Here is a 57,671-nt window from a genome sequence, read left to right on the forward strand (position 1 = left end):
CACCTAATTACGTGCACCAAAATGCCGCTTAAATTTAATATTAATCTGTAGCCGTATTTTAGGACGTGACATAAAAACCGTGAATTTCATTGAGAACATTTTTAAACAGAAGAAAAACGGAGCATTTTTTAATTCAACAGATTGCGAAATGAATAACTTATTGTGCGGAATTGGAAAATCAGAAATTCGAGAAAATGAAATTTATATTTCGGAATATCCATTTGAACCTTCAGTTGCTTATCCTAACAAACTAATAAAAGCTAATCAAATTGATTTTATCTGTGCGGATTTTGGACTTTGCAAAATATATGTTGAAAATGACATTGTTTTCGTTACAGCAGAACAAAAAGAAGAAATTCTAAAGTTTGCGGAAAACAATAGAATAAAACTCAAAAAACATAGCTGGAATTGGGATTGGATTTTAGAACCATATCTCGATACTGAATTTACGGCTGACAATGAAAAAAGAATTGAGAAATGTCTAACCGATGTCGGAATTGACAAAACCGAAACTGACAAAATTCGTAAAGAAGTTGGAAAACAGATGTATAAATATAACTTCGATACAATGCTTTGGGATTGGTGCAGTTTGGGATTAAGTGATGTTTTATCAGCAATGCGAGTGAAATATGATAAATCTGAATTTGAAAACTTTTACAAAAAAGCGATTGAAATTGACAAACGTGAATAAAATACATTACACAACAAAGAACTAAGATAAAAACAACCCCTTCTTCAAAAATATTAGACACTATTATATTAGGCTTACAAATTCAATTAATTGATTTTGTAAGCTTTTTTATTGTAACTATTAAAACAATACAGAAACGTACATTTCATTATAGAGTCTGCTTGATTTCGCAATAGCAAAGCATTGTTAAAGTAGCTTATTGCCTTTTTAAGGTTTTCCATAAAATATATCTCTAAGGAATCTATATATTTGAAAGAGATATAACCGTGAGTGCGTTTATCAGATAGTTATGTGCAATTTGAAAAAAACGAACAGAAATAAATGCCATTTACCTTTTCACATCCAGCAATAGTTTTACCGCTGAATTATCTACCAAAAAAATGGATTTCTTTAACTGGATTAATAATTGGGAGTTTAACACCAGATTTTGAATATTTTTTGAGAATGAGAATTAAAAGCAATTATAGCCACACATTTGATGGACTTTTTTGGTTTGACTTACCATTAGGAATTTTACTTGCTTTTATTTTTCACAATATTATTCGGAACAGTTTATTTGACAATTTACCTATTTTTCTAAAGTCAAGATTTTTGCACTTGAAACAATTTAACTGGAATAAGAACTTTAAAAAAAAATGGCTGATAATCATAATTTCAGTTTTAATTGGAGCAATTTCTCATATTTTATGGGACAGTTTTACTCACGATAATGGATATTTCGTTCAAAAAATTCCAGGATTATCAAACACAATTGACATTTTAGGAAAGCAAATACCGATTTTAAAAATTCTACAACATTCAAGTACATTAATTGGTGGATTAATAATTGCTTTTGCTATTTATCAATTACCGAAAGAAAAAAATATAACAAAAAAAATCAATTTAAAATATTGGCTCATTTTTGTAGAATTAACTTTTGTAATTATCCTGATTAGACTTTTAAGCGGACTTGAAATCATAGAATATGGAAATGTAATTGTTTCCTCTATTTCGGCAGGAATTTTAAGTTTGATTTTAACATCAATAATACTGAATAAAAAAACTGTTTACAACAATGTATCCTAAACTAATAACCCCTTCTATATTTTCTACTGAAAAATAGAGCATAGAAAGTTAGTTATAGCTAAATATAATATTTATCACACTGCATATAGCCTAAAGCTTATTGCCTTTTTAAGGTTTTCCGTAAAATATATCTCTAAGGAATCTATATATTTGAAAGAGAAATAAACGTGAATACGTTTATCTGATGGTTGTAAACAATACCCAAAAACTCACGAAATTGATTAAGCTTTTTGATAAAACAACAAAAATTATAGTTGGTCCTTCTAGTAATAATGAAAACTCATTTAATTACTATCATAAAAGCAATCGCAAGGATATTCAAATTATTAGAGAAACTTTAGAAAAATGGTTTTCAGAATATCCTGAATTAGAGAAGTTAGAACTGAAAAATCGTTTTAAAAAGGATTTAGATTCAGCCTTCTACGAACTTTTTCTGTTTGAACTATTTAATAAATTAGGCTTCAACATTGAAATTCACCCTAAACTTAAAGACACTAACAAAAGACCAGACTTTTTAATCTCTAAAGATGATTTTCAAGCGTATGTAGAAGCCAAAATTTGTTTTGATAAAACAGAAACAGAAATGGCTTTTGAAAAACGTCAAAATGAATTCTATGACAAATTAAGTAAAGTAAGAATAAAAGGATTTCTATTGAGAATTGAAGAGTTAAATTTTAAAACTCAAAAGCAACCTAGAGTAAAAGAATTAATTTCCAAAATTGAATTAGAAGTTAGTAAACTTGAGCCAAAGGAAATTACTGAAAGAATGGAAAAACTTGGTTTTGATGGATGTCCTAATATTGACTTTGAAAATAAGGATTTAAAAATTCGAGTTCAACCAATGCCTTTAATTGAATCTCAAAAAGATAAAATCAGTAAAAATCCTATTGGTATGTTTCCTATCGAAACTTTTTGGGGAGGTGGAGAAAATTCTATTCGACAATCTATTCTCAAAAAAGCTAAACGTTATGGAAAATTTGAAATTCCATATTTAATTTGTATAAATGCTTTAGGAAAAAAAACATCAGGAAAAATAGACATTGAAAATGTAATTTGGGGTTCTTTAAAATACACTTTCTCTACAAATCCTGAAAATAGAGACGAAAAAATGACTAGAGAAAGAGATGGAGTATTTTATAATTCTGGAAAAGCAAAATTAACTAATGTTAGCGGAATTATGGTCACGAAAGTATTTCCATCAAATATTCCAAATGCTAATTACTGGCTTTTTGAAAATCCACTTGCAGAAAACAAATTTGATTTTGAAAAACTTAATCTAATTCATAATTATATTAATGGAAATCAAATCATTAGTAAAGATGGAAATGATTTTGATAAAATTTTCGGAATATCAAAAGAATGGTTGAATTAAAAGTACTATTTACAACACCATATATAATTTATTGCTGGTTAATTGCCTACTTACGAAAATCCTCTCGGATTTTCTTGGTCTGTAATTATTTGCTAAATTAAGTGCTTAAAACACGTTAGCCACAATTTCAAAAATCACGAAATTCAAGAGAATTATGCTTAAGTATTTAACATTCGGAATGTCAATATCATTTATATCGTGGATAGTCGGAATGATAATTAATAGTTTTCTTGTCAAAACTGAATACTACAAAAAAATATCAAATCTGAATTTTATTGAAAGCAAATCTTTAAATAAAACTATTGGAATTGACTATTTTAAATGGATTGTGAAAAATTCATTTTTCAAGTTTTTTAATCAGAAAATAAAATTGAAAAATAAAAAAACGGAATTGACTGAAATACGAATGGAAATGACAATTGCGGAAATAAGTCATTTAATTGGATTTATATTCGTTACTTTTTTTGCTCTTTATAAAAGTATTACTCACGACTTTTTATTCGGTCTGACCATAATGATTGTGAATATATTTATGAATTTATATCCTACTTTATTACAACAGGAAAACAAAAGACGAATTGACACAATAATAAAACGACAGAAAAAAACTACCGCCAACACCGCATAAAATTAATTACTGGTTATAGCCTACTTACGAAAATCCTTGTGCTTGCCTGTTGGCTGACAGGGGTTCTCTATTCGGTTTTTATTTGTTAAATTAGAAGCTGAAAACCCCCAGTAAACTCCATAGATTAGTAAATAATAAATACAAAAATTATAAAATGAAAAAATCAATATTAGTCCTGTTTATAGTAGCTTCATTGTCGGCATTTTCTCAAGATGCTACATACAAAGTTTCCTCATATCATACGGAAGGTACAAAAGCACCAAATACTCATTATATAGGGGAAGCCTGGCTAAATGGTATTATACATGACGATGCTGAATTGGGTTATAATATTACAAAAGCAACCTTCAAAGCCAACTCTACTTTAGATTGGCATAAGCATAGTTCTGCTCAAGTTTTAATCATTGTAGATGGGGAAGCTTATTATCAGGAGAAAGGAAATGATCCTGTTATTCTAAAGGAAGGGGATATTATTAAATGTGAGAAAGATATCGAACATTGGCATTCTTCCACCAAATATAGTGATGTAACATATCTGGCTTTATATGGTGGCGGGCAACCAACTACTTGGACGGAAGTAGTTACGCAAAAGTATTACGATGAAGTTGCCAAAAAGCTAAAAAAGTAATTTTTTCTTCAAAAACACAGTATCCAAAATTTTGTGTAAACAAAAAATAAACGGGTTTAGGTTTATTAAAGTTGGACCCATTTTTTAAATAAAGTTAAGAACTGATTAAGAATAAGCCCCCTATTCTGGTAGTGTCCAAAAAACTGTGTAAACAAAAATTCACTCCTAAGCTGTTTCAAATTATCAGCTATGTAACACATTACTGCTATTCCTTATTAATTTACTTATCAAGCTACGTTGTACAACCATCCGCTGGGGTTCTGTTGTCTTCCTGTGGCGTGTTTTAACTATCTCGCTACGTTATCACCCCATATAGAGACGTCTTCCAGTGCTTCGATGACGTAATATATACATCCAGATACGTTACCTAACGTATAATTTGGCGTTAAAGACGTATCCAGATACGTTACCCAACGTATAATTTGACGTAAAAGACATATCCAGATACGTTACCTAACGTATAATTTGGCGTCAAAGACGTGTCTAGATACGTTACCTAACGTATAATTTGACGTTAAAGACGTATCCAGATATGTTGTCTAACGTATAATTATGATTAAAACACGTATAAATACACATTGATCGCTCAATTTCACCTATTTACGTCTTTTATAATTGGTTATTTTAGACTATAAATCTTAAACTTACAATAAAGCTGTTGTAGTATATATTCTAAAAAATATGCCTTTGCATGTAAAATAAGTACCATTTCAGCTATTTTATAAGTGAGTGAGTTAGCTGTAAACAGCGAACTCACTATAGAGAAAGCTCTTACAATTAGTATTGGAGATCGTTGTTAAAATAGAAATCTTGGTTACAAACTAACAATTATAAAAAATAAAACATGAAAAAGAATATCGACTTAGGATTACTAATATCAAGGGTTACAATTGCTGGTTTAATGTTATTCCATGGGGTAGCAAAATTAAGCGGTTTAGGAGGTATTAAAGGTATGTTAGCAGCAGCTGGTTTGCCAGAAGTTATGGCATACGGAGTGTACTTTACAGAATTAATTGCACCCGCTTTGATCTTAATAGGCTTTAGAACTAGATTAGCTTCCTTAGCATTTTTCTTCGGAATGATGGCTGCAATGCTGCTTGCACATGCTGATAATCTCTTTGCTATTTCAAAAACTGGAGGTCTAGAAATTGAACTTATTTTACTATTCGCCTTTGGGGCATTGGCATTCTTCTTTACTGGTGCTGGTAAATATGCGGTTTCTACATCTAATAAATGGGATTAACATAATAGCGTTACTTCCAAAAATAATTCAGAAATAAAAAAACCGATACTCCTTACAATAACAGCTATAACTACTCTTGTAGGGAGTATTTACTTAAATATTTAGAAGCTTAAAAACAAGCTTATTAAATCTTCTATTGGCTTTTATATGTAAAAAGTAAAGGCTTCAGTTCAATCAAATTATCTATGATTACCAAAAAAAGAGTTCCAATAAAATACATTTTCAAAGAAATTAGATTTCCGCTATTAATTGTTGTTTTCATCGCAATGCTATCGGAAGTTCCTCCTTTAATTATAGAGCCGGGCAGTTTACCAAAAATCCCAATTTCAATTGCTACAACCTTGGGTATCGCAATATCTGTATTACTTTCATTTAAAATAAGTCAGTCATACGGTAGATGGTGGGAAGCAAGGCAAGTTTGGGGTGCCATTGTAAATGATTCTCGTACGCTCGTTTTACAATTACAGGTGTATGTAGACCATAGAAATCCTTTAATAAAAAAGATGGCGCATACCCAAATAGCTTGGTGCTATGCATTAACTGCGGCTTTACGAAAGCAAGATGCATCAGAAGATATTAAGAGTTTACTATCTTCAAAAGAGATTAAAACATTGGAAACTCAGCAAAATATACCTCTTAAAATTCTAGGTTTTCAGATTAGTACAGTCAAAGAATTATTTTCAAATGGTGATATTAATGATTTTTCGAGAACACAATTAGAAGAAACAATAACTAGACTGACCTCATCGATGGGGAAATGCGAACGGATAAAAAATACTGTTTTTCCTACTAACTATTCATTTGCGCTATACATCGCTATCTATTTATTTGTAATCTTTTTAGCAACCTCAGAACCCTTTAGGCTAGACTTTATATTGGAACTTATAATTCTTGTTTTAATCTCTGGATTATTTTTCTCTCTTGAAAAAGCAGCCTACCGGTTACAAGATCCCTTTGAAAATAAAGCAACAGATACTCCTATGAGTACGATCTCTAGAACTATCGATATAAATATTAGACAATTGCTAGATGAAAAGGAATTACCGGAGCCTATTGCAGACAAGGAGTTTTATAAATTATAGTTGAATAATAAATAAACTTATACATCGAACTCACTCCACACTCCTATTTACTGAATTCCTTACTTTTATGAATGATAAAGATTAGGTAAGATTCACTAAATTAGTTGTTAATAAACGATGTACCACAAAAAAAAACATCAATATAAATAGTTTAAAATGAAAAATACTTTACTCTTAATAGCAGTTTTTACATTCTTAGTTTCGTGTAAATCAAACGAGAAAAAAAACGAAGAACAACAACCTAAAGGAGAAAGACCTTCTTTGGAGCAGATAATTTCTGAAATGGACACCAATAAAGACGGAAAATTATCCGAAGGTGAGGTCAAAGGTCCGTTATCAAACGATTTTAATGCTATTGATACTGATAAAGATGGTTTCTTAACTGAAGAGGAACTCAAAAAAATGGATCGAAATCAAGGAAATCGACCTCCACGTCCAGATGATACTGAAAAAGATTTATCAGCAGAAATAAATACCACTGTTAAAGTAATTCCTATAAATACAGATTACTTTATTGCTGAAAATATTATAGGAGGAATCAATAAGAAAACGGTAGAATTAAATGGAATTGAAACGCTTTGTTACGTTATTAAGACCAACTCTCAAGCTACAGAGCATCAAATGGGACCTTGGTGTCCTAGGCATATTGAAGATGGAATGGAAAAAGCAGGAATATGGTTTCAAGATGATAAAGTGTATGATGTTTCTGGGCATTTTATCGCTAACCTAGATGAGTTTTATAGTGATGAGCAGTGGAAATTATATAGAGAAGATGGGACGGTAAAAGTAACAGATACGGAAGAAGGATGCTTATCTGCTGCAAAACCTAATGTAGATGAAGAATACCATAACTATTGCGTAGAGTGCTTGCCAGAATATTTTAAAGATCAGGTAACAACGTTTGTTATTCCTGTTACTCCAAAATATCTTAATTCTACTCAAGATTTTGGACAAGGGGGAATAGGAATTGCATTTAACGGTGTTAATTACGACCCGCCTGCGCCTACGCATGCCATATTAGCGGCACATACAATTGCTCCTTTGGATGACCACGGCGGACATGTTAACCCGCACGGAGGTTACCACTACCATGCGGCAACAGGTTCTACAAAAGAGATTTCTCAAACAGATGTACATGCTCCAATGATAGGATATGCCATCGACGGATTTGGAATTTATGCGTTAGCAAATGAGCACGGACATAAACCAGATGATTTGGATGAATGTGGCGGACATACAGATGAGACTAGAGGATATCATTACCACGCTGGAGAACCTGGTGGAAATCAGATTATAAAATGTCTGCACGGATTGCCTGGATATACAGAGGTTAACGAGTAGAGAAGTAACATAATATTGCTATTTAATTAGCTTTCTATTTATAAAAAAAATCAATCCATTCTGGCGGAAATGGATTGATTTTACACACGGAGTTAACACTCCTAACTAACCAAACAACACAGTACTAATGGAACGCTGCTATTGTTAATTTTTAATCTGCTATTTTATATTTTGCTGAAATAGGTTGCTTACGTCTACGCCTAATAAGCTTGTTTATTTTTAATTTATAATACTCATAACCAATGATGATAAAAATGGCAAAACAAGCAACATAAAATACCATAAACTGAATTTTAAGATAAATAACTCCTGCAAAGATTCCCCCCGTTATATATGCCAGCGCTATAGAAAGCAGTACTTTTCCTTTTTCTTTGAGCTGTTTATTATTTCGATACTTCTTTTTTGTGTACATGGAAGCAAGGATACCAACATCGGTGGTAAGCCCCGTCATATGTGTGGTTTTTACTGAAAAGTTGGAAATACTAGCTGTTAGTCCATTTTGGAGTCCCATAGCAAATAACATGAGTCCAACCATAATTTCTGTTTCCAATAAAGTCTCTTGATAATAAAACTCCCCGTAAGTTCCCACAGCAAAAAGACATATAATTTCAAGAAATAATGGTAATGAATGAGCTAGATAGGAGTTTTTATGATTGAAGTTTATAATAACTTGATTGGAGCAAAAGTTCCCAATAAAGAATAAAAAGATCCAAGCGAAAACAATAACAGCGCCATTCCAATTTCCTTTGGCTACTTCTTCAGCAAAAATTGCATAATGACCCGTTACATTCGATGTAAATGCGAAGAATATAATTACAGAAGTAACATTAACCATTCCTGCCGAAAAAGCTGATAACGACCCTAACTGAATATTATCTTTAACGGTTCTACTATTACTAAATTTTCTCAACATAATCTATCGCTTCTTTTTTCTTAAAAGTTAACTTCACTATTCCCCTTGCCTGAATATCAGACTGGAAATGGAGCTCCATTTCTTTATCATTTATTTTATAGAGGTTGTAATGTTCATTCTTAAAATCTGGATATTTTAATTTTAAGATGTGCCCTCTCCCCTTTAACCTCCACTCTAATTTTTTCTTTATATCATCACTAGAAAGTAACACTTCTCCGTTTGGTAAAAACTCCCATGTCTCTGCCTCATGAATAATTAAACCCGCTGTTATATCCTTTTTTATGGCTTCATCTATATACTTATTATTCTTTACAGGAAGTTTCTCATAACGCCAAGAAGTTTCTTCCCAAACCCCTACTATTTCCTTATTTGGTGAAGTACTTGACTTTAACACAAGCGCTATCGTTACTATAATAAGTGTAAATGAAAGCAGATAGATAACAGCGATTTTATTTTTCATATCTTTTAATTTTGTGTTCTATGAAGTCAGTAATTTTGCAAAAGATCCTTGAGCTTGATATATTACTTCTAAAGGAGTTTCTACTTCTGTAATAGTTAAATTAGACCTTCTTATAGTATTGATTAAAAGGAAGTTCTTCTCCTTTTCTTTTTTTACTGCCATAGGAATATAGGCTTCATCTATTCGCTTTGCTTTTATATAACTATCAAAAGCATTTTTTGTGAATCCTTGATATAAATCCATAGAAATAGAATTTATAACACTCGCATTCTTATTAGATAAGATCTCTAAAGCCTCATTAAATTTTTCCTCTTGAAGTTTCTCTATTTGCTGTTTCTTTGAAAAGAATAATAGTTCGGTTATAGAACCAGAAACAGGCGCATTATATATTAAAAGTATGTTTACTTTTTCTGTTTGACTATTAATTACTTTTTTTAAAAGGGATAAAGACTGAATTGTGAAATCTGTAGGGACTAATATTCTTTTCATAGTTTGTTATTTTATAAAAACAAAACTATATCTACAGTCTAAGAAAGGAATTAAGACGACATTAGAATCTCATTAGAATTTTCTCTTTTCTAATGTTTTATATCGTTTTTATAAAGCTCTTATGAAGGAAATCACTGTTTATAGGAATCGATATTTCTACTGTTGTCCCTTCATTCTCTTTAGAGCTAACAACTAGATTTCCTCTGTGAAGCTTAATAACATTTCTACTTAATGGCAGGCCAATTCCGTAGCCAGAAAATTCTTCGGTATTAGAAGCCCTAAAAAATGGATCGTAAATATAACCCAATTCATTCTCTGGGATTCCTACTCCTAAATCTTTTATAATCAATATTACATTAACATCGGAGGCTGCCAAAATAATATCTACCTGAGCGTTATCAGAATATTTACAGGCATTCATTACGATATTAGAAATGGCTAAGTGTAGCAACTGTTCATTCCCTTTTACCTTTAAATGATAAGGGTTTTCGGGCAACATATTAAAGTCCAAATGAATATTGGCTTCCGGATATATCTTCTCAACCGTGGTCTTTACATCTATAACAAGCTCGTCCATACGGATCACACTATCCTGTTGTATTTTCCCTTTATTATATCCCGTTTGCGCTAAAAATAATAGGGCTTTGGTCTTTTTATTCAGCTTCTCTGCTTCTTCTAAAATTGTTATAAGCGATTGCTTATACTCTTCGGAAGATCTATCTTTTGACAAAGTAACTTCTGCTTCTCCAATAATAGAAGTTAAAGGCGTATTAAGCTCATGAGAGGCGTTGCTAATAAAGTTCTTTTGCGTTTCAAAAGAAGTTTCCAATCGGTTAAGCATATCGTTAAAAGTAGTCGCCAAACTTTTCATCTCTTCATTGCTTTGCGACTCATCTAAACGGTAATTAAGACTTTCTGTACCTATTTTTTTAACTTCTTTAATGATTTTACTTATCGGTTGCATTACAGTCCTAGAAAAGAAATATGCTATAAATATTATTATCAATACCGAAATAAGTAAAGAAAAGAATAGTAGATTTCTTAAATGAACCATGTGGTGTTCAGAATAATAATTCTGCGCCGAAACAACCACAATATAATTCTCGTATTTTATCCCTGAATAAAAGGTATTATTCTGCTTATAAAAAGCTCTCTCCTCCTCTTCTATCTGTCGGATAAAGGATTCTGGAATTTTAGCTTTCTTAAGTAATATTTCAGAATCGTGAATTTTATCAAGGTCAATAAGGGTTATCTTTTCATCTGGAAGCTTTTCCAAAAAATCCTGGCGAATCTCTTTAACAACATCTATATCCTGAGTATTCTCTAATTGGATTTTTGCCATTGTAATAGCTCTAATCTCCAATCTTTTATAGAAATCGGTATATGCGTAACTACTTATAGAATAATAAATTACTGCGCTAAAAATTAAGATATAAGCGAAGAAAACAGAAGTTAGAAATATTATTATCCTATTTTGTGTCTTCATCGTTAGTTCTTAAAATATATCCCATTCCAATAACTGTATGAATGAGACGTGTTTGATTTTCTTTTTCTAGCTTCTTTCTAAGGTAATTTACATAAACATCTACCACATTTGTGCCTATATCAAAATTCACGCCCCATACATTATCCAAAAGTTCATTTCTAGAAAGTAAAATTCCTGGCGATTTTATAAAGGCTAATAAAAGCTTATACTCTGTGGAAGTAAGATTTATTTTAATATCGTCTCTATGAACCGTTTTAGCAGCGTCATTTACAACAATAGTTTCAAATGTATATATATTAGATGCTTGATTGGCAAGAGTTTTATTATTGGTATATCTCCTTAACAAACTATTTATTCTCGCTGTTAATTCAATGAATTTGAATGGCTTAACCAAATAATCATCAGCTCCAGTATTTAAACCTAAGGCTATATTTTCTGGACTTCCAAGTGCAGTTAAAAATATAATAGGAATATTAGCATTATTTTTTCTGATTTCTTTACAGATATCCATTCCATTCATTTCTGGAAGCATGATATCGAGTATCAGTAAATCAAACTCAGAAGAAGTAGCTAAACGAAACCCTTCACTCCCATTTAAAGCGATAGAAACCTCAAAGCCTTTCTCGGTAAGCCCCTTATTTATAAAGGAACATACCTTAGGATCGTCTTCTACTAATAAAATTTTCTTCTTTTCTTTTCCCATAATGCGATCGTAAAAATACACAAAATAAAACTACATTTTACATCACATTGAGACACAAATTTTCATTATTCAATCAATAGTTTCTGCTTTTTTAAACACTTTATATGTTTCAGAAAGAATAAAACTTTCACACTTTATAAGGAACTCCTATCTTCGTAATTATGAATCCGAGTATCTTACAAACACCTATAGATTATTTAAAGGGAGTTGGTCCAAACCGTGCTGATTTACTGCGTACGGAACTCGGCATTCACACATACCAAGACTTGGTAAACCTTTTCCCGAATCGGTATATTGATAAAACTCGCTATTATAAGATTAATGAATTACAGCGTAACAATGCCGATGTGCAGGTAATTGGAAAAATAACAAGCTTAAAAACAGTTGAACAAAAGCGAGGAAAACGACTTGTAGCTACTTTTGTAGATGAAACTGGACAAATGGAATTGGTTTGGTTTCGTGGGCATAAATGGATTCGTGAGAGTATAAAAATAAACCAACCGTATGTTATCTTCGGAAAAACAAACTGGTACAATGGTTTTACAATGCCTCACCCAGAAATGGAACTACTTTCGGAGCATGAAAATAACCTCCGTACCGCCATGCAACCTGTTTATCCATCTACGGAAAAGCTTTCCAACAAAGGGATTAGCAATCGTGTGATCAATAAAATAATGCAACAGCTTTTTATTGAAACTAAAGCACGTTTTTTTGATACTCTTTCTGAAGAATTGTTAACAGAACTTAAACTTATTTCTAAAAGTAAAGCGCTCTTTAATATCCATTTTCCACAGAGTCAGGAGCTCCTTGCTAAAGCTCAATACCGACTTAAATTCGAAGAGCTTTTTTACATTCAACTGCAACTTATTTCAAAAAATCTAACCCATAAAAACAAGATTAAAGGTTTTAATTTTGATCAAGTGGGTACACTTTTTAATACTTTTTATGCAGACCATCTTCCTTTTGAGCTTACAAACGCACAAAAGCGAGTAGTTAGAGAGATAAGAAACGATTTAGGAAGTAATGCACAGATGAATAGATTGCTTCAAGGAGATGTGGGGTCTGGAAAAACTATTGTTGCATTAATGACAATGTTATTGGCCATAGATAATGGTTTCCAAGCTTGTTTGGTTGCGCCAACAGAGATTTTAGCACAACAACATTATAACGGAATCTTAGAGCTTGTAGCGCCATTAAATATTGAAGTAAAATTACTTACAGGTTCTTCAAAAACAGCACAAAGGAGAGAAATCCACGAGCAATTAGAAGATGGGTCCCTAAATATATTAATAGGTACGCATGCCATATTAGAAGATAAAGTAAAGTTTAAAAATCTAGGCTTAGCAATTATCGATGAGCAACACCGATTTGGAGTTGCACAACGTGCTAAATTATGGCGTAAAAACAGTATTCCACCGCATGTATTGGTAATGACTGCAACCCCTATTCCGCGCACATTGGCAATGAGTTTGTATGGAGATTTAGATATTTCTGTAATCGATGAACTTCCTCCAGGAAGGAAAGCTATAAAAACTGTGCACCGTTATGATAGCAATCGTTTAAAGGTATTCCGATTCATAAAAGATGAAATTGAAAAAGGAAGACAGATTTATGTGGTATATCCACTGATTCAGGAGTCCGAAAAACTCGATTATAAGGACTTAATGGATGGTTACGAAAGCATTGCTAGAGAGTTTCCGCAGCCAAAATATCAGGTTTCTATTGTTCATGGGCAAATGAAAACTGCCGATAAAGATTATGAAATGGAACGTTTTGTAAATGGCGATACGCAAATTATGGTTGCTACAACGGTAATTGAAGTTGGAGTGAATGTCCCGAATGCTTCCGTAATGATTATTGAAAGTGCTGAGCGTTTCGGGTTATCACAATTACACCAATTAAGAGGTCGTGTTGGGCGTGGTGCAGAACAGAGTTTTTGTATTTTAATGACAGGTCATAAATTATCTAGCGATTCTAAAACTAGACTAGAAACCATGGTAAGTACAAATGATGGTTTTGAAATCGCAGAAGTAGATTTAAAATTAAGAGGTCCCGGTGATATTATGGGAACACAACAAAGTGGTGTTTTAAATTTAAAAATTGCTGATATTATTAAAGATAATGAGATTTTAAAATCTGCTCGTTATTATGCTCTTCGTGTGCTTAAAGAAGATCCTAGTTTGGCATTAGAAAAAAATAAAATACTAAGATATACGTATCAGCAGCTCGTAAAATATAAGAATATTTGGAATTATATAAGCTGATGCTTTCTAGACACTTCAGATAAAAGAGGGATTTTATTACAAATAGCCTTCATTAAAACACTTCATATTTAGCTGAAAATAAAAAACTTAGAATAAAACAAAGGTTTGCAGAATTATATTCTAAGTCTGTCTTATATTCATAATAACTTACTTTTCTTATTCAGAAATAGAAAAATATAACAAGACGTATAAGCCATATTTCTATCAAAAGAAAAATTGCTGATGGGTTCTTATTATGAAGTGGATTATTATCTTTGCAACATATATAAATAAAAGTAGCAAGTGAAAATTTCATACAACTGGTTAAAGCAATTTATTCATCTTGATTGGGAAGCAGATAAAACAGCAGAACTTTTAACCGATTTAGGATTAGAGGTAGAAAGCGTTGAAACTTTTGAATCAGTAAAAGGAGGATTAAAGGGGATTGTAGTTGGGCATGTATTAGAATGTGAACAACATCCAAATGCAGACCGTCTTAAGTTAACAAAGGTTGATATTGGAGCCGCAGAACCTTTACAAATTGTATGTGGTGCTCCTAATGTTGCAGCAGGACAAAAAGTACCTGTAGCAACTATTGGCACTACTCTATACGATGATAAAGGAGAAGCATGGCAGATAAAGAAAGGTAAAATCCGTGGAGAAGAATCTTTCGGGATGATTTGTGCTGAAGATGAACTCGGATTAGGAAAAAGTCATGATGGAATTATGGTTCTTGATGAGAGTTTGGAGCCAGGAACATTATGTGCCGAATTATTTAAAGTAGAAAACGATGTTGTTTTTGAAATTGGTCTTACTCCAAACCGTGCAGATGCAATGAGTCATCATGGTGTTGCTAGAGATCTTAAAGCTGGATTGCTACAAAAGGAAATTTCTCAAGAACTTATTACTCCTTCTGTAAGTAGTTTCCACGTCGATAACCGTACTTTAAGAATGGAAGTCGATGTAAAAGACAAAGAGCTTTGTCCGCGTTACTGTGGGATTTCTATCTCTGGAGTTAAGGTTCAAGAATCTCCAGATTGGATTAAAAATAGATTAAAAGCTATCGGAATTACTCCTAAAAACAATATTGTAGATATTACAAATTATGTTATACATGAGTTAGGACAGCCATTACACGCCTTCGATGCTAATAAAATTAGTGGAAATAAAGTAGTTGTTAAAACACTAGAAAAAGGAACTAAATTTACTACGCTAGATGAAGTAGAAAGAGAGCTTCATGAAGACGATCTTATGATCTGTGATGCAGATAAGCCTCTTTGTATTGCTGGAGTTTTAGGAGGTGAAAATTCTGGAGTGACAGAAAATACAACAAATATATTTTTAGAAAGTGCTTACTTTAATCCTGTTTCCGTAAGAAAAACAGCAAAAAGACATAATTTAAATACCGATGCTTCTTTTAGATTTGAAAGAGGAATTGATATTAACAATACAAGATACGCTTTATTAAGAGCCGCATTATTAATTAAAGAGGTTGCTGGAGGTACAATTTCTAGTGATGCTGAAGATTTCTATCCTAAGAAATTTGAAGATTTCCAAGTGTTCTTAACTTTCGAAAAGGTAAATAGTCTTATCGGTCAGAATATCCCTACCGATACTATTAAGTCTATTTTAAGTTCTCTTGAGATTAAAATTAATAACGTTACAGAAACAGGAATCGGACTTACAATTCCGTCATATCGTGTAGATGTTCAACGTGAGGTTGATGTTATAGAAGAGATTTTACGTGTTTATGGTTATAACAATATAGCTTTTACACAAAAATTAAACGCTTCTATTGCTAGCACTTCTAAGTTTGAAGATCATAAACTACAAAATGTTGTAGGGAACCAATTAGCGGCATTAGGATTCTACGAGATTCTTGCTAATTCGCTTACCACTCCAAAATATATGGAGCTAAGCAATGATAATAAATCTACTTTTGATGTAACAATGCTAAACCCTTTAAGTAACGACTTATCGGTGATGCGCCAATCGATGCTTTTTAGTGGATTGGAAGCGCTTAGCTATAATATTAACCGTAGAAGTGGTTCTTTAAAATTCTTTGAATTTGGAAAAACCTATCATAATTATGAAAGCGGTAGAATAGAAAACAAACACTTGAGTATTTTAATCACTGGGGATCAACACTCGGAAAGCTGGAGATTAAAAAATGAAAAGAGTGATTTCTTCTTCCTTAAAGGAATTATAAATATAACTTTAGAACGTTTAGGTCTTGATATTCCTAAATCGGAGCCTGTAACTTCAGATGTCTTTTCTGAAGGATTAAATTACAAGCTTAAAAAGAAGAAGATTGTTTCCTTTGGAATTGTAAACAAGCGTATTTTAAAGCATTTTGATATCAAACAAGAGGTTTTATATGCTGATTTTGAATGGGATGCTATTATAGAGCTTGCGAAAGAACAACATGTTTCTTTTTCTGAAATCTCTAAATTCCCAGAAGTAAAAAGAGATTTAGCCTTGCTAGTAGATAAGAGTACAAGTTTTGAGGAAATTTATAACCTTGCAAAAAATAGCGAGAAGAGTCTTTTAAAAGACGTTAACCTATTTGATGTTTATGAAGGTGATAAACTTCCTGAAGGTAAAAAATCGTATGCGGTTAGCTTTACTTTACAAGATGAAAAGAAAACCCTTACCGATAAACAAATAGACAAAGTAATGAGAAAGTTACAAGGTAGTTTTGAGCATCAATTAGGAGCTACTTTAAGGTAATAAACTCTACTCATATAATATTAAAAGAGGCTGCTTTAACAGCCTCTTTTTTGTTGCCTTCTATATTCTTATTTCAAAGAAGGTAAATATTTTTCAATAATAACATTCTCGTGGTGTTTTTGGTGTCCACAAATTATAAATCCAGCTGCACCAACAGACATTGGACTCCCTTCTATCTTTCCTGCATTATTAAATATTTCTTTATCAAATGAAGAAAATAAAGAAATAGAACTCTTTCTAACAGTTATAAATTCATCTATTAAACTTGACTTAGATCTTAAGTTGGGATAAGAATTTACAACATAGTCATCTTGTTCAAAACCATTAAGAGTACTTCCATTATTCCTAGCAAATGTAAACGCACGGTATTGTAAAACACGTTCTGTGTCGATTATATGAAGAAGTAAGGCCCTAATACTCCATTTACCTGCTGCATAACTATAATTATAATCTTCTTCTTTTATAGCTTCTAATATAGGCACAAGAGAATCGAGACGGGCTTGCAGTTCAGAAACTAATTCTACTTCTTTTAAAGTACTTATATAGGTTTGATAGTACTCATTATATGTTGACTTATTTAATTCTGAAATATGCATTTAAACTACTATTTTATGATTGACACTAATTTAACAATGCTTATTCATATACCTATGTTATATTCTAATTTTTTTTGCATAATATTGTAACCATCACAAGAAAACCTAAGAATGAGAAAGAGTTTCAACCTTAACCAAACTTTTAAAAACAATATCCCTTAACCGAATAATCGTTAATGTTGAACCAGACTAAAACATACTCCCTCCTATTTGCTTTGTTATGTATTGCCACGATGTATTCTCAAAGCAATCAGAAAATAAATGCCTCTCTTATTGCAAAAGAGCATCTTATAAAAATTCAGCAAGAAATAACTTTCTTTAATACAAGCAATGACACCCTTAATTCTGTGCATTTATACGATTGGAATAATGCATATTCTAATAAAAATACAGCGCTTGCAAAACGCTTTGGAGAAGAGTTTAATAAAAGTCTTCATTTAGCAAAAAAAGAAGATCGTGGAATTACTGAAATACTAACTCTTACTGATAAAAATTTTAATTATTTAGATTGGAAACGTACCGATGAAGATGACCTTATTAAGGTTCAATTAAAATTTCCTATCTACCCTGGAAAGTCATATTCTTTAAAACTCTCCTATAAAGTACATCTACCGAGCACACAATTTACTGGTTACGGATATACAGATGAAAATAATTACAAACTTCGTTATTGGCATATTACACCCGCTATTTATGATAATGGGTGGAAAAAATACCATAACAAAAATTTAAACGACCTAAATACCTTGACAAAAGAGATTGAAGTCGACTTCTCTTATCCCACTGAATACAATCTGATTAGTGATTTTGAGATTGATAAAAGTAAAAAAAATGATTCTACTACAACGGCACACTTAAAAGGAGAAAATAGAGGAGATTTAAAACTTTATCTCTTAAAAGAACACGATTACTCGATATTTAAGAATGATAAGCTAGAACTCATTTCAAATATAGAAAGTAAAGATCTTAATAAGGTTACTAAGACAATTTCTGCCGAGCGTGTTGTTGATTTTATCTATAGTAATTTAGGAGCTTATCCTCACAAAAGAATATTAGTTTCTAAAGAAGATTATAAGAGAAACCCTCTTTATGGCCTCAATCAATTACCTGCTTTTCTAAGGCCTTTCCCTGAAGACTTTCAGTACGAATTAAAGCTTCTTAAAACAACGCTAAACGAATATTTAAATAACACTATCTATCTTGACAATAGAAAAGAAAATTGGGTAAAAGACGGTATTGAGACTTATCTTTTAATGAAGTATGTAGATACTTACTACAAAGACATGAAACTCCTTGGAAAGCTCTCTAATATATGGGGGTTACGCTCTTTCCACTTGGCGCAAATGACATTTAACGATCAATATCCGTATTTATATATGCTAATGGCTAGAACTTATTCTGATCAGCCTTTAGACAGTCCCCGAGATTCGCTAATTAAATTCAATGAAAAGATTGCTAACCGCTACAAATCTGGTGTTGGTTTAGCGTATTTAAATAGCTATTTGGGAGATGGATATATAGATCGAAAAATAAAACAATTCTATGCTGAGAATAATTCAGAAGTAACACATGAAGAAGATTTTGAAGCTATTCTAAAGGAAGATGCTCCAAAAAATATAGATTGGTTTTTTGAAACCTACGTTTCTACAGATAAGAAGATAGATTTTAAGATTAAGAGCTTTAAAAAAACAGACGACTCCCTATTAGTTACTTTAAAAAATAAGCGAAATACTAATGTTCCAATTACCATGTATGGAATCGATAAAAATGATTCTATTCTATTTAAAAATTGGTATTCCGACATTGAGAAAACACAAAATGTATTGGTTCCTAGGAAAGACGTAAAAAGGCTAGTTCTAAATTACGACCGAGTAATTCCTGAGTTTAATGAGCGTGATAATTGGAAGTCTGTAAACGGATTTTTTTCCACCAATAGGAAGTTAAAAGTTCAGTTCTTTAAGGATACTGAAGATCCATACTACAACCAGATTTTTTACGTACCTGTTTTAAGGTTTAATATTTATGATGGGATAACGCCTGGAATAAGACTTTACAACAAAACATTCTTAGCAAAACCTTTTATATATGATTTACAACCATCTTATGCCTTTGGAGAGAATGCCTTTGTAGGTTCTGGATCTCTAAGATATCGAAAGTATGTAAATCATGATAATATGTATCTTATTGATGCATTTGTTGCAGGATCATCCTTTCATTATGCAGATGGTTTGCGCTACAGCACAATCACACCTTCACTTACTTTTCGCTTTAGAAATGACGATTATCGTTCTAACGAGCGAGAGCTATTTAATATGAGGTATGTAAATGTTATTAGAGATTTTTCTCAAGACATCAATACAGATCCAGACTATAGTGTTTTTAATGCTCGTTATGCCTACGGAAATAACGGAATAATAAACTATAAATCTTGGTTTGTAGATTTACAAGTTGCAAGCGAATTTTCAAAAGTTTCCTTTAATTGGGAATACAGAAAATTATTTGAAAGCAACCGTCAATTAAATATCCGCTTCTTTGCTGGAAAATTTATTTATAACGAAACAAACTCCGATTATTTCAGCTTTGCTTTAGACCGACCTACAGATTACCTATTCGATTATGATTATTTAGGGCGTTCCGAAGAAACTGGTATTTTTAGTCAGCAGCTCATAATTGCTGAAGGTGGTTTTAAGTCTAAACTCCCAAATCCTTATGCTAATGATTGGATTGTTACTTCTAATGCGAGTTTTAACCTTTGGCGTTGGATAGAGGTTTATGGCGATATAGGAATGATCCGTAATAAGAATGAAAACGCTCGCTTTGTATATGATTCTGGAATACGTCTCAACCTTGTAACCGATTATTTTGAGCTCTATTTCCCTGTTTATTCCAACAATGGTTGGGAAGTTGCACAACCGAGATATGACGAGAAAATTAGATTTATTGTCACGTTAAGTCCTAAAACGCTAATCGGTCTCTTTACAAGAAAATGGTTTTAATTGCTTAGCTTAAATAAAAAGGTCTCATTCAAAGGCTATTCTAACTTATATCAGAAATAAGGAGTAAAATGTAATAGATTAGAATTATTGTTATAAAAACAGTCTTTCATTTAAAATCATAAAAAAATTACAAAAAAGCACTATTTACCGCTTAGAAAACACTTTTATTGAAGATATTTCAATTTTAACATTTTATATTGAAATATTATCATTTTATAAGCCTTTTTTTTAATTGCATAACCCATTCTTTTTGGCTATTTTTGCTAGCGTCACATAAAAAAACCTATGCAAACAAAACCCGAAACAAAACAAGATATTTCCTTTGAAGATTTTAAAGATCAAATACTTAACGACTACAAAATCGCGGTTACTAGTCGCGAATGTAGTTTATTAGGAAGAAGGGAGGTTTTAACCGGAAAGGCTAAATTCGGTATTTTTGGTGATGGTAAAGAGCTCCCGCAACTAGCAATGGCCAAAGCATTTAAGAATGGTGATTTTAGAAGTGGATACTACCGCGATCAAACTTTTATGATGGCTATTGGCGAATTAAGTATTAAAAATTTCTTCGCCGGACTCTACGCCCATACAGATATAGAAAAAGAACCGATGAGTGCTGGAAGGCAAATGGGAGGTCATTTTCTTACACAAAGTAATAATCCCGACGGAACATGGAAAGATCTAACGCAACAAAAAAATAGTAGCTCCGATATTTCTCCTACAGGAGGGCAAATGGCTCGCTTATTGGGGTTAGCGCAAGCTTCTAAAATATACAGAAACGTTGGAGAAACGAATAATGAAGGTTTTTCTGTAAATGGAAATGAAGTAGCTTGGGGAACTATAGGTAATGCAAGTACTAGTGAAGGGATCTTTTTTGAAACAGTAAATGCCGCAGGAGTATTACAAGTTCCTATGGTAATTAGTGTTTGGGATGATGAATACGGAATTTCTGTACATGCAAAACACCAAACTACAAAAGAAAATATTTCTGAAGTTTTAAAAGGATTTCAACGAACAGAAACCCAAGACGGATACGAAATTATCGTTGTTAAAGGATGGGATTACCCCGCTTTAATTGAAGCTTTTAATAAAGCTGGAGCTATTGCTAGAGAAGAGCATGTTCCTGTTTTATTACACGTTATAGAACTTACTCAACCGCAAGGACACTCTACTTCTGGTTCTCATGAGAGATATAAATCTGAAGATAGACTTAAGTGGGAAAAAGAATACGATTGTAATGTTCAATTCCGTGAGTGGGTAATAAAAAATAATTTTGCCACAGAAGAGGAACTTAGTCAGTTAGAAAAACAGATTAAGAAAGAAGTTCGCGATGGTAAAAAAGAAGCTTGGAGTGAATTTTTAACTCCTATAAAATCAGAGAAAAAACATGTTGTTTCTCTACTTTCTGATCTTGCCAATAGTAGCAGTAATAAAAGCTTCATCAATAGATTAAAAAATGATCTTATTTCTTTAGACGAACCTTCTAAAAGAAATATTCTTTCTAATGCAAGAAAAGCGTTACGATACGTTGTACACGAAGAATCGGAGGCGAAGACTGAATTAATAAATTGGATAGAATCTTTTTACACTCGTACACAACCAGAGTATAGCTCTCATCTGTATAGCGAAACAAAAAATAACGTTACAAATATTGCTGAAATACCTGCTTCCTATCAAGACGATAGCGAAATGGTAGATGGGCGTATTATCTTAAGAGATAACTTTGATAAGCTATTTGAAAACAATCCTAATGCACTTGTATTTGGAGAAGATAGCGGAAACATTGGAGATGTAAATCAAGGGTTAGAAGGTCTTCAGAAAAAATATGGAGAATTAAGAGTTTCTGATGTTGGTATTCGTGAAGCATCTATTATTGGGCAAGGAATAGGAATGGCTTTAAGAGGTCTACGTCCTATTGCTGAAATCCAATATTTAGACTATATCTTATATGCTTTATATGTTTTAAGTGATGATTTAGCTAGTCTTTTATATCGTACACTCGGAAAACAAAAAGCGCCGTTAATTGTTCGAACTCGTGGCCACCGTCTGGAAGGAATTTGGCATGCTGGTTCTCAAATGGGAGGATTAATACATCTTTTAAGAGGAATGTATATTCTTACCCCAAGAAATATGACAAAAGCAGCAGGTTTTTATAATACCTTGATGGAAAGTGATGAACCTGCAATTGTTATTGAAAGCTTAAATGGATACCGACTAAAAGAGAAGTTACCTACAAACATAGGCGAGCTTAGAACTCCAATTGGTGTTGTAGAAACTGTAAAAGAAGGAACAGATATCACAATTGTTTCTTATGGCTCCACTCTTAGAATTGTAGAACAAGTAGGAAAAGAGCTTCTAGAAGTTGACATAAATGTTGAAATTATAGATGCACAAACCTTACTTCCTTTTGATATAAACCATGACACCATTAAGAGTGTTAAGAAAACAAATAGACTACTAATTGTAGATGAAGATGTTCCTGGAGGATGTTCTGCATACATTTTACAAGAGATTGTAGAAAATCAAAATGCATATAAATATTTAGATAGCGCTCCACAAACATTGACTGCAAAGGCACATAGACCAGCATATTCTAGTGATGGAGATTATTTCTCAAAACCTAATGCAGAAGATATCTTTGAAAAAGTATATGCTATTATGCACGAAACAAACCCAGAGAAATATCCGAAAATAAGATAATTTCTTTATTGAAATATAATAAATAGCAGCTACTGATTATTGTCAATAGCTGCTATTTTTTTTATTCTTTTTTCTTATTTTCATCTGCCTTAAGCTTATCTATAAAGCTAATTGGAAGTTCGGCTTCCTTACCATATAATTTAATTTCTTGGATATCTGCTGGCATGTAATAACCAGCATCTTCTAAGGCTTCTTTTACTCTTCTAACCACATTCCCTTTTGTTATTAGAGCTTGCATTCCAAATTCCTTCGTATCTACCCAAAAGAAAACTTTTAAATTGACTGTGCTTGTATCTAGTTTGTCTTCAGTAACAAAGTTTTGATGTATTTCATCACTCATTACCTTCGGCTCTTCGCTTAAAGCCTTCAATACAACCTTTTTAGCTCCATCAATATTATCCTCATAAGCAATCCCAATTATAAAGTCATACCTAAAAAATCCATCTTCCGTATAATTAGTAACAGGACGCGTAATTACATCACTATTAGGAATATAAACATCTTTACCATCAAATGTTTTCAGCTTTGTATATCTAAATTCTAAGGTCTTTACTTTCCCGAAAATATCTCCAATTTCTACCGTGTCATCTACATCAAAAGGGCGATTAAAGCTTAAAATTACTCCAGCAATAAAATTCTGACCCACATCTTTAAAAGCAAATCCTAAAACTACAGCACTAGCTCCTGCTGCTGCCAATATTCCTGCTGAAATATTACCCAATCCTGCTGCATCCAATGCAAGCATGATAAAAATTAAAATAAGAATAAAACGGATTCCTCTTCCTAAAAACTTACTCATTAATGGATCGTGTGTTCTTTTCTGAATTCTTCTTTTAGCAAACTCCCCAATCCATCCTGCTATAAAAATTCCTAATATTAAAATTAACAACCCTAAAACATATAGCGGAACTGCTTTTATAAATTCACGAAAGTAATTCTCTGTGGAGTCAGAAATTTTTTCATAAGCCCCCTGATTAACGATTAGTAAGTAGAACATGAAATTGATTTTAAATGAATAGTATTCTTAAAATTAATAAATAAAAACTACTGTTAGAAAATATTTTAAAATTGATTAAAAACAAGACAATCAGAATATAATTTCCTAAATTTAAATTACCAATAAAGCGTGTAGATATGAGAATTGAAAACGAATTAAAGTTAGGGTTTAAAGATGTAATGATTCGCCCTAAAAGATCTACTTTAAAATCTAGAAGCGAGGTTACACTCAACAGAGCATTTAAATTTAAGCACAGTGATACTATTTGGAATGGAGTCCCGATAATCGCTGCAAATATGGATACCGTTGGAACCTTTGAGATGGCCACTGCTCTATCTAAACAAGAACTTATAACTGCTATTCACAAACATTATTCTCTTGAAGATTGGACCTCTTTTTTAGCTGATAAAAATGAAGATATTTTTAATTATATCGCTATAAGTTCTGGTACGAGTAAAGAAGATGCAAAAAAACTAAAGGAGATTTTAAGTGTTCATACAGGAATAAAACTTATCTGTATTGATGTTGCCAATGGATACTCCGAACATTTTGTAGATTTTGTAAAGTATGCACGTAACAGCCATCCTGATAAAATAATAATGGCCGGAAATGTAGTTACAGGAGAAATGGTCGAGGAGCTTATTCTAGCAGGTGCAGATGTTATTAAAGTTGGGATTGGACCTGGAAGCGTATGTACAACACGTGTAAAAACAGGTGTTGGATATCCTCAACTTTCTGCTATTATAGAATGTGCAGATGCTGCGCACGGTCTTGGAGGACATATTATTTCTGATGGAGGTTGTAAAATTCCTGGAGATATAGCAAAAGCTTTTGGCGGTGGTGCAGACTTTGTTATGCTTGGAGGAATGTTAGCAGGACATACCGAAAGTGGAGGTGAAATAATTTCAAGAAATGGAGAGAAGTATAAAGCTTTTTACGGAATGAGCTCAGAAACAGCCATGAATAAACATGCTGGAGGCGTTGCCAATTATAGAGCTAGCGAAGGAAAAACCGTAGAGATACCTTATCGTGGAGATGTAATACACACCGTTCAAGATATTTTAGGAAGTTTACGATCTACTTGTACTTATGTTGGAGCTAGCAGATTAAAAGAACTTACTAAACGCACTACTTTTATTAGAGTGCAAGAGCAACACAACGAGATTTTTTCATAGAAAGCGTTAGCCAAAAATGGCTACAAGCAATTCTTTTAACAAATCTGCCTGAGAGATACTCCCAGCACCAACTCCCTTGCTTTTTACATCGATGTCTCGCAAGTGGGCTACAATGTGGCTACATTGTTTCATATTGTAATTTCTGGCTGCTGTTTGGTATTCTCCAACAAAATATGGGTTTACTTTTAAAGCACTGGCAACACTGCCTTTAGAATGGTCTTTTAAACCGTGATATTGTAATAATTGAGAATAGAAGTTATAAAGTAAAGAAACTGTTACTATCAGTGGGTTATCTTTTGGGTTTTGAGAAAAATAAGTCACAATCCTAGTCGCTTTTACAACATCTCGCTCCCCTATTGCTTTACGGAGCTCAAAGTTATTGTAGTCTTTACTAATCCCAATATTCTCTTCGATATGTTTGGGAGTAATTTCTTCTTCCTTTGGAATTACAAGTTGTAATTTCTCTAGCTCGTTATTAATCTTCCCAAGGTCTGTTCCTAAAAACTCCACCAACATCTGAGTGGCTTTAGGAGTTATTTTATATTTTTTACCAGCTAAAACACGACGGATCCAATCTCCAATTTGATTTTCATATAGCTTTTTACTTTCAAAAATATAACCAGATTTAGCAATTGCTTTGTAGACCTTTTTACGCTTATCAAGCTTTTTATATTTATAGCAAATTACCAAAACTGTAGTTGGCTGCGGGTTTAAAGCGTATGACTCCAATTGATCTATTACTCTTGAGAGGTTTTGCGCCTCTTTAACAATAATAACTTGACGCTCTGCCATCATTGGGTAACGCTTTGCGCTTGAAACAATCTCATCGATTGTAACATCCTTTCCGTATAAAACAACTTGGTTAAAGCCCTTTTCTTCTTCAGATAAAATAGATTTTTCCATGAATTGTGAAATCTTATCTACATAATAAGGCTCTTCCCCCATTAAAAAATAAATAGGTTTTATATTCCCTGCCCTTACATCATTCACAATCTTTTTTATTTCATCCATAGAAAAAGAATCTATATTTTTTTTATCTCTTTAAATTGTTATTTCTGATATTTGTTATCATGCAACAACTGAATTTTCCAGCATATACATTTCGATTCAAAAATAGCGAAAATAAAGTCCATATTTTTGATCCTATCCGTAAAAAATTTATCCAATTACAACCCGAAGAATGGGTTCGCCAACACGTAGTTTCTTTTTTAATGGCTGAAAAAAGCTATCCTAAATCATTAATAAATGTTGAAAAGGAACTACAAATCAACAGATTAAAAAAAAGATACGATGTATTAGTGTACAATTCAGACGGAAGCATTCGATTGATTGTAGAATGCAAAGCGCCTGCTATAAAAATCACTCAAGAAACATTTGATCAGATTGCACGTTATAATCTTACCATAAAAGCAGAATATTTAATGGTTACCAATGGTTTGGATCACTATAACTGTAAAATGGATTACGAACAAGAAAAATACATATTTCTAAAGGATATTCCATCATATATGCGTTAATTTGCAACCGTTTAAATCTCTCACATAGAATTTTATATTGCGAATGAAAATAGCTGTTATTATACTGAATTGGAATGGTAGCTCACTTTTAGAAAAGTTTTTACCATCAGTAATCAGTTATTCTCAAAATGCTACAATTTATGTTGCAGACAACGCTTCAACAGATAATTCTATTTCTTTTTTACAGGAGCACTACCCTGCTATTAAAATCATTCAGAATAAAAGCAACGGAGGTTATGCTAAAGGTTATAATGAAGCCTTGAAACACGTAGATGAAGATGTTTTTTGCCTATTAAACTCAGATATTGAAGTAACTCCAAACTGGCTAGTTCCAATCGAAGAAGCTTTTAAAACATATAAAGATGTTGCTATACTTCAGCCAAAAATATTAGACTTTAAAAATAAAAACTTATTCGAATATGCTGGAGCTGCTGGAGGTTATTTGGATCGCTTAGGTTATCCTTTTTGTAGAGGAAGAATCTTCCAAACGTTAGAAGAGGATAAAGGTCAATATAACGACGTAAAAGAAATTTTTTGGGCTACGGGAGCTTGTATGTTTATAAAAAAAGAAGTTTTTAATTCTCTAGGAGGCTTTGATGAAGATTATTTTGCACACCAAGAGGAGATAGATTTATGCTGGAGGGCACATAATAGAAATTATAAAATACTTTACATAGGCACTTCAAAAGTTTACCATGTAGGAGGAGCTACTCTAGGAAATATGAATCCTAAAAAAACTTTTTTGAACTTTAGGAACTCATTATTCTCGATCACAAAAAATCTTCCAAAACGTAAGGTTTTTCCACTAATAATTGCTAGATTGTTTTTAGATGGTATTGCTGGTGTTCGCTTTTTATTTCAATTAAAATTCTTACATCTATTTGCAATAATAAAAGCACATTTCAGTTATTACTACAACTTTATAAAAATCTTTAAAAAGAGAGATTGTATAAACAAAGATATTAAGTATTTTGAATGTACTTCTGTGGTAATTAGTTACTTCTTAAAACAGGAGAGGTTCTATGATGAAATTACAAACAAGAAAAGCCCGTCATAACCGCATTCATTTAAGAGAAAATTAACTAAAAACGCTGTACTTACATTTGCTTTTTATCTAATTTTGTTCTAAAATGTTAAAACGTTAATTAAGTAAAATTATAATTATGAAAAAAATTCTTTTATTAGGTGCCATGAGTGCCATTTTTCTAACATCTTGTGTATCTTCTAAAAAGTATGCTGAGTTACAATCTAAGCATAAAGAGACTCAAGATCTTTTAAATTCTGCTACTGTTAAGTTAAACTCTTGTCTAGCTGAAAAAGAAAATTACAAAGAGCAGATGGAATTGCTTAAGAGTAATAACATGGAGTTGATTAACAACATGGGTAATTTAACAACCTTAACTTCTAAAGGAGCAGATAACTTAGAAAAATCTTTAGAAAGTTTAAGAGAAAAAGATCTTACGATCAGAAAATTACAAAATGCTGTTACTCGTAGAGACTCTGTAAACTTAGCTTTAGTACAAAGCTTAAAAGGTGTATTGGGTAACTTAGATGATGAGGATATCAATATTAGCGTAGAAAAAGGAGTTGTTTATGTAAACATTTCTGATAAATTATTATTCTCTAGCGGAAGTACTACAGTATCTTCAAGAGCTAAAGAAGTATTAGGAAAAGTTGCTACTGTTGTTAAAAACAAGCCAGATTTCGAATTTATGGTTGAAGGACACACTGATACAGTGCCAATCCGTACAGCTGCAATTAAAGATAACTGGGACTTAAGTGTTTTAAGAGCTACTTCTGTTGTTAGAATTTTACAAGATGAATTTGGTGTTGCTCCTGCAAGAATGACTGCAGCTGGTAGAAGCCAATACGTTCCTGTAGCTTCTAACGATACTAAAGACGGAAAAGCTAAAAACCGTAGAACAAGAATCGTTATTCTACCTAAGTTAGATCAATTCTACAGTATGATTGAAGAAGGAATGAAAGATCCTAAAATTAACTAAGGATTCGTTCTAACAAGATAAATTATATCAAAGCATCGCCATTGGCGGTGCTTTTTTATTATCTTTATTTTTCTATTTATCAAACGCACAAAATGAGTAACAAATACATTATAAAATACACATTAGTAGTTTTTAGCATCTTCCTTATGATTTCTTGTGAAACAAATACAGAGGGAACAGATGAAACCATACAAATGGTAGATTGGAGCGAAAGAACTGCTTCCATCCCCGCTAAAGACTCTTTGATAAACGGGCAGACGTACTTATCTATCTATTCTCAAATATATAGCTATACGCTACATGGTAAACACGATCTTACAACTACGGTTAGCATTCGCAATACTAGCGACAAGGACACCATTTATATTAAAAAAGCTGATTATTACGATCATAAAGGGGAATTAATACGATCTTATATGAAAAGTCCTGTTTATATGGCTCCTTTGGAAACTTTAGAGATTGTAATTGCTAAAGACGATAACCACGGAGGTTCTGGCGCTAATTTTATTTTTGATTGGGCAGCACCAAAAGACAGTTCTATTCCACACTTTGAAGGAATAATGATTTCTACTGCAGGACAACAAGGATTGTCTTTTTCTACACAAGGAGTAAGAACAAAATAGAACAAAACAAACAATTCAAAATACATTCTTATTCATTAGTTAGTTGTATAAAATAAATTATTTTTGCCGCTTATTTTAAACCAAACTAATTAATAAATGAAAAAAATTACATTAACTCTACTATTATTAAGCATTATTTTTGTTCCTAAAAAACTAAATGCCCAAAGTGATGGCGCTGCAGTTGCAGCCACTGCTGGAGCCTTAATAGCAATAGGAGCTGGAATTGCAGCTGTAGAACAAATGAAAGAAAGAGCTGAATTAACCGCGACAGAGTGGGTTTTAAGCAACCATCCTGAGCTACAAAATTTTTCTCTAAAAACCATTGACTTTGATGGTAAGAAAGTAAAAGACATGTCTTCTGCATCTGTCATCACTTTTAAAATACAAGAGTTCACTCCTAAAGAAGATATTGAATTAGATGGCAACAAGCAGGTTTTAATAGGATTTACAAGCCATGGATGGATTAATGAATATGGAATAGATTTTAGCAAAGTTAAATGGTTCCTTATCAACTCAGATAAATGGATAAATATGATGACTAGCTATGTGTCTGCTGCTTCTGGCATAACTAATAAATCAAAAATAAAAGAAGCTCTTATAAATGGAAAAATTGTTAATAAGGGAGTGAGAACTAAAGGAAATGAAAATATAGATTTTTACAAACTCAATGGAGATATGTATACTTCAATAGATTATGATAGTAATATGAAGTTTGTATACAATGAAAGGTCTCTTGGCATATTTTTAAAAGAAACTCAAAATCTAGTTCAAATTAGTAGAGGAAGTATCATTGATATTCATGATTTCTTTTTTGATTAAAAGAGATTGATTAACAATTTTATTATATAATAATTCTAGTATAAAAAATTGACTTTCTACAAACAACTAAACAAAAAACTCCAGCAAAAATACTGGAGTTTTTTTTCATAATATAAATTATAGCTTAAGCCTTAAATAAAGGTCTGTCTGCCATTAATCGGTATACATGATTCTTAGCTGCTTCGATTTTAGTATCATCTTCACGATTCATTAAAACCTCATCAACTAAGTTAACAATAGCTTCCATATCTTCTTCAACTAAACCTCTAGAAGTTACTGCAGCAGTTCCAATTCTAATACCACTGGTAACAAATGGACTCTTATCATCAAAAGGAACCATATTCTTGTTTACTGTTATATTAGCCTTCCCTAACGCTTCTTCTCCTTCTTTTCCTGATAAGTTTTTATTTCTCAGATCGATTAACATCATATGGTTATCCGTTCCATCAGAAATAATATTATAACCTCTTTTTACAAATGCCTGAGCCATTGCTGCTGCATTTTTCTTTACTTGAACTATATAATGTAAGAAGTTTTCACTTAATGCCTCTCCAAAAGCAATTGCTTTAGCTGCAATAATATGCTCTAAAGGTCCTCCTTGGTTTCCTGGGAATACAGCACTATCTAAAAGAGAAGACATCATTTTAAGATTACCATTTTTTAGCTTTAATCCGAAAGGATTTTCAAAGTCTTTCCCCATTAATATCAGTCCACCACGAGGTCCTCTTAAAGTTTTATGAGTTGTAGTTGTTACAATATGACAGTGAGGAATAGGGTCATTTAAAATTCCTTTTGCAATTAATCCAGCAGGGTGAGATATATCTGCCATTAAAATAGCTCCTACACTATCTGCTATCTTTCTGAATTTTTCGAAATCAATATCTCGAGAATAAGCAGAAGCTCCAGCAATAATTAATTTTGGTTGTTCTTTTTCTGCAACCTCAGCAATAGTATCATAATTTAAACGTCCTGTTTCTTTATCTACTCCATAAAACACAGGATTATATAATTTCCCAGAGAAATTTACTGGAGACCCATGCGTAAGGTGACCTCCGTGAGAAAGATCAAAACCTAAAATTTTATCTCCTGGCTTTAAACAAGCTGCAAAAACTTCAGTATTAGCTTGCGATCCACTGTGTGGTTGTACATTAGCATATGCTGCACCAAAAAGCTCTTTAGCACGCTCTATTGCTATAGTTTCGATTTCATCTACAACTTCACACCCACCGTAATAACGTTTTCCAGGGTATCCTTCAGCATATTTATTTGTTAATACAGAACCGGCAGCTTCCATAACCTGCTCGCTCACAAAATTTTCTGATGCAATTAGCTCAATACCTTCTAATTGTCGCTTTTTTTCAGCCTTTATAAGATCAAAAATCTGTTCGTCTCTTTTCATTTCGGAATATTTCGTTAAAGAATGCTCAAAAATATAAAATAGATTCGGTTAATTAATAGAAAATGCTACCTTTAAATTCTAATTTATCAAACAATAATTAACAAAATTGTCATGTCTGATACAGCAAACAATCCAAATAGAAAATCTTGGCTAACAGTTCAACCAGAATCTGATTTCCCAATACAAAATATTCCTTTCGGTGTTTTTTTAACTAGAGACGATGTAATTACTATCGGTACACGTATCGGTGATACTGCAATCGACCTTGGAGCACTGCATCAATTAGGATATTTTAATGAAATCCCATTAACAGATGATATCTTTTTACAGGATACTTTAAATGATTTTATTTCTGATGGAAAAAAAACATGGAGACTGGTAAGAAATAGAATCGCTGAGATTTTTGATATAAAAAATGAAACTCTTAAAAACAATGAAGAGCATCGAAAGATAGTCCTTTTTGGACTTGATGAAATAGAAATGCAACTTCCTGTGCAGATTGGAGATTACACTGATTTTTATAGTAGTAAAGAGCATGCTACCAATGTTGGTACTATGTTTCGTGATCCTGATAATGCTTTACTTCCTAACTGGCTACATATTCCAGTTGGATACCACGGAAGAAGTTCTTCTATTGTTCCTTCTGGTATTCCGATTCACAGACCAAAAGGACAAACGATGCCTGCCGGAGCTACGGAGCCAGTATTTGGACCATCAAAACTTGTAGATTTCGAACTAGAGATGGCCTTTATTACTACAGACGCAAATCAATTAGGAGAACCTATTCCGATTGAAGAAGCGGAAGATTATATCTTTGGAATGGTTTTATTTAACGACTGGAGTGCTCGTGATATTCAGAAGTGGGAATATGTTCCTCTTGGACCATTTTTAGCTAAAAATTTTGCTTCTTCTGTCTCGCCATGGATCGTAACATTAGATGCCTTGGAGCCTTTTAGAGTAGAAGGTCCAAAACAAGATCCACAGCCTTTACCGTATTTAATTCATGAAGGAAAGAAAAGCTTTGACATCAATTTACAAGTGGATGTAACTCCTGAAAACGGCGAGCCACTTACCGTTACCAATAGTAATTTTAAACATATGTATTGGAACATGGCTCAACAACTTACACACCATACAATAAATGGATGTAAAGTAAATAGCGGTGATATGATGGGAAGTGGAACAATTTCTGGTCCAACACCAGACTCTTACGGTTCTATGTTAGAGCTATCTTGGAGAGGTGAAAAGCCTATTAAAATGAAAGATGGAACTGAACGTAAGTTTATAAATGATGGGGATACTGTCACCATGAGAGGTTATTGTAAGAATGATAATGTTCGAATTGGTTTTGGAGAGGTTTCTAATAAACTACTTCCTCCTTACAATCCAAACAATCCAAAAAAGGTTAAGAAATAATATCTTTTTTTATAAAAATAGGCTGTCAAATTTGACAGCCTATTTTATTTTATCTTTTTAAATACTTCTTATAACACGCGCTTAAATCGCTTTCTACATATTGTCCATAATTGGGAATCTGAAAATATCCATTTTTAATATAAAGTGCAATTGCATCATGATAACTATTTCCAGTTTCTAATATTGCTTCTGAAAAACCTAGTTCTAGTGCCCATTTTTCTAATGCCAATAAAACAGTCGTAGCAATTCCTTCTCCTCTATAATCTGGATTCACATACATTCGCTTTACTTCTACTGTTGCAGCATCAAAAGGTTTTATTGCACCGCAAGCAACAGCTTCCCCATTTTTATAAACTACTATTACCTCCTTTAGGTTTTCTATTCTGTTATATTGATCATAAAACTCATGTGCATCACCGTCCATTTTAGCCAAATAGACATCTAAATGCTTCACTAAATCAATGAAATCAAGATTAGAAGCGTCGGTTTTAATTAAATGAATCATTTGCTATATAAACTCAGCAATTTTATCTGCATCTATTTGCCCATGGGATTCATTATAAACAGACTTCCCATTTTTAACTATCAATAACTGTGGACTTTCATGTATTACATTAAACTCCTGAGCAAGTGCATTAGATACATCACGGTGACTCAAGATGTCTAAATAATAAAGTTTTGCTTTTTCTTCTGAAATAGCATAAGAGTTTTCAAAATTATTAAGTGCAAACCTACTAATTCCACATCTTGTGCTATGCTTAAATATAACCACACATATAGATTTCGACTCCTCTTTAATTTCAGCAAACTGATCAGTAGCAATTAAAGGATTCCAATTAAGGGATTTATCATCTTTTTCTTCAGTTCCTCCGAAGATCGATTTAAAAAAATTCATAAATTTATAGTATAAAATTCTTATTCAAAATTTAAAACTCAAAGTAACTAATTAATTTGAGAATATAAGGCTATTTCATTAGTTGACAAAAGATAACAAAACTTACATACAGTCAAAAAGTCAGCTCATCAACTCTTAAATACGTCAAAAAGACAGTTTTTAAAAAAGGTACGTTAATTGATTATTACCAAACAAAAATAAACTATAGATATAATGAATTTAAATAATTTCACCATAAAATCACAAGAAGCCATACAGCAAGCGCAACAGATTGCGCAAGGCTATGGACACCAGCAAATAGAAAACGAACATATATTCAAAGCGTTATTTGATGTAGACGAAAATGTATTGCCTTTTCTTCTGAAGAAACTAAATGTAAATATTACGCTATTAAAGCAATTATTAGATAGCACCTTAAACAGTTTCTCTAAAGTTGAAGGAGGAGAACTTATGTTGTCTAGAGACGCAGGAAGCACACTCAACGAAGCTAGTATCATTGCTAAAAAAATGAATGATGAATTTGTTTCTGTTGAACACTTAATCTTGGCAATTTTTAAATCTAAGAGTAAAATCGCCCAGATTTTAAAAGACCAAGGTGTGACAGAGAAAGCTTTAAAAACTGCAATTGATGAGTTGAGAAAAGGAGATCGAGTAACTTCTGCCAGTGCTGAAGACACCTATAACTCTCTGAATAAATTTGCCAAAAATCTCAACCAGCTTGCAGACGAAGGAAAGCTAGACCCTGTAATTGGACGTGACGAAGAGATTCGTAGAGTTTTACAGATTCTATCTCGTAGAACAAAAAATAATCCAATGTTAGTTGGAGAGCCAGGAGTTGGTAAAACTGCGATTGCAGAAGGGTTAGCACATAGAATTATACAAGGAGACGTTCCTGAAAACCTAAAAGATAAACAGATTTTTTCTTTGGATATGGGAGCTCTTATTGCGGGAGCAAAATATAAAGGAGAATTTGAAGAGCGACTAAAAGCAGTTATTAAAGAAGTTACTACTTCAGATGGAGATATTGTTCTTTTTATTGATGAGATACACACTTTAGTAGGTGCTGGAGGTGGACAAGGAGCTATGGACGCTGCTAACATCTTAAAACCTGCATTAGCAAGAGGAGAACTTCGTGCTATTGGAGCGACTACATTAGATGAGTATCAAAAATATTTTGAAAAAGACAAAGCTTTGGAGCGTAGATTCCAAAAGGTAATTGTAGATGAACCTGATACTGAAAGTGCTATTTCCATATTGCGTGGAATAAAAGAAAAGTACGAAACACATCATAAAGTTCGTATTAAAGATGAAGCTATTATTGCTGCTGTAGAGTTATCTCAACGCTATATTACGAATCGTTTTCTTCCAGATAAAGCCATTGATTTAATGGATGAGGCCGCTTCTAAAATCAGAATGGAGATAAACTCTAAACCTGAAGATTTAGACGTTCTCGATCGAAAAATCATGCAATTGGAGATTGAGATTGAAGCTATAAAAAGAGAAAATGATGAAAGTAAGTTAAAATCGCTTAATGCGGAGTTGGCTAACTTAAAAGAAGAGCGAAATGAGATTTATGCGAAATGGAAAGGAGAAAAAGATATTGTAGATGATATCCAAACTACAAAGGAAAGCATAGAACATTTTAAAGCAGAAGCAGAACGTGCAGAACGAGATGGTGACTACGGGAAAGTTGCTGAAATTAGATATGGTAAAATAAAAGAAGCTCAAGAGAAGTTAGAAAAACTAAAAGAGCAATTAGAAGTACAGCAATCTAATGGAAGTACGCTTATTAAAGAAGAGGTTACCAATGAAGATATTGCTGAAGTAGTAGGTAAATGGACAGGTATACCTGTTACTAAAATGCTACAAAGTGATCGTGAGAAGTTATTACGCCTTGAAAGTGAGCTTCACAAAAGAGTTGTTGGACAAGAAGAAGCTATTGAGTCTGTTTCTGATGCAATTCGAAGAAGTCGTGCTGGATTACAAGACGCCAACCGCCCAATTGGTTCTTTCCTTTTCTTAGGAACTACAGGAGTTGGTAAAACTGAGCTTGCAAAAGCTTTAGCAGAATACTTATTTGACGATGAAAGTGCGATGACTCGTATTGATATGAGTGAATACCAAGAGCGTCATTCGGTAAGTAGACTTGTTGGAGCTCCTCCAGGATATGTGGGTTATGATGAAGGCGGACAACTTACAGAAGCGGTAAGACGTAGACCTTATTCTGTTGTGCTCTTAGATGAGATAGAAAAAGCGCATCCAGATACATTTAATATCTTATTACAGGTATTAGATGAAGGTAGATTAACAGACAATAAAGGACGATTGGCTGATTTTAAAAATACTATTATTATAATGACAAGTAATATTGGTAGTCATATTATCCAAGAGAAATTTGAAGCAACCAAAGACGTAGAAAGTGCAACAGAAGCTGCAAAAGTTGAAGTTTTAGGATTACTAAAACAAAGTGTAAGACCAGAATTTATAAATCGTATTGACGATATAGTAATGTTTACACCACTTACTGCAGACAATATTAAATCTATTGTACGCTTACAAATAAAAGGAATTACAAAAATGGTTGCTAAACAAAATATAACGCTAGATGCTACAGAAGAAGCTATTGCTCACTTAGCAAAACTTGGTTACGACCCACAATACGGCGCAAGACCCGTAAAAAGAGTTATCCAAAAAGAGGTTTTAAACAACCTTTCTAAGGAAATCTTGAAAGGGGAAGTCAACGCTGATAGCATAATTCTATTAGATGAATTTGATGGAGAACTAGTTTTTAGAAATCAATCTGATTTAATAGAAAATTAACATTCAAAGCGTGTAAGTTTAAAACATATTAACCGACTGATAAACTGTTAGTTAAAATGATATGTTTTTAAGATTAGGTTAGATAATTCCTCGAGAATTATTTAATTTTAAGTTGGTTGGTTAGTTAAGGCACCCGTGGTATTTATATCACGGGTGTTTTATTTTATAGATGAATGTAATAAGCATATAACAACAGAAATAACCATACGGTATCTTTAGAATTAAATTCAAGTCTCCAAAAAAGATACCTTTCAGTATTATTTATTATATTTGATTGATTATACACCTTTTACAATGACATCTAAAGCAGAGAAAACTACAGAGTTTATTATTAAAACAGTTGCTCCAATTTTCAATAAAAAGGGATATACTGCTACTAGTTTAAACGATATCACTAAGGCTACAGGACTTACAAAAGGTGCCATTTATGGTAATTTTGAGAACAAAGAAAAGCTCTCTTTATATGCTTTCGATTTCAACTCAAACACCATCCTCTCAAGGCTAGAATTATATATGAATAAAGGAGAAACTCCTTTAGAGCGTCTTATATTTTTTGTGAAATTTTATAAAAATTATTATGATTTTACAAGTGATTTTGGAGGGTGCCCAATTATAAACACAGGTGCCGATGCTAAAAATATGCATCCTGAGCTTTTAGAAAAAGTACAAGAAAGCATTAATAAAATTGAAGGTTTTATAAGTCATGAAATAAATGAAGGAAAAAAGATAGGGGAAATCCGGAATACAATAAATGGCGATGTTTATGGTAAAAGATTCTTCAGCTTAATCCAAGGAGCTATATTTATGAGTCAGACTACAAATGACAAATCTTACATAAACGACTGCTTAAATGTTATTTTAGACACCATCAATCAGCGGTTCAAGTAGTTTTTTGTTTTGGAATTTTCAGCAATAAAAATACTCCTATTAAAAATATCAGTCCTAAAATAAGAATTGATGCACGCATACTTCCTGTTATCTGCGCCATAAAACCATAAAGAAACATTCCTATTACAATCCCTATTTTTTCAGCAACATCATAAAAGCTAAAAAAAGATGCTGTGTCTTTTGTTTCTGGTAAAAATTTAGAATATGTAGAACGAGATAAAGCTTGTATTCCTCCCATCACTAGCCCTACAAAAGCAGCAGTGACATAAAACTGCTCTGGAGTGACTACAAAATAAGCAGTACAACAAAGAGCCACCCAAATAATATTTATAATAATTAAGGTTTTAATATTCCCTATTTTCTCAGAAACACGAGAGGTCAATATCGCTCCTGCTACCGCAACTAACTGTATTAATAGAATACTAATTATTAAACCTGTAGTTCTTTGGCTATCGCTTTCCCAAGCTAACTCCTCTTCTGCAAAATAAGAAGCTACTAACATTACGGTTTGAACACCCATACTATATACAAAGAATGCTGCTAGGTATTTTTTTAACCTGATATTCTCCCCTAGTTTATTCCATACTTTTTTAAGCTCTTTAAAACCATTAAAAAGTACTCCTTTTGTTATTTTCCCTTTATTACCATTCCCTTTAGGTAAATAATAAAATGAATATTGACTAAAAACTGCCCACCATACTCCTACTAATACAAAAGAGATTTTTGTTGGTTCTCCTGGTCCAGAAAATCCAAACCATTCATATTTCATAATCATTACTAAATTAAGTAATAATAGAAATACGCTTCCAATGTAGCCTAAAGAATACCCTTTTGCACTCAATCTATCTTGCTGCTCAGGATAGGCCACATCTGGTAAATATGAATTATAAAAAACTAAACTCCCCCAGAAACCAATCAATCCGAAGAAATAAATAGTTAAACTCAAATAGATATTTTCAAGATTAAACCAATAAAGTCCGATACTAGCTAACGAACCTATATAACAGAACATTTTCAAGAAAAACTTCTTATTCCCTGCATAGTCGGCAATTCCAGACAATAATGGTGTCAATACAGAAACTACCAAAAAGGCAAAAGAAGTTACATATGTAATTAAAGGACCTCTTGTAATTTCTCCTCCAAAGATGGTTATCTTTTCTATTCCAGCATCTCTAAATAGTGCCCCATAGAATAAAGGAAATATCGCGGAAGCTATTGTTAAACTATAAACTGAGTTAGCCCAATCATAAAATGCCCATGCATTAAGTAACTTTTTACTTCCTTTTTGTAATGTTGCCATAATAATAATTAAAAAGAGAGGGTCTGAAAAGTTTTCTAAGCTGTTATCAAAACAACATTAGAAATATTCAACTTTTCAGACACTCTCTCCAAATATACTTATTTATAAAACTTCTGAAGTAAAAAATATTTACTTAAATGAAGTTACACCAAACTTTGCAGCTTCTTCTTTTGCTGCTGGTGCTAATGCTTTTAAATTCTGAATTCTACTTTCGTTAGAAGGGTGTGTACTCATTATTTCTGAAGGCGCTTCTCCTCCACTTTGAGCACTCATACGCTCCCAAAGCTTAGAAGCCTCATCTGGATTATAACCAGCAATTGCCATTAAACGTAACCCAATAGCATCAGCTTCTGTTTCATGACTTCTACTAAAAGGCAACATAACTCCTACTTGAGAACCAATACCATATGCTTGATTAAAAATGTCTAAAGTTTGAGCACTACTTCCGCTCATTCCTAATGCAACATTTCCTGCTAACGCTCCATATTGCTGTAATGTAGAAGCACTCATACGCTGTGCTCCGTGATTTGCTAATGCGTGTGCAACCTCATGTCCCATTACTACAGCTATTCCTGTATCCGTTTGTGTGATAGGCAATATTCCTGTATAAAAAACTATTTTTCCTCCAGGCATACACCAAGCATTTACAGTTTCATCATCTACCAAGTTATATTCCCAACGGTAATCTTTTAAATACCCCTCATAACCATTTGCATTGAACCAACGTTCTGCTGCTTTAGCAATTCGTTGCCCTACTCTATTTATACTTTCTGCATCAGCAGTACCTTTTACAACTTTATTGGTTTGCAAAAAGTTATCGTATTCAGCAAAAGCAGTTGGAAAAATCTGATCATTAGACTTAAAGTTTAAAGTGCTCTTCCCTGTAAACGGATTCGTTGAACAACCAATTACTAACAAGATAAAAACCCCTATAGATATATACTTTTTCATTATCTTTTATTTATTATACTTACAAAATGATATTTATTTACAATACGAAAATAATAAAATATTAGAATCCTTTTATATGAAGTTGAGTAAATTCTTTCTGAATTGTCATGTTACCATCTCCATTAACCATTACTTCTTCCATAAGAATTTCTACATTATCAATTTCTACTGCATGAATTTTAAACGGCAAACCAATTAAATTTATTTTAAAACAATCATAAGGAGTTTCATATTTTCCTTCTTTAAATTGCTGTATAATTAACTGATTCTCTTTTCCTGTTAACTTAAAGGTTCTTAAGCTATAACGCCCCTTTTTATAATCATACCCATCACCAGCATCCTCAAAAACATTAGATTCTTCTTTTCCTAATTTATAATAAACATCTAATGTTAACTCTTCGATTTCTTTCTCCCCTACATATTGTTGAACAGGATATTTAGGGATAATAGCTCCTTCTTTTATAAAAATTGGAATTTTATCAATATCTGCCTCTACCCAGCATTCTTTTCCTCCTTTAGAAACCTCTCCGCCCCAGTAATTATACCAATTTCCTCTAGGAATATACATTCTTCGTCCTTTTGAATTGGGTTCTAAAATAGGACATACTAATATCTGATTTCCGAAAATAAATTCATCATTACGGTAATGTGTATGCGGATCCTCTTGATCAAAATAAACAAGCGACTTCAACATTGGAATTCCATTTTCCGTATAGTCATAAAACATGGTATATAAATACGGAAGTAATTGATAACGTAACTCTATAAATTTCCTTGTAATATTTGTCACCTCATCATCGAAAGACCAAGGTTCTTGATTTCCATGATCTCCACTAGAATGGACTCTACAAAAAGGATGAAAAACCCCTAACTGAATCCATCGAGCAAATAATTCTCCCGAAGGTTGTTCAGCAAAACCTCCTATATCACTGCCTGTAAAAGACATCCCACTCATCGCCATACGCAACACCTGCACATTTGCAATCCACAGATGTTCCCATGTAGCAACGTTATCTCCAGTCCACGAAGAAGTGTAACGCTGTGTTCCAGAATACGCCGCTCTTGTTATTACAAACGGTCGCTTTGGGAAAGAATATTTTTTAAGTCCTTCATATGTAGCGCGCGCCATTTGCATACCGTAAATATTATGTGCTTTTCTATGACTACAAAAATTACCTTCGTAATTATGGCGAACGTCATCTGGAAAAGTTTTCCCAGGAACCTCCATTACTGCAGGTTCATTCATATCATTCCAAACCCCTTTTACTCCAATATCTGCAATCAATTCTTTATACAATCCAGACCACCACTCTCTAACTTTAGGATTTGTAAAGTCAGGAAAATTACATTCTCCAGGCCATACTTTACCTTTCATATAAGGACCATCTGCACGTTTACAGAAATAATCATTTTCTACAGCCTCTTTATAAACCCAGTAATCTTTGTCGATTTTTATACCTGGATCTATAATTACTATTGTTTTAAATCCATCTTCAGCAAGTTCGGCGACCATTTTCTTAGGATCTGGAAAGTAATCTTTATTCCATGTAAAACATCTAAAGCCATCCATATAATCGATATCCAAATAGATCGCATCACATGGAATCTGCAATTCTCTAAATTTATTAGTGACTTCTTTTACTTTACTCTCTGGATAATAGCTCCATTTACATTGATGAAAACCTAAAGTCCATAATGGAGGTAATTCTGGCTTACCAGTTAAATCTGTATACCCAACAACAACTTCCGCTACAGATGGTCCATAGATAAAATAATAATTCATTTCCCCTCCATCTGCCCAAAAACTTGTTATATTTCTTCTTTCGTTGCAAAAGTCAAAATGAGTTTTAAAGGTATTATCGAAAAAAATACCGTAGGCAGTATCGTGATGCATTCCTATATAAAAAGGAACACTTTTGTATAAAGGATCTTGGTCTTTACTATACGCAAACTGATCGGTTACCCAATTCTCAATACGTTTTCCTCGGAGATTTAATTGAGAAGGCTTATCTCCCATCCCATAAAAACTTTCCGACTCTTGCGAAAACTTGCTCATTTTTACAATATTCCCTCCATACTGATAACTCTCTTCCCAATGGAAACCTAATTCATCTTCATTTAAAATATTACCATCAAGGTCTAAAATTGCTAAACGAAGGTCTTTTTTAGATACACGAACTTCCAGTTTAGAAGTATGCATGGTAAAATGATCCTCTTTCTCTTCAATTCCAAGATAATTATATCCATAAGTAGCATCATCACAGATAGCATAAGAAAAGTCTGTTTCAAAATCTTGTTCTGCAGCATACCTAAAACGCAGTACACTATCTCTTAGAAAAGAAATCTGCAGCGCCACATTATTTTTAGTATAGAATGTTATTTTATCTACCTCTTTTTTATGAGATGTAATCTGAGAAGGAAATAGGTTTCCTTTATACTCTAGTTCAGTATTAGTAATCATAAAATTGTTTTTTAAAGTCCCTTGAAAAAAAGAAAACATCAAGACTGAATACTATATTTATTTAATTTTAAAAACCACAACTGATAATGGTGGTAATGTAATTTCTACTGAATAATCTCTTCCATTATAGACAAATTCTTCTATTTGAAGCATTTTACTATTTTCAATTCCACTACCATGATATTTAGTATTATCGCTATTAAAAAGCTCTATTAAACTACCTTTAGTTGGTAATCCAATTCTATAATTCTCTCTAACTATAGGTGTAAAATTACAGACTACAATTAGATCGTTCTCCACATAATGTCCTTTACGAATATAAGAGAGAACAGAATTATTAGCATCGTCATAATTAATCCACTGAAAGCCTTCACTACTAAATTGCTTCTCATAAAGTGCAGGCTCCTCTTTGTATAGCTTATTTAAATCAGCAATAAAAGATTTCACTCCTTTATGTCCGTCATACTGCAATAAATGCCAATCTAAGCTTCTTTGAAAATTCCATTCATCAGATTGCCCAAACTCACTTCCCATAAACATAAGATTTGTTCCTGGATGTGTATACATATACCCAAAAAGCAATCTTAAATTTGCAAAGCGTTGCCATTCATCTCCAGGCATCCTACCAAAAATAGAGCTCTTTCCATGTACCACTTCATCATGACTTAATGGTAGCATAAAGTTTTCTGAAAAAGCATACGTCATACTAAAGGTAAGATCATTCTGATGATACTTTCTATGAACGGGACCTTTTTTAAAGTATTCTAGTGTATCATGCATCCATCCCATCATCCATTTCATTCCAAATCCTAAACCACCTAAATAAACAGGCTTAGAAACCATAGAAAAAGAAGTCGATTCTTCTGCAATAGTTTGTACTCCTTCAAAATTAGCGTAGACAGCTTTATTCATTTCCTTCAGAAAAGAAATAGCTTCTAAATTTTCTCTTCCACCGTAAATATTTGGATCCCACTCCCCATCTTCACGAGAATAATCGAGGTAAATCATCGAAGCTACAGCATCCACTCTTAATCCGTCGATATGAAACTTATCAAGCCAAAAAATGGCATTGCTAATTAAAAAAGCACGCACTTCATTTCTTCCATAATTAAAAATAAGGCTCTTCCAATCTGGGTGGTATCCTTTTTTTCTATCGGGATGCTCATAAAGATGAGAACCATCAAAGAATCCTAATCCATGGGCATCATCAGGGAAATGAGAAGGCACCCAATCTAAAATAACTCCTATCCCTGCTTCATGCAGTTTTTCCACTAAAACCATAAACTCTTCAGGCTTTCCGAAGCGAGAAGTAGGTGCGTAATAGCCTGTTATTTGATATCCCCAAGAAGGATCATAAGGAAACTCCATTACAGGCATGAACTCCACATGTGTAAAGTTCATTTCTTTAACATAAGAAACAAGCTCTTCTGCAAGCTCTAAATAGTTTAAAGATCTCCCAGCCTCTTCAATTTTACGTTTCCAAGAACCGATATGGACTTCATAAACAGAAAAAGGGTTATCTAGATTATTAATATTTTTTCTGTTCTCCATCCAATCGATATCCTTCCACTTATGCGAAGTATCCCAAACTACAGATGCTGTATTTGGCGATTGCTCACTATAAAAGGCAAATGGATCTGCCTTTTCAGTTTCTATATCTTGATTGTTAGAAACTATTTTATATTTATAAATGGTACCTTTTGTTATTCCAGGAATAAATCCTTCCCAAATTCCAGACTCATCCCACCTTACATGAAGAGGATGCTCTCCCTTTTGCCAATAATTAAAATCTCCAACCACAGAAACAGCTTTAGCAGTTGGTGCCCAAACGGCAAAATAGCAGCCTTTAACGCCATCTTTTTCTATAATATGAGCTCCCAACTTTTCATAAAGTCGGTAATGGGTTCCTGATTTAAATAAATCGATGTCAAATTCCGTAAATAAACTATGTGGTATCACTTTCATCATACTACAAAATAGCTATTTAAAATGGTGTTTCTATCATTGCAAAGCTTATTTTTCATCTTTTGGTTTTATTTTTTCTGCTTCTTAAATGTATAAAAAAAGGAATTAAATTTAATACATTGCAGCTTAAATCGATTTTTAAAATGTCAACTAAGAAAGAAAACTATCAGCAGACCATAAAAATTCCAAGACTAATTACCTATTCTGCAAAAACGTTACAGTTTATTTCTCCGAAGATAGCTAGTAAATATGTATCAAAACTATTTGCAACTCCAATAAAACATCCTACTCCTAAGAGAGAGCAAAAAATGAAAACTGAGGCCATTAAAGAGCCGATGTTTGTTCCATCTATAAACAGGGAGATTGTAATTTATAAGTATGGAGTAAGTTCTAAAAAGATTTTACTTGTTCATGGATGGAGCGGCCGCGGGACACAGCTTTCTAAAATTGCAGATAGACTATTAGAAGAAGGCTACAGTACGATAAGTTTTGATGGCCCTGCACATGGTCTCTCTGGTGGAAAAACTACAAATATGCTAGAGTTTATTGATGCTGTAATGGAAATCGATAAGAATTTTGGCCCTTTTGAAGCAGCCGTAGGTCATTCTTTTGGAAGCATGACACTTTTAAACACTGTAAAAAATGGACTCCAATTAAATGCTATGGTGCTAATTGGTAGCGGAGATAAAATAGATGATATTATTTACGACTTTACCTCTAAATTAGGACTAAAAGAGAAAATTGGAGATATCATCAAAACAGATTTAGATAAGCTCGCTATGGAAGATGTAAATAATTATTCAGCGAGTATTGTTGCTGAAAAAGTTGATATTCCCGTGCTATTGATGCATGATAAAAATGATTTAGACTCCCCTCTTTCCTCATCTGAAAATATCCACCAGATTTTAAAAAATTCACAACTGTATGTTAGCGAAGGACTTGGGCACCGTAAGATCCTTGGAGACCAAAAAGTAATACAGAAGCTTGTGGAGTTTATAAAAGAACATTCATAAAAAAATAGTATTTTTAAACCATTAAAAATAATGGCATAGCATTTGCAATTGATTAACAAAACAAATCATTATGAAAAAAATAATCACACTTTTATTTGTATCAGCACTTATACTTACTTCTTGTAGTGGAGAAGACGGCCGAGACGGATTGGACGGAATGGACGGTGTTAACATCGTTGGAGAAACATTTGAATACAACAATGTAAGCTTCTCTGAAACTAGCAATGTATTCGAAGCTACATTTGACCCGCCTTTAGTTGAAGGAGATGTAATGCTCGCATATAGATTAGAATCGGTTTTTAATGGTCAAGATGTATGGGAGCCGTTACCAACAGTATTCTTTAATCCCGATACTGGAGACGACTTAAGACACCGATTTAACTTTACCCTAAGTGATATCAATATTATTGCTGAAACTTCAAATTTTTCAGCTTTTGGGGAAGATTTATTAAGCAATCAGACTTTTAGAGTTGTTATAGTACCTTCAGATTTAATTAACGAGGTTGATACTTCTAATATCAATGAAGTTATGGAAGCTGCTAATATTAGCACTATACAGAAAATGAATTAAAAAAATAAATAATATATTCTTAAAGCTCGAAGATATCTTCGGGCTTTTTTTATACAATAGTTATTCCTTACGCTCTTTCTGAATTATAACATTCATAAAGGCATATAATTCGTGCATTTCTTTCTTACTTGAATTTTTCCCTACGCTTCCTATAAAATACAATGCTATCCATATTAAAACTAATAGCATCATAATACTCAATTGCATGCTATAAGTTTTATCTAAAGACCAATTTGTATAAGCCCAAACAGCAATTCCTATAAATAATGCCGCAACCATAAAATGAAAGAACATAAATAAACTCCAAACGGTAGGATTGGGTCCAAAGAGTCCGTACAACAAACTAGAATTTTCATCTATAGCATTAATCTCTAAATGCAATTGTGGAGACCAAAAATGTTGCTTTGCCTTAGGATATTTTATAAATACATGATCATCGATACGAGTAATTATAAAATCTTGTTGTGTTACTTTACTATTTTCAAAGGTCTTTAAAACAGTTTCACTCCTTAAAGGTAATTCCTTTTTAAACCTTGGTCTTAAAACAATCGTGTTAGTTGTAGACATTTATATATTAATTTTTTAGCCTATAAATTATAATATCTCTAAAAGTAACTTATATAAAGTATAAATTTGAAAGGAATTTAAAACTAATTCGACTAAAACTTCGTAAGTAACCTTAAAATACACATTATTTATATGAAAAATATATTTCTCCCTTTTATTCTTATTTTACTGTTTAGCTGTAATACTAAAGCTCAAGATAATAAACACGAAGCTAATACTAAAGAAGGCTCTAAATTTCCTATTTCTAAGACTGATGCTGAGTGGAAAGAAATACTCACTCCAAATGAGTATGCTGTTTTACGAAAAGCTGCAACAGAGCGTCCTTTTACGAGCGACCTTCTGGAAAACAAGCAAACTGGAACATACGTGTGCGCTGCCTGCGCTACTCCACTATTTAGAAGTGAACATAAATTTAAATCTGGTACTGGATGGCCTAGTTTCGATAGAGCTATAAAAGGAAATGTAGCCTATGGGGTTGATAATAAGATTGGTGTTCCTAGAGACGAAGAACATTGTGCAAAATGCGGTGGACATTTAGGACATGTATTTGATGATGGACCGAGAGATACAACTGGAAAAAGACACTGTATAAATGGAGTCGCTTTAAATTTTGTTCCAGACGAAAAATAAAATTTACAGTATATAATTACTATATGATTAGCAGTTACTTTTCTATTTAAAACACAGAAAAGTAACTGCTTTTTCTATATAGCAAAACGTTTGATTATATACTTAAAAAGTTTTGAGAAAAGTAATCCCAAAATCATTCCAATAGATATACCTGTTATTACATCTAATGGATAATGTACTCCTATATAAATTCTACTATAAGCCACTGTAATTCCCCATATTACCAAAACCATTGGTAACCATTTATAATTTTTATTCAAAAGAATAGAAAAGAAAGTAACTACTGCAAACGAATTAGATGCGTGTGCAGAAAAGTACCCAAACTGTCCGCCACAATATGATTTTACTAACCTCATTAAAGGAACAATATTCTCCTCATGGCAAGGTCTTAGTCGTTCAAAACCATATTTAAAGGCATTAGCTAATTGATCTGTAACACCTATCATTAAAGCAACTAATACTAAAACTACAATCGTTTTTTTCCATTTTAATGTACGAAGACATAAAATGAGGAGAAAAACATATAAAGGAATAGAAGACCATTTATCAGTCATAAACATCCAAAAGGCATCATACGGCTCACTCCCTAGTCCGTTTAAGTATAAAAAAAGCTGCTGATCTTTATCTATTAACGTCTCCATATTCTATGCATCTCCGTATCTACTCACCTCACGATCGTAGAACTGATTTGCTGCTTCAATAAGACTCTCCGCTTCTGTCGTAAGTTCTTTTTCATCTTCAGCAGAAAAATCTTCTAACCATTCTACTTCGTCATTCTCAAGGTTAATTATAAACTGCGGATATTCTGTATGAATTATAAAGATAGCATCTGGATAGTCCGTGTTATCTCCTAATATAAATTTTGGTAATTCCATTTTTAAGTAATTATTTCTTGTTATTTCTGAATATTTAGTCCTTCTATTATATAATGTACTTCTCCCCTTTAAAGGAACTTATTCCTGCGAAGCAATGAGTTTTTTTGTTAGATAATTAAATCTAAAGTACAAAAATATCGCGGCAATGGTGAGTCCTGATAATAAACCAATCCAAATACCCATATTTCCTAATGACGTTTTTAGTCCTAAATAATAAGAAATCGGGAAACCTATAACCCAATACGCTATAAAAGTGATTATCGTAGGGATCTTAACATCTTGCAAACCTCTTAATGCTCCTAAAAATGTTACTTGAAGTCCGTCAGAAATTTGAAAAAAAGCTGCTATCAATAGTAATTGTGCTGCTACCGTAATTACTTCCGTATTGTCTGCGATGTTTACCAAATCGTTTTGATCCAAATAAATAGTAGGAAGCCAATGTCTAAATACAATAAAGAAAAGAGCAAATACAACTTCTATTAAGAACGTTAGAAAAAATACAGATATTGCTATTCTACGGAGTTCTTTATAGTTATTTAATCCTTTTTGATTTCCAACTCTAACCATTGCAGCTACACTTAGACCTACTCCAACCATGTACGTCATACTAGAAAGGTTTAAAGCGATCTGATTTGCTGCTTGTGGATTTTTACCTAATACACCACTTAGCCATACTGCAGATGTAAAAATAGCAACTTCAAAAAACATTTGTAAAGCGGAAGGAAGTCCTAAGTTCACAATTTTATTCATCATAGATTTCTCTATAACCTTCCACTTAAAGTTAGTTATATATTGACTAATTCTAGAATTATTTTTGAAAAGCCACCATAAGAAAATTACCATCATAAATCGTGAAACTAGCGTTCCAATAGCTGCTCCAATGATTCCGAGTTCTGGAAATCCAAACTTTCCAAAAATGAATAAATAATTCAATACTATATTTACCACATTAGCAACAATGGTTGCATACATTGGGTATTTTGTAGCAGACAAGCCATCCGAAAATTGCTTTAGTGCTTGAAACATAATAAGAGGAACTAAAGAAAATGCTACTAAATCTAAATATGGTAATGCAATTTCTACCACTTCACGTGGTTGATCCATAAGATACATTAGTGGCTTTGCAAAAAGTAAGACTACAAAAAGTGCTAAACCAATAATCGTACTTAGAAACAGTCCGTGTTTTAAAGAAGACCTTCCCATTTCTATATTTCCAGCTCCATCGGCTTCTGCTACCAAAGGAGTTATCGCTGTAGAAAAACCAATCCCTAAAGACATCGCTATGAATATAAAACTATTCCCTAAGGAAACTGCCGCTAATTGTGCTGTTCCCAATTGCCCTACCATTATATTATCTGCAAAAGCAACAAATGTATGCCCTAACATTCCTAATATAACTGGGAATGATAATTTTAAATTATATGCAAATTCTTTAGTGTATTGTTCTAAAATCATGAAGCGTTTTTGAAAGCGCAAAGATACATTTTACGGTTATGTTGTCCTAATGAAAGATTGGTTTTAGCTTTCTTGTTTAATTACAATAATAAAAACTCACAAAAACCTGAATTCCAAAAGAATAAATACAAGCATAAAAGCTTTTAAAAATGTATCTAAAATTCAAAGTTGAATTATAAAAAACGTTCGGAACCATATTACAACATTAGTCATAAACAAAGAGAAAGCATGTTTTATATTTCTGAAGTTTATGCCTTTTTAGCTTCTTCCCAAAAGACATCCATTTCCGCTAATGTCATATCTGAAAGTGGTTTCCCAAGGTCTTTAGATTTAGCTTCTAAATATTGAAAGCGCTTGATAAATTTTTTATTAGTGCGCTCTAAAGCATCTTCAGGATTAATCTTTAAAAATCTAGCATAATTAATCATTGAAAACAGAACATCTCCAAATTCGGCTTCCATTTTATCATGATCTTGCTTATCTACTTCTACTTGTAACTCTCCAAGCTCTTCCTGTAATTTTTCAAAAACCTGTTGTGGCTCTTCCCAATCAAAACCTACTCCTGCTACTTTATCTTGTATTCTACTTGCCTTTACTAATGCTGGTAAACTTTTAGGAACTCCTTCAAGCACACTTTTCTTTCCCTCTTTCAGCTTTAATTTCTCCCAATTTTGTTTTACCTCTTCTTCATTTTCTACTTTAACATCACCATAAATATGTGGATGACGGTGAATTAATTTTTCAGAAATTCCATTGGCTACATCTGCAATATCAAAATCACTTGTTTCACTTCCAATTTTGGAATAAAAAACAATATGCAATAATAAATCTCCAAGCTCTTTTTTTACTTCCTCAAGGTTATTATCTAAAATAGCATCACCAAGCTCATATGTTTCTTCAATAGTTAAATGCCTTAAGGTTTGTAACGTTTGCTTTTTATCCCACGGACATTTTTCTCGCAACTCATCCATTATTGTTAAGAGTCGGTCTATTGCTTGTAATTGATCTTGTCTGGTATTCATAAATTATCTATTGACTAAGTGCTACTTTCTTGTAATTTTTATACTGTAAATAACGCCTTTTTGCTTCAGAAAAAACAGGAAACTCTTCTCCTTTTTTCTTGTTTAGAATTGCAATTTGGTAAGTTACTCTCCATAAGAATAACATTTCTTTCCAAGCGTCAAAAAGTTTATAGTTAGGATCATATATGTGTGTAGGCTCTGCTCCCACTCCATTTACTTCTAGAATTTTAAAATTTTCACCCCTTTTTAAGTCTTCTATAGATTTTGCCCGAATATCAAATCTTCCATAATAAAAGCCTTCCATTTTTGAGCATAACTGATCAAAAGTTTTTAGGAGTGAAGTATCTAAAATAGCATTTCCATTGATGAATTTTGTTCCTCGATTGTGATTTCCTATCACTTCAAGGGTAAAACACTCACCATTATCCAATACTTCATTCCATTTATCTAAAAACTTAACTTTTAGCCTTTCATATTGAAGAAAAGCTCTTGGATTTGCCATAATAAGTTCAGAAAATGTACTTCTTCCATCTCCTGTAATCGACAAAAATTCTTTTAATGTTATAGAAGGAATATTACCGTGAGCTTCATTAGGATATCGATAATAAAAAATACCGACTTCAACCGAATAATCTATATATTCTTGAACAAGATAAGATGCTTCTTTAAAGTTAACATTCCTCAATTCATCTTCATTCATACAACGCTGAACGAGTACTCCTCGAAAACCAATATTAGGTTTTATAATTATAGGGTATGATAAATGATTTGCAGCAATTAACTGTCTTATTTTATCCATGCTAGTTCCTTTTGCTATGTAACAAGCCTTTGGACGATGTTCTTCGGGTACTAATCCTAAAGTTTTATATTTTCTATCACTTAAAATAAACCCTTCTTTAATAGCTGGATTTACCTTTAAGAAAAAGAATAAGCTCTTAGCTTTAATTGAAAGATAGAAATGTTGAAAAAAAACAGGAATATATAAAATCCACATAGGCCAATACTCCCATGAATTCAACTTTATATACCATTGCTTTATTTTCATCGCCTACTTATAAACGGAAGTTTTGTGTCTTTTACAACTAATATTGTAATACAGCAAATCATCACTACACATGCTAAGATAAACAAAGTTCCTCCATCATTATTATAATTAATTCCAATAATAGCAATATGAGAAAAAATTGCACCTACCATTAAACCAATACCTAGCAAAGCTCCAATATGGGATGTTTTTCTAAATATTAATAGCAATGCAGTTATCAATTCAAAACAACCTAAAGCGATTCTTCCAAACGGTTCAACTCCTAATTCTGTGAAGAGTTTTATACTGTCAGGATGTGCTGAAAATTTAAAATATAAACTTTGAATTAATAAAATAGCTGCTATAATAGCAGCAACACGTTCGATATAATACTTCTTATTTTTCATAAAGCTTACGCTTGTATTAAGTTACTTCCTAAGAAAATCTCACAAAGCTAATTGTAGAAAATAATACAAACAAGATACCTTTTTATAAGGGAAACCCACTAAATATGAACACATTATTTACATAATTATTTCTTTACCAAACTATTACCAAGACTTTTAATAGCATCAATTCTATTAAAATAATCTATTGAAAGTCCTTCAGCGTTCTTAAATAGTTGAGTTGTGCTTACGGTTTCTACTTGTGGCTTTTTTAATAAGAAAAGTTCGTTATCATGAAGGTTTAAAATAGTATTTGATGTAACATTTTGTTCAGCAATAAAACTTTCGAACATATTTAATTTAAGATCATGCATTTTTTGATCATAAAGACTTGAAGAAGACCAAAGATGCGGTATCGATTTACTTAAAAATTGAATGTGTTTTTTAGTTCCGTCCCAAACTAACACTTGCAAAAAATCATCAATGAGAATTAAGGTGAATGGCTCTATGTTAGCTAACGAAACTGATTCTATAAATTCTAAGAACGAAGCATCCTTAAAAGACTCTAAAACAAAGTGCCCCCTACTTTTTGTATAATGAGTTTTCCTTTCATGCTTAATAAAACCTCCATTTAACAGGCAAGCAACTTTTGTAGTACCATTTGTAGCAATCCATGTACCTCCCTTTTCTTCATCTATAGGCGCTTTTAACACTACATTTTTAGCGACCTTTATAGTTTGTGGAGGCAATGTCTTTCTATTTGGATCTTCATCTCGATTAGAAGTAAGGTAAAAACCCTCTTTGGTAGGAATATAGCTTACTGTGCACATATATTTTTATTTCTAATGGTAGAAACCGCAACCCCAACAGATTCATCTAAAGTAATGAGAGGGTCTAACGCTTTTATACCGATTTTAATAATTGCAAGATGATGTATTGTATGTTCGATATTATAAATGAGCTCTCTTTTAACAGAAGTTGCCACATCTATTTTATTTAAAGAATCTAAAGTGCAATAACTCGTCTGTAGTACCAAGTCGACATTCAGGCTGAGTTTATTTACTTCTAATAAAATCTCATCTATTATTTTAATACAATATTCTGGTGATACTTCAAGTTCCGAATCACGCTCACGATTATCGTAATTAACAATTCCACTTTCAATGCCAATTAGTAGACATTGATAAAACTCTATAATATGGCGAGCATGCATTCCTATTGAAGAATCGCTCAATAATGCTATAGGTTTTACAAATTGTTCTGAAGAAAGTTCTAGAATACTATTTTTAAGATGTAATAAATTTATTTTAACAGTGTCATGAATCATCGGACAGTTATATTTTAACATAAGTGTTTCTAAAATTAGAATCCTTACATAATAAATTTACTAAAAAAGGGAGTTTGCAAATTTGCAAACTCCCTTTTTTATCAACATACTTATAAAACGTTCTATTCTGAAGCTTTATCTGCAGTAACTTCCGCTGCTTTCTCTTCTTCAGTTGTTTCTGCTTCGAAGTTGTTTAATCCTTTATCATGAAGTAAGTTATACCATTGTATTACTTTTTTAATATCACTAGGATATACTTTATCTTCATCATAGTCAGGAAGTACTTCAAAAAAGTACTCTTCCAATTTTATTTTAGAATCTTTGTGACTAATGCTTGTTTTCTCTCCATTTTCTTTCTCCTTGATCTTATTGAGAACATCACGAAGAGGAACTTCTTCCGTTAATGTATAGATGGCTATTTCTGAAAGTAAGCTAACGTTATTTCTTAAACCTACACTTATCTTCTTTCCATCCAACAATGATTCAGCAACAAAACCTGATCTAGTTTGTGCCTTTAATTCATAAAGTCCTGGTTTCCCTGAAATGGCTAATATCTTATCTAAGCCCATAAATTATAATTTTTTGAGATCGCAAATATCAATGCTTTGGTTATATTATCAAAACGTTTAACGTGCTTTTTTAGCATCTGGAAAACGCATTTTGTAATCTATTCTTATTTTTCCTTTTGAAATATTAGTAAGCTTTCCTTTTAGAAGTCTTTTTTTAAGAGAAGATATCTTATCTGTAAATAAAATTCCTTCAATATGATCGTATTCATGTTGAATTACTCGTGCAGCCAGTCCATTATACTCCTCGACATGCTTATTAAAATCTGCATCGTAGTACTCAATTTTAATATTTGCTTTTCTAGAAATATCTTCACGGATATCTGGAATACTTAAACACCCTTCATTAAAAGCCCACTCCTCTCCAGTTTCTTCAACAATAGTAGGGTTTATAAACGCCTTTTTGAGAGACCTAAGTGATTCTTTTTCTTCTTCTGAAAGATCATCATCATCAGCAAAAGCAGAAGCATCTATTACAAACAAACGTATTGGTAATCCTACCTGTGGTGCAGCTAAACCAACTCCATAAGCATTATACATGGTCTCGAACATACTATCAATAAGTTCGGCCAATTTAGGGTATTCTTGTGGAATGTCTTTAGCTACCTTTCTTAGAACAGGATCACCATATGCTACAATTGGTAATATCATAATAACTATTAAAATTAAGATTGCAAAAATACAAAGTAATTCTAATAATGCTATGGAAAGTCGTAAAAGATGCCGATTTAATTACTAATTATATCGAAAGTTATTTAACGATTACCTTTTTTGTGGTTTGAAAACTAGAAGCTGAAACATTTAAAAAATAAACTCCTGTATCCATATCAGAGATACTAAAAGTAAATGTAGTACGTTCTGTTTCTAGCGTTTTTACCATTGTACCTGTAATATCGTAAAACGTTAATCGTTTTACTCCATTTCCAGCCATGTTAATATTTAACATATCTTTCTTATTAACTGGATTCGGGTAAACTTTTAATGAATCGTCTTGAACAGATTTTTCATCGTTGTAAAATGCTAACATACTTTCCAAAGACCATTGTGAGTCGTTTGGATTAGTGAGAGGGTTCGCGGTTAATGACTTTGTGTGGGGCACAATCATTTCAACTTTATTCGCCATAAGAGGAAAAACAAGTTGCATAAAAAAGCATAAGATTAGGGTAATTCTCATTTCATTCACTTTAATTTTTTGATTTAAAAAAGCCTGTTTAGGCGTATAATAATCTAATTATCAAACACAAAGTTAATAAAAAATGAGTACTAATTTAAATTCTACCTAAAATAAATATCAATTACATGTAAATAGTTTATTTACTATAAAGGTAAGATTGTAAAATTACTGTAGCACTTACCTCATCCAGTAACTCTTTATTACGGCGTTGTTTTTTCTTTACACCACCATCTATCATACTTTGAAAAGCAATTTTAGAAGTAAAACGTTCATCAACGCGCTCTATGGGAAGATTAGGTAAACTTGCTTTTATTTTCTCTATATAAGTAATAATTACTTGCTCTACATCAGAAAATTCATTGTTTAAACGTTTAGGTTGCCCAACAACTATTAATTCAACATTTTCTTTTTCTGTATATTCTTTCAAAAATGATAATAGCTCTGGAGTCTTTACTGTTGTTAAACCAGAAGCAATAATCTGAAGCTCATCTGTGACTGCTATTCCCGTTCGCTTTTCACCAAAATCTATTGCTAAAATTCTACCCATTATAGATGTTTTGTACAAAAATAACCTTTTAAATAGAGTTAATACTTAAATAGTAGTTATTAATACGATCAAAATCACAATGTGGTTTTTAAAACAAAATGTTATAAAATGTTATAGTTGTAAAATAGTAAGGGAAATAGAAGGAACAGTTTTATATTTGCAACAAAATTTTAGTTTACATGAACGAGATACGTACAATCATAGAAAATGCCTGGGAAAACAGGGACTTATTAAAAGACGAAAATACAGTAAAAACTATTCGAGAAGTTGTTTCTTTATTAGACGAAGGAAAACTTCGTGTTGCAGAACCTACAGAAGATGGATGGCAAGTAAACGAATGGGTGAAAAAAGCTGTTGTATTATATTTCCCAATTCAAAAAATGGAGACTTTAGAAGTTGGACCTTTAGAGTTTCATGATAAAATTCCATTAAAGAGAAACTATGCGGAGAAAGGGATTCGTGTAGTTCCAGCTGCTGTTGCAAGACATGGAGCTTATATTTCTGCTGGTACGATATTAATGCCTAGCTATGTAAATATTGGTGCTTATGTAGATGAAGGTACTATGGTAGATACATGGGCAACAGTAGGAAGTTGTGCACAAATTGGTAAAAACGTTCACTTAAGTGGCGGTGTTGGTATCGGCGGGGTTTTAGAACCGTTACAAGCTGCGCCTGTTATCATTGAAGACAATGCTTTTATTGGTTCTAGATGTATTGTTGTTGAAGGAATCCGTGTAGAGAAAGAAGCTGTTTTAGGAGCTAATGTTGTATTAACCGGTTCTACAAAAATTATTGATGTTACTGGAGATGAACCTGTAGAAATCAAAGGATATGTTCCTGCTAGATCGGTTGTTATCCCTGGAAGTTATACTAAAAAATTTCCAGCTGGAGAGTTTAATGTTCCTTGTGCATTAATTATCGGTAAACGTAAAGAAAGTACAAATAAGAAAACATCATTAAACGATGCACTACGTGAATACGATGTTGCTGTTTAATTAGTTTTTCAATAATATACAACCTTAAAAATCCAAACCTTTTTTTATAAGAGGTTTGGATTTTTTTATGTTCTTTGAAGACAATATCTTTACAAAAATTTAAAGTTTGAGCACAGTAAAAAAATTATCTGCGGTTATTATAACCTACAACGAGGTCAATTATATTAAAGATTGTATTGAAAGTGTTCTTTTTGCTGATGAAATTATCGTTGTAGATTCTTTTAGTACTGATGGAACTTGGGAATATCTTGAAAGTCACCCCAAAGTTACTGCTATTCAACATCCATTTGAAGATTTTACAAAACAAAAATCATACGCTTTAAGCTTAGCTAAAAATGATTGGGTGTTATTCATTGATGCAGATGAGATCATAACTAAAGAATTACAGTCAGAAATACAAACGGTACTTAAAAACCCTTCAAAAGAAGCTTACTACATATATCGTTCTTTTATAATGCTAGGTACACCCCTACGCTTTAGTGGTTTCCAAACAGACAAAGTTTATCGCTTATTTAATAAAATGTATGTGAAATTTAATCCAGAAAAAACAGTCCATGAAGATTTAATTGTTAAGGGTTCCTCTGGAGGTTTAAATGAAAAATTAGAACATCATTTTTTTAAATCCTATAAAGATTACAAAAGGAGGATGTTATTATATGGCACCTACAAAGGAAAAGAATTATATAAAGCCAAATTAAATCCTAATTTTTATCATTTAAACATAAAACCTGCTTATAAATTCTTAACACATTACATCATCCGATTAGGTTTTTTGGATGGAAAGAATGGATTTATAATTTCAAAATTAAATGCCCTTAGCGTTAAAGAAAGGTATCTTGAAATAAAAAGATTAAAGAAACTCAATTCCTAATTTTTTTAATTCCATATGGTGTAAATACAGTTTTATCACGCTTAGTTTCTTTTCTT

At 32.4% G+C, this 57,671-nt stretch carries 55 protein-coding genes (1 of these 55 running past the window's edge); 26 read left to right on the plus strand and 29 right to left on the minus strand.

Annotated features, from left to right (window positions below):
• Window positions 1–148 precede the first annotated feature (148 nt).
• The 8 genes from ACN0TY_RS13845 (at window position 149) to ACN0TY_RS13880 (ending at window position 8,050) form a co-directional block, all read left to right on the plus strand.
• Window positions 149–691, plus strand: a complete 543-nt coding sequence (locus ACN0TY_RS13845) for a hypothetical protein (RefSeq protein ID WP_417444966.1) — start codon at window positions 149–151, stop codon at window positions 689–691.
• Between the two features lie 321 nt (window positions 692–1,012).
• A complete protein-coding gene (locus ACN0TY_RS13850; RefSeq protein WP_417444967.1) occupies window positions 1,013–1,756 on the plus strand; it encodes a DUF4184 family protein in 744 nt (247 codons plus the stop codon).
• A gap of 217 nt (window positions 1,757–1,973) precedes the next feature.
• Window positions 1,974–3,128 carry a hypothetical protein gene (locus tag ACN0TY_RS13855; RefSeq protein WP_417444968.1) on the plus strand — a complete coding sequence of 385 codons (1,155 nt, stop codon included), beginning with the start codon at window positions 1,974–1,976 and terminating at the stop codon, window positions 3,126–3,128.
• Between the two features lie 211 nt (window positions 3,129–3,339).
• Window positions 3,340–3,756 (plus strand): hypothetical protein, encoded by a 417-nt coding sequence (locus ACN0TY_RS13860; RefSeq protein ID WP_417445079.1) that lies wholly within the window; start codon window positions 3,340–3,342, stop codon window positions 3,754–3,756.
• A gap of 154 nt (window positions 3,757–3,910) precedes the next feature.
• Entirely contained in the window at window positions 3,911–4,384 is a 474-nt protein-coding gene (locus tag ACN0TY_RS13865; RefSeq protein ID WP_417444969.1) for a cupin domain-containing protein, read from the plus strand.
• Window positions 4,385–5,228: 844 nt separating this feature from the next.
• The gene (locus tag ACN0TY_RS13870; RefSeq protein WP_417444970.1) at window positions 5,229–5,627 is read left to right on the plus strand and encodes a DoxX family protein; all 399 of its coding nucleotides are present in this window, start codon (window positions 5,229–5,231) and stop codon (window positions 5,625–5,627) included.
• A gap of 128 nt (window positions 5,628–5,755) precedes the next feature.
• Window positions 5,756–6,709, plus strand: a complete 954-nt coding sequence (locus ACN0TY_RS13875; protein ID WP_417445080.1) for a bestrophin family protein — start codon at window positions 5,756–5,758, stop codon at window positions 6,707–6,709.
• Window positions 6,710–6,865: 156 nt separating this feature from the next.
• Window positions 6,866–8,050 carry a YHYH protein gene (locus ACN0TY_RS13880; RefSeq protein ID WP_417444971.1) on the plus strand — a complete coding sequence of 395 codons (1,185 nt, stop codon included), beginning with the start codon at window positions 6,866–6,868 and terminating at the stop codon, window positions 8,048–8,050.
• Window positions 8,051–8,201: 151 nt separating this feature from the next.
• Here ACN0TY_RS13880 and ACN0TY_RS13885 read toward each other — a convergent pair whose 3' ends face one another.
• The 5 genes from ACN0TY_RS13885 to ACN0TY_RS13905 all read right to left on the minus strand — a co-directional run bounded on the left by ACN0TY_RS13885 (window position 8,202) and on the right by ACN0TY_RS13905 (window position 12,101).
• Window positions 8,202–8,963, minus strand: a complete 762-nt coding sequence (locus tag ACN0TY_RS13885) for a YoaK family protein (protein ID WP_417444972.1) — start codon at window positions 8,961–8,963, stop codon at window positions 8,202–8,204.
• A complete protein-coding gene (locus ACN0TY_RS13890; protein ID WP_236958495.1) occupies window positions 8,947–9,423 on the minus strand; it encodes a hypothetical protein in 477 nt (158 codons plus the stop codon). Before ACN0TY_RS13890 ends, ACN0TY_RS13885 begins: the two co-directional genes overlap by 17 nt.
• Before the next feature lie 18 nt (window positions 9,424–9,441).
• Entirely contained in the window at window positions 9,442–9,912 is a 471-nt protein-coding gene (locus tag ACN0TY_RS13895) for a hypothetical protein (RefSeq protein WP_417444973.1), read from the minus strand.
• 97 nt (window positions 9,913–10,009) lie between these two features.
• Window positions 10,010–11,398: a sensor histidine kinase gene (locus tag ACN0TY_RS13900; RefSeq protein WP_236958497.1), complete on the minus strand. Its 1,389-nt coding sequence runs from the start codon at window positions 11,396–11,398 to the stop codon at window positions 10,010–10,012.
• Window positions 11,382–12,101, minus strand: a complete 720-nt coding sequence (locus ACN0TY_RS13905) for a response regulator transcription factor (RefSeq protein WP_236958498.1) — start codon at window positions 12,099–12,101, stop codon at window positions 11,382–11,384. Before ACN0TY_RS13905 ends, ACN0TY_RS13900 begins: the two co-directional genes overlap by 17 nt.
• A gap of 161 nt (window positions 12,102–12,262) precedes the next feature.
• Between ACN0TY_RS13905 and recG the strand changes: the two genes are divergently transcribed.
• Together recG and pheT are read left to right on the plus strand one after the other, a co-directional pair.
• Window positions 12,263–14,365 (plus strand): ATP-dependent DNA helicase RecG, encoded by a 2,103-nt coding sequence (gene recG, locus ACN0TY_RS13910; protein ID WP_417444974.1) that lies wholly within the window; start codon window positions 12,263–12,265, stop codon window positions 14,363–14,365.
• A gap of 282 nt (window positions 14,366–14,647) precedes the next feature.
• Window positions 14,648–17,074, plus strand: a complete 2,427-nt coding sequence (pheT, locus tag ACN0TY_RS13915; RefSeq protein WP_417444975.1) for a phenylalanine--tRNA ligase subunit beta — start codon at window positions 14,648–14,650, stop codon at window positions 17,072–17,074.
• Window positions 17,075–17,142: 68 nt separating this feature from the next.
• Here pheT and ACN0TY_RS13920 read toward each other — a convergent pair whose 3' ends face one another.
• The gene (locus tag ACN0TY_RS13920) at window positions 17,143–17,670 is read right to left on the minus strand and encodes a DinB family protein (protein WP_417444976.1); all 528 of its coding nucleotides are present in this window, start codon (window positions 17,668–17,670) and stop codon (window positions 17,143–17,145) included.
• A 176-nt stretch (window positions 17,671–17,846) separates the two neighbouring features.
• Between ACN0TY_RS13920 and ACN0TY_RS13925 the strand changes: the two genes are divergently transcribed.
• Both ACN0TY_RS13925 and ACN0TY_RS13930 read left to right on the plus strand, forming a co-directional pair.
• Complete coding sequence (locus ACN0TY_RS13925; RefSeq protein ID WP_417444977.1) at window positions 17,847–20,666, plus strand: metalloprotease; 2,820 nt, start codon at window positions 17,847–17,849, stop codon at window positions 20,664–20,666.
• A 285-nt stretch (window positions 20,667–20,951) separates the two neighbouring features.
• Window positions 20,952–23,363 carry an alpha-ketoacid dehydrogenase subunit alpha/beta gene (locus tag ACN0TY_RS13930; RefSeq protein ID WP_417444978.1) on the plus strand — a complete coding sequence of 804 codons (2,412 nt, stop codon included), beginning with the start codon at window positions 20,952–20,954 and terminating at the stop codon, window positions 23,361–23,363.
• A 61-nt stretch (window positions 23,364–23,424) separates the two neighbouring features.
• On the opposite strand, the gene ACN0TY_RS13935 is transcribed toward ACN0TY_RS13930, so the two are convergent.
• Entirely contained in the window at window positions 23,425–24,360 is a 936-nt protein-coding gene (locus tag ACN0TY_RS13935) for a mechanosensitive ion channel family protein (RefSeq protein ID WP_417444979.1), read from the minus strand.
• 137 nt (window positions 24,361–24,497) lie between these two features.
• Between ACN0TY_RS13935 and ACN0TY_RS13940 the strand changes: the two genes are divergently transcribed.
• Window positions 24,498–25,535: a GMP reductase gene (locus tag ACN0TY_RS13940; protein WP_417444980.1), complete on the plus strand. Its 1,038-nt coding sequence runs from the start codon at window positions 24,498–24,500 to the stop codon at window positions 25,533–25,535.
• 6 nt (window positions 25,536–25,541) lie between these two features.
• Here the strand turns inward: ACN0TY_RS13940 and holA are convergent, their stop codons facing one another.
• Window positions 25,542–26,546, minus strand: coding sequence for a DNA polymerase III subunit delta (holA, locus tag ACN0TY_RS13945; RefSeq protein WP_417444981.1), 1,005 nt, complete (start codon window positions 26,544–26,546; stop codon window positions 25,542–25,544).
• Window positions 26,547–26,605: 59 nt separating this feature from the next.
• Between holA and ACN0TY_RS13950 the strand changes: the two genes are divergently transcribed.
• The 5 genes from ACN0TY_RS13950 to ACN0TY_RS13970 all read left to right on the plus strand — a co-directional run bounded on the left by ACN0TY_RS13950 (window position 26,606) and on the right by ACN0TY_RS13970 (window position 30,497).
• Window positions 26,606–27,052, plus strand: a complete 447-nt coding sequence (locus ACN0TY_RS13950) for a type I restriction enzyme HsdR N-terminal domain-containing protein (protein ID WP_417444982.1) — start codon at window positions 26,606–26,608, stop codon at window positions 27,050–27,052.
• Between the two features lie 43 nt (window positions 27,053–27,095).
• Complete coding sequence (locus ACN0TY_RS13955) at window positions 27,096–28,109, plus strand: glycosyltransferase family 2 protein (RefSeq protein ID WP_417444983.1); 1,014 nt, start codon at window positions 27,096–27,098, stop codon at window positions 28,107–28,109.
• A 106-nt stretch (window positions 28,110–28,215) separates the two neighbouring features.
• Window positions 28,216–29,055: an OmpA/MotB family protein gene (locus tag ACN0TY_RS13960; RefSeq protein ID WP_236958509.1), complete on the plus strand. Its 840-nt coding sequence runs from the start codon at window positions 28,216–28,218 to the stop codon at window positions 29,053–29,055.
• 92 nt (window positions 29,056–29,147) lie between these two features.
• Complete coding sequence (locus tag ACN0TY_RS13965) at window positions 29,148–29,678, plus strand: DUF3124 domain-containing protein (protein ID WP_417444984.1); 531 nt, start codon at window positions 29,148–29,150, stop codon at window positions 29,676–29,678.
• A gap of 96 nt (window positions 29,679–29,774) precedes the next feature.
• Complete coding sequence (locus tag ACN0TY_RS13970; RefSeq protein WP_417444985.1) at window positions 29,775–30,497, plus strand: hypothetical protein; 723 nt, start codon at window positions 29,775–29,777, stop codon at window positions 30,495–30,497.
• 124 nt (window positions 30,498–30,621) lie between these two features.
• Here the strand turns inward: ACN0TY_RS13970 and glyA are convergent, their stop codons facing one another.
• Window positions 30,622–31,896, minus strand: coding sequence for a serine hydroxymethyltransferase (gene glyA / locus ACN0TY_RS13975; protein ID WP_236958511.1), 1,275 nt, complete (start codon window positions 31,894–31,896; stop codon window positions 30,622–30,624).
• Between the two features lie 111 nt (window positions 31,897–32,007).
• Here glyA and fahA point away from each other — a divergent pair, with 111 nt between their 5' ends.
• Window positions 32,008–33,312, plus strand: coding sequence for a fumarylacetoacetase (fahA, locus tag ACN0TY_RS13980; RefSeq protein ID WP_236958512.1), 1,305 nt, complete (start codon window positions 32,008–32,010; stop codon window positions 33,310–33,312).
• A gap of 49 nt (window positions 33,313–33,361) precedes the next feature.
• Here fahA and ACN0TY_RS13985 read toward each other — a convergent pair whose 3' ends face one another.
• Both ACN0TY_RS13985 and ytxJ read right to left on the minus strand, forming a co-directional pair.
• Window positions 33,362–33,817, minus strand: coding sequence for a GNAT family N-acetyltransferase (locus ACN0TY_RS13985; protein WP_417444986.1), 456 nt, complete (start codon window positions 33,815–33,817; stop codon window positions 33,362–33,364).
• A gap of 3 nt (window positions 33,818–33,820) precedes the next feature.
• Complete coding sequence (ytxJ, locus tag ACN0TY_RS13990) at window positions 33,821–34,207, minus strand: bacillithiol system redox-active protein YtxJ (protein WP_236958514.1); 387 nt, start codon at window positions 34,205–34,207, stop codon at window positions 33,821–33,823.
• A 213-nt stretch (window positions 34,208–34,420) separates the two neighbouring features.
• Here ytxJ and clpB point away from each other — a divergent pair, with 213 nt between their 5' ends.
• Window positions 34,421–37,027 carry an ATP-dependent chaperone ClpB gene (clpB, locus tag ACN0TY_RS13995; RefSeq protein ID WP_417444987.1) on the plus strand — a complete coding sequence of 869 codons (2,607 nt, stop codon included), beginning with the start codon at window positions 34,421–34,423 and terminating at the stop codon, window positions 37,025–37,027.
• Between the two features lie 294 nt (window positions 37,028–37,321).
• On the plus strand, window positions 37,322–37,915 hold the full coding sequence (locus ACN0TY_RS14000; RefSeq protein ID WP_417444988.1) for a TetR/AcrR family transcriptional regulator: 594 nt from the start codon (window positions 37,322–37,324) through the stop codon (window positions 37,913–37,915).
• On the opposite strand, the gene ACN0TY_RS14005 is transcribed toward ACN0TY_RS14000, so the two are convergent.
• From ACN0TY_RS14005 to glgB, 4 genes are all read right to left on the minus strand, one after another.
• Window positions 37,908–39,215 (minus strand): MFS transporter, encoded by a 1,308-nt coding sequence (locus ACN0TY_RS14005; RefSeq protein WP_417444989.1) that lies wholly within the window; start codon window positions 39,213–39,215, stop codon window positions 37,908–37,910. The genes ACN0TY_RS14000 and ACN0TY_RS14005 overlap by 8 nt on opposite strands.
• 129 nt (window positions 39,216–39,344) lie before the next feature.
• Complete coding sequence (locus ACN0TY_RS14010; RefSeq protein WP_236958518.1) at window positions 39,345–40,166, minus strand: M48 family metallopeptidase; 822 nt, start codon at window positions 40,164–40,166, stop codon at window positions 39,345–39,347.
• Between the two features lie 61 nt (window positions 40,167–40,227).
• Window positions 40,228–42,627: a glycoside hydrolase family 31 protein gene (locus ACN0TY_RS14015; protein WP_417444990.1), complete on the minus strand. Its 2,400-nt coding sequence runs from the start codon at window positions 42,625–42,627 to the stop codon at window positions 40,228–40,230.
• Window positions 42,628–42,684: 57 nt separating this feature from the next.
• Complete coding sequence (gene glgB, locus ACN0TY_RS14020) at window positions 42,685–44,595, minus strand: 1,4-alpha-glucan branching protein GlgB (protein ID WP_417444991.1); 1,911 nt, start codon at window positions 44,593–44,595, stop codon at window positions 42,685–42,687.
• A gap of 140 nt (window positions 44,596–44,735) precedes the next feature.
• Here glgB and ACN0TY_RS14025 point away from each other — a divergent pair, with 140 nt between their 5' ends.
• Both ACN0TY_RS14025 and ACN0TY_RS14030 read left to right on the plus strand, forming a co-directional pair.
• On the plus strand, window positions 44,736–45,605 hold the full coding sequence (locus ACN0TY_RS14025; protein WP_236958521.1) for an alpha/beta fold hydrolase: 870 nt from the start codon (window positions 44,736–44,738) through the stop codon (window positions 45,603–45,605).
• 70 nt (window positions 45,606–45,675) lie between these two features.
• Window positions 45,676–46,176, plus strand: a complete 501-nt coding sequence (locus ACN0TY_RS14030; RefSeq protein ID WP_236958522.1) for a hypothetical protein — start codon at window positions 45,676–45,678, stop codon at window positions 46,174–46,176.
• Window positions 46,177–46,236: 60 nt separating this feature from the next.
• Here the strand turns inward: ACN0TY_RS14030 and ACN0TY_RS14035 are convergent, their stop codons facing one another.
• The gene (locus ACN0TY_RS14035; protein ID WP_417444992.1) at window positions 46,237–46,743 is read right to left on the minus strand and encodes a GTP-binding protein; all 507 of its coding nucleotides are present in this window, start codon (window positions 46,741–46,743) and stop codon (window positions 46,237–46,239) included.
• Window positions 46,744–46,875: 132 nt separating this feature from the next.
• Between ACN0TY_RS14035 and msrB the strand changes: the two genes are divergently transcribed.
• Window positions 46,876–47,373 carry a peptide-methionine (R)-S-oxide reductase MsrB gene (gene msrB / locus ACN0TY_RS14040; RefSeq protein ID WP_417444993.1) on the plus strand — a complete coding sequence of 166 codons (498 nt, stop codon included), beginning with the start codon at window positions 46,876–46,878 and terminating at the stop codon, window positions 47,371–47,373.
• Window positions 47,374–47,447: 74 nt separating this feature from the next.
• Here the strand turns inward: msrB and ACN0TY_RS14045 are convergent, their stop codons facing one another.
• The 12 genes from ACN0TY_RS14045 to ruvX form a co-directional block, all read right to left on the minus strand.
• Entirely contained in the window at window positions 47,448–48,014 is a 567-nt protein-coding gene (locus tag ACN0TY_RS14045) for a phosphatase PAP2 family protein (protein ID WP_236958525.1), read from the minus strand.
• A 3-nt stretch (window positions 48,015–48,017) separates the two neighbouring features.
• Window positions 48,018–48,248: a hypothetical protein gene (locus ACN0TY_RS14050; RefSeq protein WP_236958526.1), complete on the minus strand. Its 231-nt coding sequence runs from the start codon at window positions 48,246–48,248 to the stop codon at window positions 48,018–48,020.
• Window positions 48,249–48,326: 78 nt separating this feature from the next.
• A complete protein-coding gene (locus tag ACN0TY_RS14055; RefSeq protein ID WP_417444994.1) occupies window positions 48,327–49,703 on the minus strand; it encodes an MATE family efflux transporter in 1,377 nt (458 codons plus the stop codon).
• Window positions 49,704–49,951: 248 nt separating this feature from the next.
• Window positions 49,952–50,725: a nucleoside triphosphate pyrophosphohydrolase gene (gene mazG, locus ACN0TY_RS14060; protein ID WP_417444995.1), complete on the minus strand. Its 774-nt coding sequence runs from the start codon at window positions 50,723–50,725 to the stop codon at window positions 49,952–49,954.
• 7 nt (window positions 50,726–50,732) lie between these two features.
• On the minus strand, window positions 50,733–51,770 hold the full coding sequence (locus ACN0TY_RS14065) for a D-alanine--D-alanine ligase (RefSeq protein WP_417444996.1): 1,038 nt from the start codon (window positions 51,768–51,770) through the stop codon (window positions 50,733–50,735).
• Window positions 51,767–52,156 (minus strand): DoxX family protein, encoded by a 390-nt coding sequence (locus tag ACN0TY_RS14070; protein WP_417444997.1) that lies wholly within the window; start codon window positions 52,154–52,156, stop codon window positions 51,767–51,769. Before ACN0TY_RS14070 ends, ACN0TY_RS14065 begins: the two co-directional genes overlap by 4 nt.
• Before the next feature lie 125 nt (window positions 52,157–52,281).
• Window positions 52,282–52,965 carry an NRDE family protein gene (locus tag ACN0TY_RS14075; RefSeq protein WP_417444998.1) on the minus strand — a complete coding sequence of 228 codons (684 nt, stop codon included), beginning with the start codon at window positions 52,963–52,965 and terminating at the stop codon, window positions 52,282–52,284.
• Window positions 52,953–53,462, minus strand: a complete 510-nt coding sequence (locus ACN0TY_RS14080) for a DinB family protein (RefSeq protein WP_417444999.1) — start codon at window positions 53,460–53,462, stop codon at window positions 52,953–52,955. Before ACN0TY_RS14080 ends, ACN0TY_RS14075 begins: the two co-directional genes overlap by 13 nt.
• Window positions 53,463–53,584: 122 nt before the next feature.
• The gene (locus ACN0TY_RS14085) at window positions 53,585–54,031 is read right to left on the minus strand and encodes a DUF5606 domain-containing protein (RefSeq protein ID WP_236958533.1); all 447 of its coding nucleotides are present in this window, start codon (window positions 54,029–54,031) and stop codon (window positions 53,585–53,587) included.
• A gap of 57 nt (window positions 54,032–54,088) precedes the next feature.
• The gene (def, locus tag ACN0TY_RS14090) at window positions 54,089–54,679 is read right to left on the minus strand and encodes a peptide deformylase (RefSeq protein WP_417445000.1); all 591 of its coding nucleotides are present in this window, start codon (window positions 54,677–54,679) and stop codon (window positions 54,089–54,091) included.
• A 100-nt stretch (window positions 54,680–54,779) separates the two neighbouring features.
• Entirely contained in the window at window positions 54,780–55,202 is a 423-nt protein-coding gene (locus ACN0TY_RS14095) for a T9SS type A sorting domain-containing protein (RefSeq protein WP_417445001.1), read from the minus strand.
• A 136-nt stretch (window positions 55,203–55,338) separates the two neighbouring features.
• Window positions 55,339–55,749 (minus strand): Holliday junction resolvase RuvX, encoded by a 411-nt coding sequence (gene ruvX / locus ACN0TY_RS14100; protein ID WP_417445002.1) that lies wholly within the window; start codon window positions 55,747–55,749, stop codon window positions 55,339–55,341.
• A 179-nt stretch (window positions 55,750–55,928) separates the two neighbouring features.
• Between ruvX and ACN0TY_RS14105 the strand changes: the two genes are divergently transcribed.
• Together ACN0TY_RS14105 and ACN0TY_RS14110 are read left to right on the plus strand one after the other, a co-directional pair.
• Complete coding sequence (locus ACN0TY_RS14105) at window positions 55,929–56,744, plus strand: 2,3,4,5-tetrahydropyridine-2,6-dicarboxylate N-succinyltransferase (protein WP_236958537.1); 816 nt, start codon at window positions 55,929–55,931, stop codon at window positions 56,742–56,744.
• Window positions 56,745–56,850: 106 nt separating this feature from the next.
• A complete protein-coding gene (locus ACN0TY_RS14110) occupies window positions 56,851–57,615 on the plus strand; it encodes a glycosyltransferase family 2 protein (RefSeq protein WP_417445003.1) in 765 nt (254 codons plus the stop codon).
• On the opposite strand, the gene ACN0TY_RS14115 is transcribed toward ACN0TY_RS14110, so the two are convergent.
• Window positions 57,605–57,671, minus strand: the 3' end of a protein-coding gene (locus ACN0TY_RS14115) for a glycosyltransferase family 2 protein (protein WP_417445004.1). It continues 758 nt past the right edge of the window; the window shows 67 of its 825 coding nt (coding positions 759–825); the start codon falls outside the window, past its right edge — the gene reads right to left on this strand; it ends in the stop codon at window positions 57,605–57,607. The two genes, ACN0TY_RS14110 and ACN0TY_RS14115, sit on opposite strands and share 11 nt — an antisense overlap.

The sequence above is a fragment of the Joostella sp. genome, assembly GCF_048266025.1.
Classification (GTDB): domain Bacteria; phylum Bacteroidota; class Bacteroidia; order Flavobacteriales; family Flavobacteriaceae; genus Galbibacter; species Galbibacter atrarenae.

Excerpts from the sequence above, each read along its gene's own strand:
- ACN0TY_RS13845 (WP_417444966.1), top strand. The coding sequence starts at position 149 with ATGAATAACTTATTGTGCGGAATTGGAAAATCAGAAATTCGAGAAAAT.
- ACN0TY_RS13850 (WP_417444967.1), top strand. The coding sequence starts at position 1,013 with ATGCCATTTACCTTTTCACATCCAGCAATAGTTTTACCGCTGAATTAT.
- ACN0TY_RS13860 (WP_417445079.1), top strand. The coding sequence starts at position 3,340 with ATGATAATTAATAGTTTTCTTGTCAAAACTGAATACTACAAAAAAATA.
- ACN0TY_RS13865 (WP_417444969.1), top strand. The coding sequence starts at position 3,911 with ATGAAAAAATCAATATTAGTCCTGTTTATAGTAGCTTCATTGTCGGCA.
- ACN0TY_RS13870 (WP_417444970.1), top strand. The coding sequence starts at position 5,229 with ATGAAAAAGAATATCGACTTAGGATTACTAATATCAAGGGTTACAATT.
- ACN0TY_RS13880 (WP_417444971.1), top strand. The coding sequence starts at position 6,866 with ATGAAAAATACTTTACTCTTAATAGCAGTTTTTACATTCTTAGTTTCG.
- ACN0TY_RS13885 (WP_417444972.1), bottom strand. The coding sequence starts at position 8,963 with ATGTTGAGAAAATTTAGTAATAGTAGAACCGTTAAAGATAATATTCAG.
- ACN0TY_RS13890 (WP_236958495.1), bottom strand. The coding sequence starts at position 9,423 with ATGAAAAATAAAATCGCTGTTATCTATCTGCTTTCATTTACACTTATT.
- ACN0TY_RS13895 (WP_417444973.1), bottom strand. The coding sequence starts at position 9,912 with ATGAAAAGAATATTAGTCCCTACAGATTTCACAATTCAGTCTTTATCC.
- ACN0TY_RS13900 (WP_236958497.1), bottom strand. The coding sequence starts at position 11,398 with ATGAAGACACAAAATAGGATAATAATATTTCTAACTTCTGTTTTCTTC.
- ACN0TY_RS13905 (WP_236958498.1), bottom strand. The coding sequence starts at position 12,101 with ATGGGAAAAGAAAAGAAGAAAATTTTATTAGTAGAAGACGATCCTAAG.
- recG (WP_417444974.1), top strand. The coding sequence starts at position 12,263 with ATGAATCCGAGTATCTTACAAACACCTATAGATTATTTAAAGGGAGTT.
- ACN0TY_RS13920 (WP_417444976.1), bottom strand. The coding sequence starts at position 17,670 with ATGCATATTTCAGAATTAAATAAGTCAACATATAATGAGTACTATCAA.
- ACN0TY_RS13925 (WP_417444977.1), top strand. The coding sequence starts at position 17,847 with ATGTTGAACCAGACTAAAACATACTCCCTCCTATTTGCTTTGTTATGT.
- ACN0TY_RS13930 (WP_417444978.1), top strand. The coding sequence starts at position 20,952 with ATGCAAACAAAACCCGAAACAAAACAAGATATTTCCTTTGAAGATTTT.
- ACN0TY_RS13935 (WP_417444979.1), bottom strand. The coding sequence starts at position 24,360 with ATGTTCTACTTACTAATCGTTAATCAGGGGGCTTATGAAAAAATTTCT.
- ACN0TY_RS13940 (WP_417444980.1), top strand. The coding sequence starts at position 24,498 with ATGAGAATTGAAAACGAATTAAAGTTAGGGTTTAAAGATGTAATGATT.
- holA (WP_417444981.1), bottom strand. The coding sequence starts at position 26,546 with ATGGATGAAATAAAAAAGATTGTGAATGATGTAAGGGCAGGGAATATA.
- ACN0TY_RS13950 (WP_417444982.1), top strand. The coding sequence starts at position 26,606 with ATGCAACAACTGAATTTTCCAGCATATACATTTCGATTCAAAAATAGC.
- ACN0TY_RS13955 (WP_417444983.1), top strand. The coding sequence starts at position 27,096 with ATGAAAATAGCTGTTATTATACTGAATTGGAATGGTAGCTCACTTTTA.
- ACN0TY_RS13960 (WP_236958509.1), top strand. The coding sequence starts at position 28,216 with ATGAAAAAAATTCTTTTATTAGGTGCCATGAGTGCCATTTTTCTAACA.
- ACN0TY_RS13965 (WP_417444984.1), top strand. The coding sequence starts at position 29,148 with ATGAGTAACAAATACATTATAAAATACACATTAGTAGTTTTTAGCATC.
- ACN0TY_RS13970 (WP_417444985.1), top strand. The coding sequence starts at position 29,775 with ATGAAAAAAATTACATTAACTCTACTATTATTAAGCATTATTTTTGTT.
- glyA (WP_236958511.1), bottom strand. The coding sequence starts at position 31,896 with ATGAAAAGAGACGAACAGATTTTTGATCTTATAAAGGCTGAAAAAAAG.
- fahA (WP_236958512.1), top strand. The coding sequence starts at position 32,008 with ATGTCTGATACAGCAAACAATCCAAATAGAAAATCTTGGCTAACAGTT.
- ACN0TY_RS13985 (WP_417444986.1), bottom strand. The coding sequence starts at position 33,817 with ATGATTCATTTAATTAAAACCGACGCTTCTAATCTTGATTTCATTGAT.
- ytxJ (WP_236958514.1), bottom strand. The coding sequence starts at position 34,207 with ATGAATTTTTTTAAATCGATCTTCGGAGGAACTGAAGAAAAAGATGAT.
- clpB (WP_417444987.1), top strand. The coding sequence starts at position 34,421 with ATGAATTTAAATAATTTCACCATAAAATCACAAGAAGCCATACAGCAA.
- ACN0TY_RS14000 (WP_417444988.1), top strand. The coding sequence starts at position 37,322 with ATGACATCTAAAGCAGAGAAAACTACAGAGTTTATTATTAAAACAGTT.
- ACN0TY_RS14005 (WP_417444989.1), bottom strand. The coding sequence starts at position 39,215 with ATGGCAACATTACAAAAAGGAAGTAAAAAGTTACTTAATGCATGGGCA.
- ACN0TY_RS14010 (WP_236958518.1), bottom strand. The coding sequence starts at position 40,166 with ATGAAAAAGTATATATCTATAGGGGTTTTTATCTTGTTAGTAATTGGT.
- ACN0TY_RS14015 (WP_417444990.1), bottom strand. The coding sequence starts at position 42,627 with ATGATTACTAATACTGAACTAGAGTATAAAGGAAACCTATTTCCTTCT.
- glgB (WP_417444991.1), bottom strand. The coding sequence starts at position 44,595 with ATGATGAAAGTGATACCACATAGTTTATTTACGGAATTTGACATCGAT.
- ACN0TY_RS14025 (WP_236958521.1), top strand. The coding sequence starts at position 44,736 with ATGTCAACTAAGAAAGAAAACTATCAGCAGACCATAAAAATTCCAAGA.
- ACN0TY_RS14030 (WP_236958522.1), top strand. The coding sequence starts at position 45,676 with ATGAAAAAAATAATCACACTTTTATTTGTATCAGCACTTATACTTACT.
- ACN0TY_RS14035 (WP_417444992.1), bottom strand. The coding sequence starts at position 46,743 with ATGTCTACAACTAACACGATTGTTTTAAGACCAAGGTTTAAAAAGGAA.
- msrB (WP_417444993.1), top strand. The coding sequence starts at position 46,876 with ATGAAAAATATATTTCTCCCTTTTATTCTTATTTTACTGTTTAGCTGT.
- ACN0TY_RS14045 (WP_236958525.1), bottom strand. The coding sequence starts at position 48,014 with ATGGAGACGTTAATAGATAAAGATCAGCAGCTTTTTTTATACTTAAAC.
- ACN0TY_RS14050 (WP_236958526.1), bottom strand. The coding sequence starts at position 48,248 with ATGGAATTACCAAAATTTATATTAGGAGATAACACGGACTATCCAGAT.
- ACN0TY_RS14055 (WP_417444994.1), bottom strand. The coding sequence starts at position 49,703 with ATGATTTTAGAACAATACACTAAAGAATTTGCATATAATTTAAAATTA.
- mazG (WP_417444995.1), bottom strand. The coding sequence starts at position 50,725 with ATGAATACCAGACAAGATCAATTACAAGCAATAGACCGACTCTTAACA.
- ACN0TY_RS14065 (WP_417444996.1), bottom strand. The coding sequence starts at position 51,770 with ATGAAAATAAAGCAATGGTATATAAAGTTGAATTCATGGGAGTATTGG.
- ACN0TY_RS14070 (WP_417444997.1), bottom strand. The coding sequence starts at position 52,156 with ATGAAAAATAAGAAGTATTATATCGAACGTGTTGCTGCTATTATAGCA.
- ACN0TY_RS14075 (WP_417444998.1), bottom strand. The coding sequence starts at position 52,965 with ATGTGCACAGTAAGCTATATTCCTACCAAAGAGGGTTTTTACCTTACT.
- ACN0TY_RS14080 (WP_417444999.1), bottom strand. The coding sequence starts at position 53,462 with ATGATTCATGACACTGTTAAAATAAATTTATTACATCTTAAAAATAGT.
- ACN0TY_RS14085 (WP_236958533.1), bottom strand. The coding sequence starts at position 54,031 with ATGGGCTTAGATAAGATATTAGCCATTTCAGGGAAACCAGGACTTTAT.
- def (WP_417445000.1), bottom strand. The coding sequence starts at position 54,679 with ATGATATTACCAATTGTAGCATATGGTGATCCTGTTCTAAGAAAGGTA.
- ACN0TY_RS14095 (WP_417445001.1), bottom strand. The coding sequence starts at position 55,202 with ATGAGAATTACCCTAATCTTATGCTTTTTTATGCAACTTGTTTTTCCT.
- ruvX (WP_417445002.1), bottom strand. The coding sequence starts at position 55,749 with ATGGGTAGAATTTTAGCAATAGATTTTGGTGAAAAGCGAACGGGAATA.
- ACN0TY_RS14105 (WP_236958537.1), top strand. The coding sequence starts at position 55,929 with ATGAACGAGATACGTACAATCATAGAAAATGCCTGGGAAAACAGGGAC.